At 37.5% G+C, this 56,096-nt stretch carries 63 protein-coding genes, 1 tRNA gene and 2 pseudogenes (1 of these 66 running past the window's edge); 48 read left to right on the top strand and 18 right to left on the bottom strand.

Annotated features, from left to right (window positions below):
- Positions 1–243: the 3' end of a Na+/H+ antiporter NhaC family protein gene (locus AC1FXZ_RS07120; RefSeq protein ID WP_480052017.1), read on the top strand. Its footprint begins 1,359 nt before the window's first position; only the last 243 of its 1,602 coding nucleotides appear in the window; its start codon lies off the left edge, out of view; the stop codon is at positions 241–243.
- A gap of 43 nt (positions 244–286) precedes the next feature.
- On the opposite strand, the gene AC1FXZ_RS07115 is transcribed toward AC1FXZ_RS07120, so the two are convergent.
- A complete protein-coding gene (locus tag AC1FXZ_RS07115) occupies positions 287–553 on the bottom strand; it encodes a hypothetical protein (protein WP_480052016.1) in 267 nt (88 codons plus the stop codon).
- A 285-nt stretch (positions 554–838) separates the two neighbouring features.
- Here AC1FXZ_RS07115 and AC1FXZ_RS07110 point away from each other — a divergent pair, with 285 nt between their 5' ends.
- The 8 genes from AC1FXZ_RS07110 to AC1FXZ_RS07075 all read left to right on the top strand — a co-directional run bounded on the left by AC1FXZ_RS07110 (position 839) and on the right by AC1FXZ_RS07075 (position 11,187).
- A complete protein-coding gene (locus AC1FXZ_RS07110) occupies positions 839–2,266 on the top strand; it encodes an ATPase domain-containing protein (protein WP_480052015.1) in 1,428 nt (475 codons plus the stop codon).
- 14 nt (positions 2,267–2,280) lie between these two features.
- Positions 2,281–2,535 (top strand): hypothetical protein, encoded by a 255-nt coding sequence (locus AC1FXZ_RS07105; protein WP_480052014.1) that lies wholly within the window; start codon positions 2,281–2,283, stop codon positions 2,533–2,535.
- Positions 2,520–4,655, top strand: coding sequence for a LuxR C-terminal-related transcriptional regulator (locus tag AC1FXZ_RS07100; RefSeq protein WP_480052013.1), 2,136 nt, complete (start codon positions 2,520–2,522; stop codon positions 4,653–4,655). Before AC1FXZ_RS07105 ends, AC1FXZ_RS07100 begins: the two co-directional genes overlap by 16 nt.
- A gap of 240 nt (positions 4,656–4,895) precedes the next feature.
- A complete protein-coding gene (locus tag AC1FXZ_RS07095; RefSeq protein WP_480052012.1) occupies positions 4,896–6,083 on the top strand; it encodes a diguanylate cyclase domain-containing protein in 1,188 nt (395 codons plus the stop codon).
- Between the two features lie 273 nt (positions 6,084–6,356).
- Positions 6,357–6,590, top strand: a complete 234-nt coding sequence (locus tag AC1FXZ_RS07090; RefSeq protein WP_480052011.1) for a hypothetical protein — start codon at positions 6,357–6,359, stop codon at positions 6,588–6,590.
- Between the two features lie 25 nt (positions 6,591–6,615).
- Entirely contained in the window at positions 6,616–9,432 is a 2,817-nt protein-coding gene (locus AC1FXZ_RS07085) for an EAL domain-containing protein (RefSeq protein WP_480052010.1), read from the top strand.
- Positions 9,433–9,553: 121 nt separating this feature from the next.
- Positions 9,554–11,050: a sodium-dependent transporter gene (locus AC1FXZ_RS07080; RefSeq protein WP_480052009.1), complete on the top strand. Its 1,497-nt coding sequence runs from the start codon at positions 9,554–9,556 to the stop codon at positions 11,048–11,050.
- Between the two features lie 29 nt (positions 11,051–11,079).
- Positions 11,080–11,187, top strand: coding sequence for a methionine/alanine import family NSS transporter small subunit (locus tag AC1FXZ_RS07075; RefSeq protein WP_480052008.1), 108 nt, complete (start codon positions 11,080–11,082; stop codon positions 11,185–11,187).
- 31 nt (positions 11,188–11,218) lie between these two features.
- Here the strand turns inward: AC1FXZ_RS07075 and AC1FXZ_RS07070 are convergent, their stop codons facing one another.
- Positions 11,219–11,806 carry a CBO0543 family protein gene (locus AC1FXZ_RS07070; RefSeq protein ID WP_480052007.1) on the bottom strand — a complete coding sequence of 196 codons (588 nt, stop codon included), beginning with the start codon at positions 11,804–11,806 and terminating at the stop codon, positions 11,219–11,221.
- Positions 11,807–12,077: 271 nt separating this feature from the next.
- A complete protein-coding gene (locus AC1FXZ_RS07065) occupies positions 12,078–13,085 on the bottom strand; it encodes a M23 family metallopeptidase (RefSeq protein WP_480052006.1) in 1,008 nt (335 codons plus the stop codon).
- A 191-nt stretch (positions 13,086–13,276) separates the two neighbouring features.
- Between AC1FXZ_RS07065 and lipA the strand changes: the two genes are divergently transcribed.
- Positions 13,277–14,185 (top strand): lipoyl synthase, encoded by a 909-nt coding sequence (lipA, locus tag AC1FXZ_RS07060; RefSeq protein WP_480052005.1) that lies wholly within the window; start codon positions 13,277–13,279, stop codon positions 14,183–14,185.
- A gap of 47 nt (positions 14,186–14,232) precedes the next feature.
- Here the strand turns inward: lipA and AC1FXZ_RS07055 are convergent, their stop codons facing one another.
- On the bottom strand, positions 14,233–14,865 hold the full coding sequence (locus tag AC1FXZ_RS07055; RefSeq protein WP_480052004.1) for a YhcN/YlaJ family sporulation lipoprotein: 633 nt from the start codon (positions 14,863–14,865) through the stop codon (positions 14,233–14,235).
- A gap of 150 nt (positions 14,866–15,015) precedes the next feature.
- Here AC1FXZ_RS07055 and AC1FXZ_RS07050 point away from each other — a divergent pair, with 150 nt between their 5' ends.
- Positions 15,016–15,312 carry a YutD family protein gene (locus AC1FXZ_RS07050; protein WP_480052003.1) on the top strand — a complete coding sequence of 99 codons (297 nt, stop codon included), beginning with the start codon at positions 15,016–15,018 and terminating at the stop codon, positions 15,310–15,312.
- Positions 15,313–15,374: 62 nt separating this feature from the next.
- On the opposite strand, the gene AC1FXZ_RS07045 is transcribed toward AC1FXZ_RS07050, so the two are convergent.
- Together AC1FXZ_RS07045 and AC1FXZ_RS07040 are read right to left on the bottom strand one after the other, a co-directional pair.
- Positions 15,375–15,713, bottom strand: coding sequence for a cytosolic protein (locus AC1FXZ_RS07045; RefSeq protein ID WP_480052002.1), 339 nt, complete (start codon positions 15,711–15,713; stop codon positions 15,375–15,377).
- A gap of 54 nt (positions 15,714–15,767) precedes the next feature.
- Positions 15,768–16,034 (bottom strand): DUF3055 domain-containing protein, encoded by a 267-nt coding sequence (locus AC1FXZ_RS07040; protein ID WP_480052001.1) that lies wholly within the window; start codon positions 16,032–16,034, stop codon positions 15,768–15,770.
- Positions 16,035–16,217: 183 nt separating this feature from the next.
- Between AC1FXZ_RS07040 and AC1FXZ_RS07035 the strand changes: the two genes are divergently transcribed.
- The 3 genes from AC1FXZ_RS07035 to AC1FXZ_RS07025 all read left to right on the top strand — a co-directional run bounded on the left by AC1FXZ_RS07035 (position 16,218) and on the right by AC1FXZ_RS07025 (position 18,330).
- Positions 16,218–16,664, top strand: coding sequence for a DUF86 domain-containing protein (locus AC1FXZ_RS07035; RefSeq protein ID WP_480052000.1), 447 nt, complete (start codon positions 16,218–16,220; stop codon positions 16,662–16,664).
- Between the two features lie 197 nt (positions 16,665–16,861).
- Positions 16,862–17,530: a helix-turn-helix transcriptional regulator gene (locus tag AC1FXZ_RS07030; protein ID WP_480051999.1), complete on the top strand. Its 669-nt coding sequence runs from the start codon at positions 16,862–16,864 to the stop codon at positions 17,528–17,530.
- Positions 17,531–17,562: 32 nt separating this feature from the next.
- Positions 17,563–18,330 (top strand): TIGR01457 family HAD-type hydrolase, encoded by a 768-nt coding sequence (locus tag AC1FXZ_RS07025; protein ID WP_480051998.1) that lies wholly within the window; start codon positions 17,563–17,565, stop codon positions 18,328–18,330.
- 64 nt (positions 18,331–18,394) lie between these two features.
- Here AC1FXZ_RS07025 and AC1FXZ_RS07020 read toward each other — a convergent pair whose 3' ends face one another.
- Positions 18,395–20,017: a PAS domain S-box protein gene (locus tag AC1FXZ_RS07020; RefSeq protein WP_480051997.1), complete on the bottom strand. Its 1,623-nt coding sequence runs from the start codon at positions 20,015–20,017 to the stop codon at positions 18,395–18,397.
- Between the two features lie 183 nt (positions 20,018–20,200).
- Positions 20,201–20,698 (bottom strand): phosphatidylglycerophosphatase A family protein, encoded by a 498-nt coding sequence (locus AC1FXZ_RS07015; protein WP_480051996.1) that lies wholly within the window; start codon positions 20,696–20,698, stop codon positions 20,201–20,203.
- Positions 20,699–20,832: 134 nt separating this feature from the next.
- Between AC1FXZ_RS07015 and yutH the strand changes: the two genes are divergently transcribed.
- The 5 genes from yutH to AC1FXZ_RS06990 all read left to right on the top strand — a co-directional run bounded on the left by yutH (position 20,833) and on the right by AC1FXZ_RS06990 (position 25,718).
- Complete coding sequence (gene yutH, locus AC1FXZ_RS07010) at positions 20,833–21,873, top strand: spore coat putative kinase YutH (protein WP_480051995.1); 1,041 nt, start codon at positions 20,833–20,835, stop codon at positions 21,871–21,873.
- A gap of 266 nt (positions 21,874–22,139) precedes the next feature.
- Positions 22,140–23,438 carry a homoserine dehydrogenase gene (locus AC1FXZ_RS07005; RefSeq protein WP_480051994.1) on the top strand — a complete coding sequence of 433 codons (1,299 nt, stop codon included), beginning with the start codon at positions 22,140–22,142 and terminating at the stop codon, positions 23,436–23,438.
- A gap of 3 nt (positions 23,439–23,441) precedes the next feature.
- The gene (gene thrC / locus AC1FXZ_RS07000; RefSeq protein WP_480051993.1) at positions 23,442–24,506 is read left to right on the top strand and encodes a threonine synthase; all 1,065 of its coding nucleotides are present in this window, start codon (positions 23,442–23,444) and stop codon (positions 24,504–24,506) included.
- Positions 24,503–25,435 carry a homoserine kinase gene (gene thrB, locus AC1FXZ_RS06995; protein WP_480051992.1) on the top strand — a complete coding sequence of 311 codons (933 nt, stop codon included), beginning with the start codon at positions 24,503–24,505 and terminating at the stop codon, positions 25,433–25,435. The genes thrC and thrB overlap by 4 nt, the downstream gene beginning before the upstream one ends.
- A 52-nt stretch (positions 25,436–25,487) precedes the next feature.
- On the top strand, positions 25,488–25,718 hold the full coding sequence (locus AC1FXZ_RS06990) for a transcriptional regulator SplA domain-containing protein (protein ID WP_480051991.1): 231 nt from the start codon (positions 25,488–25,490) through the stop codon (positions 25,716–25,718).
- 55 nt (positions 25,719–25,773) lie between these two features.
- Here AC1FXZ_RS06990 and AC1FXZ_RS06985 read toward each other — a convergent pair whose 3' ends face one another.
- Positions 25,774–26,013 (bottom strand): NifU family protein, encoded by a 240-nt coding sequence (locus AC1FXZ_RS06985; protein WP_480051990.1) that lies wholly within the window; start codon positions 26,011–26,013, stop codon positions 25,774–25,776.
- Positions 26,014–26,223: 210 nt separating this feature from the next.
- On the opposite strand from AC1FXZ_RS06985, the gene AC1FXZ_RS06980 reads away from it, so the two are divergent.
- Complete coding sequence (locus AC1FXZ_RS06980) at positions 26,224–26,520, top strand: YuzD family protein (RefSeq protein WP_480052101.1); 297 nt, start codon at positions 26,224–26,226, stop codon at positions 26,518–26,520.
- Between the two features lie 117 nt (positions 26,521–26,637).
- On the opposite strand, the gene AC1FXZ_RS06975 is transcribed toward AC1FXZ_RS06980, so the two are convergent.
- Positions 26,638–27,708 carry an NAD(P)/FAD-dependent oxidoreductase gene (locus tag AC1FXZ_RS06975; protein ID WP_480052099.1) on the bottom strand — a complete coding sequence of 357 codons (1,071 nt, stop codon included), beginning with the start codon at positions 27,706–27,708 and terminating at the stop codon, positions 26,638–26,640.
- A gap of 411 nt (positions 27,709–28,119) precedes the next feature.
- Positions 28,120–28,281: pseudogene (locus tag AC1FXZ_RS06970) on the bottom strand (TetR/AcrR family transcriptional regulator); the annotation flags it as partial.
- 229 nt (positions 28,282–28,510) lie between these two features.
- Here AC1FXZ_RS06970 and AC1FXZ_RS06965 point away from each other — a divergent pair.
- The 9 genes from AC1FXZ_RS06965 to AC1FXZ_RS06925 all read left to right on the top strand — a co-directional run bounded on the left by AC1FXZ_RS06965 (position 28,511) and on the right by AC1FXZ_RS06925 (position 34,263).
- A complete protein-coding gene (locus AC1FXZ_RS06965; RefSeq protein WP_480051989.1) occupies positions 28,511–28,747 on the top strand; it encodes a YuzB family protein in 237 nt (78 codons plus the stop codon).
- Positions 28,748–28,767: 20 nt separating this feature from the next.
- A complete protein-coding gene (locus AC1FXZ_RS06960; protein ID WP_480051988.1) occupies positions 28,768–29,010 on the top strand; it encodes a hypothetical protein in 243 nt (80 codons plus the stop codon).
- A gap of 7 nt (positions 29,011–29,017) precedes the next feature.
- The gene (gene dapF / locus AC1FXZ_RS06955) at positions 29,018–29,866 is read left to right on the top strand and encodes a diaminopimelate epimerase (RefSeq protein WP_480051987.1); all 849 of its coding nucleotides are present in this window, start codon (positions 29,018–29,020) and stop codon (positions 29,864–29,866) included.
- 361 nt (positions 29,867–30,227) lie between these two features.
- Entirely contained in the window at positions 30,228–30,428 is a 201-nt protein-coding gene (locus AC1FXZ_RS06950; RefSeq protein WP_480051986.1) for an aspartyl-phosphate phosphatase Spo0E family protein, read from the top strand.
- Between the two features lie 77 nt (positions 30,429–30,505).
- Positions 30,506–30,859 (top strand): HesB/IscA family protein, encoded by a 354-nt coding sequence (locus AC1FXZ_RS06945; RefSeq protein ID WP_480051985.1) that lies wholly within the window; start codon positions 30,506–30,508, stop codon positions 30,857–30,859.
- A gap of 407 nt (positions 30,860–31,266) precedes the next feature.
- The gene (locus AC1FXZ_RS06940) at positions 31,267–32,466 is read left to right on the top strand and encodes an NAD(P)/FAD-dependent oxidoreductase (protein ID WP_480051984.1); all 1,200 of its coding nucleotides are present in this window, start codon (positions 31,267–31,269) and stop codon (positions 32,464–32,466) included.
- 213 nt (positions 32,467–32,679) lie between these two features.
- A complete protein-coding gene (locus tag AC1FXZ_RS06935) occupies positions 32,680–32,799 on the top strand; it encodes a YuiA family protein (RefSeq protein WP_480052097.1) in 120 nt (39 codons plus the stop codon).
- 322 nt (positions 32,800–33,121) lie between these two features.
- Positions 33,122–33,439, top strand: coding sequence for a YuiB family protein (locus tag AC1FXZ_RS06930; RefSeq protein ID WP_480051983.1), 318 nt, complete (start codon positions 33,122–33,124; stop codon positions 33,437–33,439).
- 128 nt (positions 33,440–33,567) lie between these two features.
- Positions 33,568–34,263, top strand: a complete 696-nt coding sequence (locus AC1FXZ_RS06925) for a 3D domain-containing protein (RefSeq protein WP_480052095.1) — start codon at positions 33,568–33,570, stop codon at positions 34,261–34,263.
- A 149-nt stretch (positions 34,264–34,412) separates the two neighbouring features.
- On the opposite strand, the gene AC1FXZ_RS06920 is transcribed toward AC1FXZ_RS06925, so the two are convergent.
- A complete protein-coding gene (locus tag AC1FXZ_RS06920) occupies positions 34,413–34,889 on the bottom strand; it encodes a divergent PAP2 family protein (protein WP_480051982.1) in 477 nt (158 codons plus the stop codon).
- A gap of 252 nt (positions 34,890–35,141) precedes the next feature.
- Between AC1FXZ_RS06920 and AC1FXZ_RS06915 the strand changes: the two genes are divergently transcribed.
- From AC1FXZ_RS06915 to AC1FXZ_RS06895, 5 genes are all read left to right on the top strand, one after another.
- Positions 35,142–36,632, top strand: coding sequence for a leucyl aminopeptidase (locus AC1FXZ_RS06915; protein WP_480051981.1), 1,491 nt, complete (start codon positions 35,142–35,144; stop codon positions 36,630–36,632).
- Between the two features lie 326 nt (positions 36,633–36,958).
- Positions 36,959–37,474, top strand: coding sequence for a TRAP transporter small permease (locus AC1FXZ_RS06910; RefSeq protein ID WP_480051980.1), 516 nt, complete (start codon positions 36,959–36,961; stop codon positions 37,472–37,474).
- A gap of 60 nt (positions 37,475–37,534) precedes the next feature.
- Positions 37,535–38,803 (top strand): TRAP transporter large permease, encoded by a 1,269-nt coding sequence (locus AC1FXZ_RS06905; RefSeq protein WP_480051979.1) that lies wholly within the window; start codon positions 37,535–37,537, stop codon positions 38,801–38,803.
- 45 nt (positions 38,804–38,848) lie between these two features.
- Positions 38,849–39,922 carry a TRAP transporter substrate-binding protein DctP gene (dctP, locus tag AC1FXZ_RS06900; protein WP_480051978.1) on the top strand — a complete coding sequence of 358 codons (1,074 nt, stop codon included), beginning with the start codon at positions 38,849–38,851 and terminating at the stop codon, positions 39,920–39,922.
- A 536-nt stretch (positions 39,923–40,458) separates the two neighbouring features.
- Positions 40,459–41,778 carry a Na+/H+ antiporter family protein gene (locus tag AC1FXZ_RS06895; protein ID WP_480051977.1) on the top strand — a complete coding sequence of 440 codons (1,320 nt, stop codon included), beginning with the start codon at positions 40,459–40,461 and terminating at the stop codon, positions 41,776–41,778.
- A 173-nt stretch (positions 41,779–41,951) separates the two neighbouring features.
- Here AC1FXZ_RS06895 and AC1FXZ_RS06890 read toward each other — a convergent pair whose 3' ends face one another.
- Positions 41,952–42,554 (bottom strand): biotin transporter BioY, encoded by a 603-nt coding sequence (locus AC1FXZ_RS06890; protein ID WP_480051976.1) that lies wholly within the window; start codon positions 42,552–42,554, stop codon positions 41,952–41,954.
- Positions 42,555–42,719: 165 nt separating this feature from the next.
- On the opposite strand from AC1FXZ_RS06890, the gene AC1FXZ_RS06885 reads away from it, so the two are divergent.
- A complete protein-coding gene (locus AC1FXZ_RS06885) occupies positions 42,720–43,154 on the top strand; it encodes an RDD family protein (RefSeq protein ID WP_480051975.1) in 435 nt (144 codons plus the stop codon).
- Between the two features lie 275 nt (positions 43,155–43,429).
- On the opposite strand, the gene AC1FXZ_RS06880 is transcribed toward AC1FXZ_RS06885, so the two are convergent.
- Positions 43,430–43,702: an HU family DNA-binding protein gene (locus AC1FXZ_RS06880; protein ID WP_480051974.1), complete on the bottom strand. Its 273-nt coding sequence runs from the start codon at positions 43,700–43,702 to the stop codon at positions 43,430–43,432.
- 124 nt (positions 43,703–43,826) lie between these two features.
- A complete protein-coding gene (locus AC1FXZ_RS06875; protein WP_480051973.1) occupies positions 43,827–44,657 on the bottom strand; it encodes a YihY/virulence factor BrkB family protein in 831 nt (276 codons plus the stop codon).
- 156 nt (positions 44,658–44,813) lie between these two features.
- Here AC1FXZ_RS06875 and AC1FXZ_RS06870 point away from each other — a divergent pair, with 156 nt between their 5' ends.
- The gene (locus AC1FXZ_RS06870; protein WP_480051972.1) at positions 44,814–45,224 is read left to right on the top strand and encodes a hypothetical protein; all 411 of its coding nucleotides are present in this window, start codon (positions 44,814–44,816) and stop codon (positions 45,222–45,224) included.
- Positions 45,225–45,271: 47 nt separating this feature from the next.
- Here AC1FXZ_RS06870 and AC1FXZ_RS06865 read toward each other — a convergent pair whose 3' ends face one another.
- Positions 45,272–45,829: a cysteine hydrolase family protein gene (locus tag AC1FXZ_RS06865; RefSeq protein WP_480051971.1), complete on the bottom strand. Its 558-nt coding sequence runs from the start codon at positions 45,827–45,829 to the stop codon at positions 45,272–45,274.
- A 147-nt stretch (positions 45,830–45,976) separates the two neighbouring features.
- On the opposite strand from AC1FXZ_RS06865, the gene AC1FXZ_RS06860 reads away from it, so the two are divergent.
- The 5 genes from AC1FXZ_RS06860 (at position 45,977) to yugI (ending at position 50,469) form a co-directional block, all read left to right on the top strand.
- On the top strand, positions 45,977–46,471 hold the full coding sequence (locus AC1FXZ_RS06860; protein WP_480051970.1) for an Lrp/AsnC family transcriptional regulator: 495 nt from the start codon (positions 45,977–45,979) through the stop codon (positions 46,469–46,471).
- Positions 46,471–47,643, top strand: a complete 1,173-nt coding sequence (locus AC1FXZ_RS06855; RefSeq protein ID WP_480051969.1) for an aminotransferase — start codon at positions 46,471–46,473, stop codon at positions 47,641–47,643. The genes AC1FXZ_RS06860 and AC1FXZ_RS06855 overlap by 1 nt, the downstream gene beginning before the upstream one ends.
- Before the next feature lie 296 nt (positions 47,644–47,939).
- Positions 47,940–48,749: a hydroxyethylthiazole kinase gene (gene thiM, locus AC1FXZ_RS06850; RefSeq protein WP_480051968.1), complete on the top strand. Its 810-nt coding sequence runs from the start codon at positions 47,940–47,942 to the stop codon at positions 48,747–48,749.
- 21 nt (positions 48,750–48,770) lie between these two features.
- Positions 48,771–49,904, top strand: a complete 1,134-nt coding sequence (locus AC1FXZ_RS06845) for a DEAD/DEAH box helicase (protein ID WP_480051967.1) — start codon at positions 48,771–48,773, stop codon at positions 49,902–49,904.
- A 142-nt stretch (positions 49,905–50,046) separates the two neighbouring features.
- The gene (yugI, locus tag AC1FXZ_RS06840; RefSeq protein ID WP_480051966.1) at positions 50,047–50,469 is read left to right on the top strand and encodes a S1 domain-containing post-transcriptional regulator GSP13; all 423 of its coding nucleotides are present in this window, start codon (positions 50,047–50,049) and stop codon (positions 50,467–50,469) included.
- Positions 50,470–50,921: 452 nt separating this feature from the next.
- On the opposite strand, the gene AC1FXZ_RS06835 is transcribed toward yugI, so the two are convergent.
- Positions 50,922–51,149: a DUF378 domain-containing protein gene (locus AC1FXZ_RS06835; RefSeq protein ID WP_034626543.1), complete on the bottom strand. Its 228-nt coding sequence runs from the start codon at positions 51,147–51,149 to the stop codon at positions 50,922–50,924.
- Positions 51,150–51,352: 203 nt separating this feature from the next.
- Between AC1FXZ_RS06835 and AC1FXZ_RS06830 the strand changes: the two are divergent.
- From AC1FXZ_RS06830 to AC1FXZ_RS06815, 4 genes and pseudogenes are all read left to right on the top strand, one after another.
- Positions 51,353–51,466: pseudogene (locus tag AC1FXZ_RS06830) on the top strand (hypothetical protein); the annotation flags it as partial.
- 98 nt (positions 51,467–51,564) lie between these two features.
- Complete coding sequence (locus AC1FXZ_RS06825; RefSeq protein WP_480051965.1) at positions 51,565–51,696, top strand: hypothetical protein; 132 nt, start codon at positions 51,565–51,567, stop codon at positions 51,694–51,696.
- Positions 51,697–51,795: 99 nt separating this feature from the next.
- Positions 51,796–53,145, top strand: a complete 1,350-nt coding sequence (locus AC1FXZ_RS06820; protein WP_480051964.1) for a glucose-6-phosphate isomerase — start codon at positions 51,796–51,798, stop codon at positions 53,143–53,145.
- Between the two features lie 146 nt (positions 53,146–53,291).
- Positions 53,292–53,714 (top strand): YugN-like family protein, encoded by a 423-nt coding sequence (locus tag AC1FXZ_RS06815; RefSeq protein ID WP_480051963.1) that lies wholly within the window; start codon positions 53,292–53,294, stop codon positions 53,712–53,714.
- On the opposite strand, the gene AC1FXZ_RS06810 is transcribed toward AC1FXZ_RS06815, so the two are convergent.
- Positions 53,698–54,708: a potassium channel family protein gene (locus AC1FXZ_RS06810; RefSeq protein ID WP_480051962.1), complete on the bottom strand. Its 1,011-nt coding sequence runs from the start codon at positions 54,706–54,708 to the stop codon at positions 53,698–53,700. The genes AC1FXZ_RS06815 and AC1FXZ_RS06810 overlap by 17 nt on opposite strands.
- A 106-nt stretch (positions 54,709–54,814) precedes the next feature.
- Between AC1FXZ_RS06810 and AC1FXZ_RS06805 the strand changes: the two genes are divergently transcribed.
- The 3 genes from AC1FXZ_RS06805 to AC1FXZ_RS06795 all read left to right on the top strand — a co-directional run bounded on the left by AC1FXZ_RS06805 (position 54,815) and on the right by AC1FXZ_RS06795 (position 55,545).
- Positions 54,815–54,970 carry a hypothetical protein gene (locus tag AC1FXZ_RS06805; protein ID WP_480051961.1) on the top strand — a complete coding sequence of 52 codons (156 nt, stop codon included), beginning with the start codon at positions 54,815–54,817 and terminating at the stop codon, positions 54,968–54,970.
- A gap of 56 nt (positions 54,971–55,026) precedes the next feature.
- Positions 55,027–55,102, top strand: a tRNA-Ala gene (locus AC1FXZ_RS06800).
- A gap of 299 nt (positions 55,103–55,401) precedes the next feature.
- Positions 55,402–55,545 carry a sporulation histidine kinase inhibitor Sda gene (locus tag AC1FXZ_RS06795; protein ID WP_480051960.1) on the top strand — a complete coding sequence of 48 codons (144 nt, stop codon included), beginning with the start codon at positions 55,402–55,404 and terminating at the stop codon, positions 55,543–55,545.
- Positions 55,546–56,096: the final 551 nt, after the last annotated feature.

The raw sequence follows: 56,096 nt of genomic DNA, 5'->3' as shown, positions 1-56,096 counted from the left end.
TTTGGAGACCATTGTTCTCCAATATCGGATACGACGATTCTTTCATCTACTGGAGCTGGAAGCCACCATATTGATCACGTTGTAACACAACTTCCATATGCTCTTATTGCTGCTGGAATTACAATTATTTCTTATTTAGTATTAGGATTTACAACGAGTGTGATCGCAAGTTTAATTGTGGCAGTTGCTCTTCTTTTCGCAACGGTCATGGTATTAAGGAAAGTAAGTGTTAACAAAGCATAATGTTTCAGAATGAGTCAGCTTCTGTGAAGTCTGGCTCTTTCTTTTATGATTTTGCAAATAGTTCCTTTGATTTTTGTGTTAGTTTTCGCAATGATTTCTTAATAAATGTTGTAACATCGTTGCGATCCTTTACCCGTTCATATGTCTCCTCAAATTTCTTCTTCGCACAAGGGTACTGTTCGCCGTTGACATCTGTGATGAGGTAATCACCAGGGTGACCTTTGACCGTGCCTTCTGCTGTTTCGATCGAAATGGTTCTAGTGATCTTGACAGCTTCAATAATTACGGGTTTCCGTCTGTATCGAGCCATATTTACACCTCCTCTTACGAATGGTTTCTATAAATCCATCGTACTCGTACTGACTGAAATGTGTGACAACTCCCTATAATTCTATTTTTATCGTTTCATTACATTTATAGAGCAATTGTGTTGAGCGTAACAGCAAACTGGAAGGTAATGAGGGAAGAAGTTGTCTTGATTTAGGTATATAATGAACTTAATGCTTATCATTTTCAATTACTAAGGGATAAGTATTTCAAAACTTGTATTTATTTGACATAATAAAAGTTGTGAAATGTAGTTAGGGGTGTTGAAATGCATAAAATTAAAACAACTGGGATAGAGGGACTTGATTATATTCTTTCGGGTGGGTTTCCCGTTGGTTCTTCCGTTTTACTAGATGGTGCACCTGGTACTGGTAAGACCATTTTAGGTATGCAGTTTTTATATGATGGTGCCAAGAATCAAGGGGAAGCTGGCGTTTATATAACTTTTGAGGAATTTCCAGAGCAAATTTATAAAGAAATGAATGCATTTGGTTGGGATATAAAAGAGTTAGAAAAGGAAAATAAATTACGTGTCATTTGTATGTCACCTGAAGTGTTAATTAGTCAAATGAAACAGCCGAATGGACTGTTTGAACAAATTATGAAAGACATGGACTGCAAGCGTATCGTAATTGATAGTTTAAACTTGTTCTATTTCGGAATCGACCAGCCAGTTGAGAAAAGAGAAATCGTTTATACGTTGAGAAACATATTACGAAAGTACTCATTAACATCATTGTTAATTCATGAGCAAACTACGCATAGTGAGCATGACATTCCTTTTGTAAGTTATATCGTTGACGGTGTGATTCGACTAGAATTGAAAGAGCATAACGGCATATATCGGAAGAGAACGTTAGAGGTTTTAAAAATGCGTGGTTGCCGAATTAGAGAAGGTGAACATATATATAGGTTGACGAATTCAGGTATGTATCTTGTTCCTGCCTTATCAATGTTTGAAGATATGGTCGTGACCGAGAATCAAACTAATGTTACAACAGGTATTTCAACGTTGGATCAATTATTAGCTGGGGGAATTCCAAGAGGAACGACCTTTGTATTAGATACAAACAGTAAAGCTAATTATAAATATATTCTAGCCTCGATTATAACAAGTCGTATTTTAGCTGGTGAAAATGTCATTATGTTCTTATCGAGCTTATCGAATCTTTGCGACATCGAACATATTTATCAACTATATGGGGTCGACTTAAAAGAAATTGTTAAGCAAAAACGTATTTTCTTTGTGGAACATTATGATCGCCCGATGCCGGATGCATATAAAGATGCTGTGCTAAATGTGAGTGAAATGAATAATGAAGAATACAAGCTAGCAATAAGAAAGAAAATGAAATCTACTGTTTTAGAAAGTGTTGAACGTGGTGAGAGATGGTTTATGTTCAATGATCTTAATACATTGGTTTCACAAAGAGGAAAAGATTTTGTTCAGAGCTATTTTACAGAGGAAGTTTCATTTGCTAGTGCTGCGGGTATAAGTATGATTGCCCTTAGTAACTTTACCGAAATTGGGGATGAAACAGCCAGTTTTCTTGAACGAACATGCCATGGTGTTTTTAGAACATGGGTTGATGGAAATTATCAATATTTCCAGTTGAAAAAATCACCTCAAGGCAACATGTCCCAGCCGTTACTAGTTGAAAATACGCCAGCAAAACCGTTTATAAGGTTATTATAGGAGGCTATAAAGTTATGGTTTCTTTTGAATTTAATCCATTGCAAGTGGAGTGTACGATGTTTTTTCAGGAAAACCCCTTCACGTATGAAACCATTAAAGGTTTAGCCAAAAGACTTGGTAGAAATAGTGAAGATTTGGTTGATGTACTAGATCAACTCGTTTCAAACATGGTATTAGAAGTAATTGGGACTGGAGAAAATGCTATTTATCGATATATTCAGCCAGTAACGATTGATCTGCGAAGGGAGGAGTCATGGGAGGAAATATAGACTTTTTTCAAGATGTACAGGATGCATATGCTTCATTGACTGATCTTTCGGTTCTGATCATCGATGCAGACGGAAATGAAGTAACGCATCCTTCAAATATAAATGATATGTCAAAAGTGACTCTCGAAAAGTGGGGAACAAAGGAATATTACGTAGAGTTTTTAACGTTTTTAACATCGATTTGGCAACCAACTGTTGTTGATAATCGTATGGGGATGCAACTGGTTGTATCTCCGATCTCAATCCATGGGGAAACCACCTATTATATATTGGCAGGTTACTTTTTAGATGTAGGAGCACGACCATTTGTTCAAGGGTATATTGAAAGCCATTATCCTGATAACGTTGAACTACTAGAAGCATTGACAACAGTTCCAGAATACTCCAAGGAAGAAAGAAATGAAAAGGTAAAGAAGATTGCAAAGCTCAAAAATGTAATTGAAACGTTCTTAACGCCACAAACGAAAAAACAATTTCGAGATCAATCGTCTTCTTTTATCTATCAGCAATTGGAATTGATTCGTACAGGACAGGCTACGACCACTTCATTTTTAAAAGAAATGTATTCAATTCATACAGATCTTGATTTTATAGGTTTGGCGATTGAAAAAGAGCATGGCCAATATGTGATTGAACCAATTCATGGTTCAAATACTGAGCAATTACAGGGTACTACTTTTTTGATGGGGGAAGGCTTTCTAGGACATACAATTGCGACCCAGCAATTCCAAATTTGGAAGGATGTTCGGAATGATCCTAGGGTCAACTTTTTCAAAAAAAACGGTCTTTTTCCAAAAAGTTTATTTTGTGTTCCAATTTTGAAAGGTGAAGCTGTCATTGGCATTTTGTTTGGGGGCAGTACGGATCAAGAGATAAATGATCTAGACATGTTAGAGCAAGTAAAGAAACAATCATCGTTATTAAGCTTATTAATGACAACGCATAGTTTAAGAGAAAACCTACAAAATCATTTAATGGAATTATCTACTTTCAATGAAGTGTTTCGCGTCATCACGACCGTTAAAGATATTAAACGAGTTCTATATATATTAGTTGATATTAGCATGAATATCATTCGAGGACCTTTTGCGTGTATTGTTTTCAAACCGACTGTTAGCGAGTCTAAAGTTGACATCGTTTCAAGAGGCTTATCGCAAGCCGAAATTAATGAATATGGTTATGACGTTGCGACACGTGCTTTTTCAAAAGGAAGCAACCAAAATTTGGAAGTCGGATCCATTCAGGGAAAAACAAAATGGGAAACCGACGTAATCGAATTTCCGCTACGATACAATAATCACCTCTATGGAATTCTATGTATTGGAATAGCTCCTAATAGTGACGTTGCACAATATACACCATTCTTATCGAGCCTAGCAGTTGCAGGGAGTATTTCCATTCATCTCTGCCAGCAAGAAAATGGTATTGGAACAGATGACTACTTAATAAAAATGTTGATGGAGTTTATGAGGCAGCATAGTGAACCGAAATACAAGCTAGCCATGAAAATTACTAAGCATGTAAAAGAGTTTGTTTCTTATTTGAATGATAGTCCCCGTGAATCATTGAAAAAAGTAAGTGGGTTAGCGTTATTTGAAATAGAATTTTTAAAAAGATATTTACATGATTTCGAAGTGCTCTCTATTTTAGAAGGATGTAAAAATGTAGTTGAAATGAAAGAAGGTAATAATGAGGAGAGTGAAATATTAGCACTTGCTTATTCTTTTGTTTTGAACAATGAAACAGAAAAAGCCGTACATAAGATGACTGCGGTAAAGGCGAAACTAAGAAGTGAATTTATTTCCTATCTAAATCGGCAGTCAATGGTTGAGACAGTTATTTCCTTTGAAGACAATAGCCGGACGGCCACTGCAAAGCCACGTAAAGAGGGCAATGGAACTAATATTTTAAAGGACGAATTGGATTTGTCGACGAGGGAAATAGAAGTGCTAAATCACGTATTAAAAGGATTTAACAATCGAGATATTGCCGCAACACTTTTTATTAGTGAACATACTGTAAAAAATCATATTACAAGAATTCTTCAAAAGCTTGGGGTAAGTGATCGTTCACAAGCAATTGCCATGATTTATCAACTTGGTTACACTCCACCTAATTAAGAGGCGAAAATGCGTTTAGATGGAGCATTGATTTTGTGAACGATAGTTCTTAGTTTTGATAAAGAATAGGAATGGATTCCTATATCAACTTTCCCTATATCATATTACTATTCAAGTAGTTAATAAATCTACAATGTATGATTCACATTCCAACTGTAATGAGTGTGTTCAAAGAATGACTATGTTGCTATTAACTGTATCGATAGGACATGAAAAATATGATAGTTTGGAGTGTGAGCGTTGAAAAATAGATTTATGGTAGGTATTTATAGTGTCAGCGTGATTGTCACGATTGTTTATTTTCTTGCAGTTCCTCAACTTACGATCATAAATCTTGGCTATAGTGTTATTTTCCTCACATTGATCGTCTTGTTAGCAAAGCAACTTGACAGGAAAGAAGTTGAAACAAAGCAAGCTAAGCAACAGAGCGAAGATGAGATGAGGAAACTTGAGGAGAAGATAGAAGAACTAAGGCAAAACAAGCAAGAATTACTTCAACTTATTGATATATTTAACATGAAACATGTATCCCACCATGTAATGGACAAATCAGTCGAGGTATGTGAAGGTATTGAAGAGATTTTTGGATATTCGGCTCAAGACTTCAAAAGGAACCCCCTATTATGGCAAGAAATGATGGATCCGGATGATTTTAAGAAGTCAGTTGAGCAAGAAAAAAAATTGTTGTTTGGAAATTCCCTTCAATATGAACATAGAATACAGAAGCCGGATGGAAGTGTGGCTTGGGTGAGAAATTGTGCGATCCCTATTTATGATGACAATCAAAATCTAGTGAAAATTGGACGCGCTTTTGTTGATATTACAAAGCAAAAGGAACGCGAAGAAAATTTAAGTCAACTAGCTTACTATGACGACTTGACAGAATTGCCGAACAGAAAGATGCTCGAGATGAATTTAAAGAAAGCTCTAGCGAGGGCCAAACGACATGATCATTCATTGATCGTTATGTTCATTGATTTAGATGGGTTTAAAAATATAAATGATACGTTCGGCCATGAAAGTGGCGATTCATTATTGAAGGAAGTAGCAATCCGTTTGGATAGCAGTGTTCGTGAAGAAGATCTAATTGTTAGGCTTGGTGGGGATGAATTTCTTATTATCTTTGAAGAAACAACGAAAGAGGAAGTTGTAGAAATAGCTGAGAGGTTGTTAGATCAAATAGGAAGTCCTTATTTCATCAATGATGAGGAAATGAGGGTTTCTCCAAGCATTGGCATCAGTGTTTTTCCTGAAGATGGTCTTGAGCAAGATATCTTAATTGAAAACGCAGACAAGGCAATGTACCATGCTAAAAATTTAGGCAAGAACAATTATCAGTTTTATACGGAAGAACTACGAAACGTTCCCCCTCGTAAATTTGAGTGGTTTGGAAAAATTGTCAAAAGCGTTGCTAAAATAAGAGGCTAAATGATCGTATCATAGCTAATAGGAACTCATTCCTGTATGTAAGATTTACTTCCCATAAAAATCCCCTATTAATGGAGGAAGATACCGTTTTGTTCGGTGTCTTCCTTTTTTATTGTTCCTAATAAGTAGGAGTAAGCTCCTGTCTAATGAGCTTGTGTATGAGGTAATTTAAGAATGGACGGTGATATACAGAACTAAAATACTGAAGGAAAATAAGTGTAGTAGTGTAAATGGATTAACCTAGCAACGAAAAGAAAGGGAGGTTACCTATAGATGAATAAAGCTGAAGAAATTTTACGAATCAATCAATGTATCCTCCTACTTATTTGCGAGGTAGAACAAACTTCAGGAGAACATTCACCGATCCTATCTTTTAAAATAACTGGACAATCATTAACAAGAATGAATGAGCTGAAAATAATTACGTTCAATACGAGTGGTGAGCGTCGTTTTTTCAAATATGTAAATCCGACAGAATCGCAAATATATTTGAATACCGAAAATTAACCTGTCAAAGTGTAGAGGTGAAAAAATGAGAAAGCAATCAATACAAATAGATGAAAAGGTAGAAAGTATGATTGGTAAAAAAACAAGGAGCTTTACTAGTCGAAATCATCATGAAACACTGAATTCATTAATAAATAATTCATTTGATATCATATCAGTATTAGATCAGGAAGGGTTGATTACATATCAAAGCAGCTCAGTTACACAAGTGCTAGGGTATGAACCCAATCAATTGATTGGGAGCAGTTATTTAGATTGGGTTTATGAAGAAGATGTAACGATTGCCGAAGAGTTGTTGAACGCTTGTTTGCAAAGTTTGGAAACGGTCACAAAGAAAGCTGAATTAAGAATGCAGCATGCTGATGGTGAATATTTAATTTTTGAAGTTAATGTTATGAATTTACTTGAAGATGAGAATGTAAGAGGAATTGTTTTCAATTATCGTGATATCTCGGAAAGAAAAGAATTTGAACAAAAAATGGAACGAATGGCTTATTATGATTATTTAACAGGATTACCTAATCGCTATATGTTGGATAAGCTACTTTCTGATGAAATAAAAGTTAACAAGAGCAGCGCAATATTATTCATTGATTTAGATCGGTTCAAAGTGATTAATGACAGTATGGGTTATCATATCGGAGATTTGTTATTAATAGAAGTTTCAAAACGTTTAGAAACATGTCTTGATGACTATGACCGTTTGTTTCGACAAGGGGATGATGAATTTATTATCATCCTTTCTAATGCAGATAAAGAAAGAGCGATGAAAGCATCAAAAATGGTTTTGAAATCGTTAAATTACCCATTTCAAATTCAAAATCAAACTGTTTTTACGTCACCTAGTATTGGAATAAGCTTGTTTCCAGAGGATGGTTGTTTGCCTGAGCAATTGCTAAAAAATGCTGATTTTGCTTTGTATCAAGCAAAAAAGCTTGGTAGGAACCGGGTGCAATTTTACTTTCCAACAGAAACGAAAACGATGCATCCATTAAAAATTGAAGTAGAGTTGCATAAGGCGTTAAATCGTGAACAGTTTGTTTTACATTACCAACCTAAAATTGATTTGAAAACGGGAAATGTTATTGGGGTAGAAGCATTAATCCGCTGGAATCACCCAGAGTGGGGCATGGTTTCTCCAGGAACATTTATCCCAGTAGCTGAGGAAACTGGGTTAATCTCTTCAATTGGAGAGTGGGCGATCAAAACGGCTTGTGCACAAAATAAGCTTTGGCATAAACAAGGATTTGAAACTGTTATGTCTGTGAATCTATCGCCTTTACAATTTATGCAAGTAGATTTAGTAGACTCTATTGAACAAACACTTAAAGAAACAGGCCTAAAACCACAGCTTTTAGAATTAGAAATAACAGAAAGTATGACAGCTAATATTGATCAAGCGATTGCGACACTTCATGATCTTAAAAGGCTTGGAGTAAAAATTAGTATTGATGACTTTGGGACTGGATTTAGTTCACTTACTTATTTAAAGCAGCTCCCAGTTGATACATTGAAAATTGATCAATCATTTGTCCGTGAACTGACTAACAAAAATGATGAGACGATTGTAAAGACGATTCTTTCAATGGCTCATAATCTTAATCTGAACGTAGTAGCAGAAGGGATTGAAACAAAAGAGCAGCTTGTATTTTTACAGCAGCATTTATGTAATGAAGGACAAGGTTATTTTTTTAGTAAGCCGGTAACAGCAGATGAAATACCTTTGTTTGTCGAGTCTATTCATCAAAAAGTAAATGACTTCGGACTCACAAAAGAAGAGATAGAACGAATTTGGTCTGGTGCGTTACAGCTTGAAGAGAAATACAATCTGTTAGGTGAAAATATTTCAGAATTGCTAACGATCATAGACAAAAGAGGGAAAGTACTTTATGCGTCACCGTCTCACAAGGTAATTCTGGGTTACGCGCTTTCGGCATTAGTAGAGAGTTGTTACTTTACGAAGGTTCATCCTGAAGATAGCTCATTTTTTCAGGAAAGCATAAGATCAATTTTACAAAAGAGACAACCACACCAAATCGAAGTACGTTATTTACATGAAACAGGCAGATATATTTTACAAGAGTTATCGATTTCGCCAGTCATTGATAAGCAAGGTGAGATTGATAAATTTGTTGTAATTGGGAGAGATATTACAGAAAAACGAAAAGTAGAAAATTTATTAAGGAAATCTGAGAAATTTGAAGTGTTAGGCGAAGTAGCAGCAGGTATTGCTCATGAGATTAGAAATCCAATTACTTCGATTAAGGGCTTTATTTACTTATTAGAGCAAGGTGATTTTAAACAAGAATATTTTGATGTCATTTATTCTTCTTTTTCTCAATTAGAGGAGTATATAAAAGAGTTTCTAACCATTTCTAATCCCCAGTTGAATCAAGAATTGATTGTTGACATGTCAAAATTGTTTGATGATGTGTTAATAGCGCTCGAGTCTGAGTTGAGTGAAAAAAATGTACAAATTTCGATAGAGAAAAAATCGGACATTCCGAAAGTGAAATGTGATCCGACTCAAGTGAAACGAGTGTTTTACCATTTAATTTCAAATGGAATTGAAGCCATCCAAGACGAAGGGATAGTTAAGCTTCAGTTAAGTAGAGAAGGTTCTAATCTAGTAATTAAGGTGATAGATAATGGGAGTGGGATGACTGAAGAACGATTAGAAAGGTTGGGGGAGCCTTTTTATAGTAATAAAGAAAAGGGGACTGGTCTAGGATTAATGCTTTGTTATCGAATCATCTCAAAACATAACGGGACCATTTTAGTTACTAGCAAAGAGCATATTGGCACGACAGTAGAGGTGAGATTACCTGGTTTAAATTCTTAAATTAACGCTTCAACCGATTATAGTGATGAGGAGAGCTAATAAAAATAATGATAATAAATTTTAAATTTTCTGAATAATAAATAGGGAAAGTGTTTAAATCCAAAGTAGAGAGGTGAAGTCAATGAACGGGAGAGAACTATGGGGCACACGTGCTGGTTTTATTTTGGCGGCCATTGGTTCTGCAGTTGGCTTAGGTAACATTTGGAGATTTCCGTATGTCGCTTATGAAAACGGAGGAGGAGCTTTCTTTTTACCGTATTTATTTGCTCTCTTAACTGCTGGTATTCCTCTTCTCATTATGGAGTTTACGCTTGGCCACAAATATCGTGGTTCAGCACCACTTTCCTATGCACGCATGAATAAAAAGGCCGAATGGATCGGTTGGTGGCAAGTCGCCATTGCCTTTGTAATTGCAACATATTATTCAGTTATTATAGCTTGGGCAATGTCTTACACGTATTTTGCCTTTAACCAAAGATGGGGAGAAGATACCGGTGGCTTCTTAATGGGTGAGTATCTCCAGCGTGTTGATGTTGTCTCAGGAGGAGTCCCAGGAGACCTTGGTGCTCTTGTACCGGGTGTGTTAATCCCACTGGTCATCGTTTGGATTATTACACTAGGTGTATTATTTAAAGGGGTTAAACGTGGGATCGAAATTGCAAACCGCATTTTTATTCCTCTTCTCGTTGCAATGTTCCTACTGATAGTGATTCGTGCCATTACCCTCGATGGTGCTTTAATTGGATTGGATGCTTTCTTTAAACCAAATTGGAGTGAAATCATGTCTCCGGGGGTCTGGGTAGCAGCTTATGGTCAAATCTTCTTCAGTCTATCCATTGCCTTTGCGATTATGATTACGTACTCGAGTTATTTATCGAAAAAGTCGGATATTACAAATAACGCATTTATAACTGGCTTTAGTAACTCGAGTTTCGAACTTTTAGCAGGGATAGGTGTCTTTGCTGCACTTGGGTTTATGGCGAGTGCGACGAACGTGGCAGTAGCCGACGTGGCTGATGCAGGAATTGGGCTGGCCTTTGTTGTCTTCCCTGAAATTATAAACACATTCCCAGGAATGAACGGGTTATTTGGAGTACTATTTTTCGGATCGCTAGTGCTTGCTGGGCTTTCATCTCTCATCTCAATTGTTGAGACATTTATTGCTGGTATTCAAGATAAGTTCAAGTTTTCACGTCGTAAAGCAGTTGTGATAGGTGGAGGATTATCTGCTGTTATTTCGCTATTGTTTGCGACTCAAGGTGGGTTATTCTTCTTAGATGCAGCCGATTACTTTATTAACCAATTTGGTGTTGCATTTGCTGGTCTTGTTTCAGTTATTGCTGTTTCTTGGTTTGCTAAGAAATTGCCTGAACTCCAAACGCATGCGGATGGGGTTTCCGATTTCAGATTAGGAGTATGGTGGAGAATTTGTTTAAGCATTATTACTCCTATTGTATTAGGTTTTATGTTCATTCAGAATTTAGTCGAGAATATTACGAATAACTATGAAGGCTACTCAACTGGCTTCTTGATTGGTGCAGGGTGGAGTGTAGCAGTAGCTGCAATCATCATTGGGTTCATTTTTGCGAAAACAAAATGGAAAAAAGGTGACTTGTAATATAGAAAATACAAAAGGAGTTGAGTTCTATGAGTGGTGGAGCTGTAACGATGATGATTCTTGGAATGATAATCATTTGGGGAGGGTTAGGATTAAGCATTGCCAATGCTGTTAAAGTTGCAAAAGCGAGAAAGTAAGTAGTGGAAGAGAGGCTTGCAGGCTTATGACCTACAAGCCTCTTTTTTGTTGTAGGGAAGAACTCTTTAAATAGATAAAACATTTTGTAATAACGATAGATAGCCCGACTATAACAATGTAGGTAAGAAATAGGTGGAAGTACGTAGTAGCTTTATGAAATTGAAACATCTTAAAAACAACTAAATAAGGTTTGAAGATAAACGAAAGAACTAGCATCATCCCGAGAGAATACAGGTAAAAGTTCTTTTTGTTGTTAAGAGTCCATTGGTAAAGCAACATAAAGATAACCGGAATGAGGGAAACATCTAAGCCGAAATTGACAGGCATAAACGGGATTAACTGATGTGGATAACTCCAAAAACCAAACCTTACACCAAAAGTATCAAAATAGGTAAACCAAACGTGAATATTGAAGCCGAAGAAACCAATATGGAATGCTTTGCTACGGTCAATTTTCAAGTAAAGGAAAATCAAAGGAGCAACAAACATAAAAAGATTCACCCAAAAGTAAATGGTCCCAGGTCCTGAGTATTGAATCCAATAATCAATCACCCCTCGTGCAACTTCTTCTTGTGACTCTGTTAAGTTTCTTAAGGTTTGAATTTGTTCTTTGGTCATATATATTATCCTTTTTCATAAATATTTTCAAGAACGTGATTAGGAATGCGGTTAAACATACGCTTGTTTAAATTTTGTTAGTATTTAAGTGCCACTGTCTTGGTATATCTATTTTGTGCTTAAACTGCCAAATTATCTATATTTAAGAAAGAAAAGTGCTAGCGAACTATATGTGCTAAATCCCTTGTATTTGTAAAAGATTAAATATGATTTATGCCCCTGCAAGAATTTCTTTGCAGGGGTATAAACTTTGTAATGAAATCGTTCACAGTTATTTTTTCTTTTTTCGTTCTTGATACGCTTTTCGTTCCCATTGTTTTAAGGATGGATACGGATCATACGACCATTCTATCTTGCCATTATCTCGATACATACCGTAATGAAGGTGTGGTGGGAATTTCCCTTGAGTTCCAGGCTTCCCGTATCCAGAACTTCCACAATAGCCAATAACATCTCCTGGGGCTACGATTGAGCCTTCCTCGATGCCTTTTTCAAACCCACTTAAGTGTGCGTAATAGTGGTAGACGTTATCAAGATCACGAATTCCGACACGCCAACCACCATATCGATTCCAACCTTTTATTTCAACTCGACCGTAGGCAGTGGCGAGTATTGGGACATTATAATTAGCGAAAATATCTGTTCCTTCATGAATCCTGCGACCTCCCCATCCTCGTCTATCGCCCCAAGTGTTTTTGTAACTAAAGTTATGATGCAGTGGCATTGGGAAAGAATGATCATCTAAATCTAAGCGATCATATTCTTCGTAGACTAGTGCATGCCCATGAACAATGCGAACGGATTGATCGCGTTTATATCGTTCCCAAAGAGCAATGCGAAAGTCATCTTCATTAAAGCCATACCTTTCAATATAATGAGCAAGCGTATAAAGTACATCCTCATCGTTATTTCGATCTGCTAGTCCATCACCATCACCATCTAATCCGATTCCTCCAAACATTTGGATAGAAAGTGGGTGTGTATCTTCCTTGTTCGGGTTAAATTCACCTGCCCATTCATCTTCAGAGTAATATACAGCAATAAGACCTTCCTCTTTCGGTCTGTCTCTTAGAGCACGACGCAGCCCACGTTCGTACGTATCAACAGCTGCCAAGTATTGCCACGGAACATTTGTAATCGTCTCGACTTTTTTATATAGATCCATTCGTTTTTCATAAATCTGTTCTGTTGACAACTCTTCTTTTTCAGCTGCTTGGACAAAAGGAAGAGTGACAAACACCATAATAAGTGCTAATACGATGATTTTTTGAAATCTCATGATAATCTCCTTTCCAATTCTTAAAAGAAAGTACTGTTTGTCGTCCACGTTTTTCTTCTTTATATAGTGTGGGATAAAAAGTTCGAAAAATTGGTGTGAATGATTGGAAATTTTGAGCGACCATTTGGTTATTTTTTTAAAATCATGATAAAGTAGTAGGTGAAATGGAATTTTGGATGGAGTGAGCTAAATTGGCAAAGAAAGAAGAACATTTACGTAAGCCGGATTGGTTAAAAATAAAGCTAAATACGAACGAATCCTATACTGGTCTAAAAAAGATGATGCGTGAAAATAAACTAAATACTGTTTGTGAAGAAGCACGTTGTCCTAATATTCATGAGTGTTGGGCAACTCGTAAAACTGCAACCTTCATGATTCTTGGTGATGTATGTACAAGAGCTTGTCGCTTCTGTGCTGTAAAAACAGGTTTACCAAATGAACTCGATTTACAAGAGCCGGAACGAGTAGCTGATTCTGTTGAGACGATGGGATTGAAGCATGTTGTTATTACAGCAGTAGCACGAGATGATTTAAAAGACGGAGGATCTGCTGTATTTGCAGAAACGGTTCGTGCCGTCAGACGTCGTAATCCATTTTGTACTATTGAAGTATTGCCGTCGGACATGCTTGGAAGTTACGAGAACTTACAAACGTTAATGGATGCTCGTCCTAACATTATGAATCATAATATTGAAACAGTTCGTCGCTTAACACCGCGGGTTCGCGCGCGTGCTACATACGAGCGTACACTGGAGTTTCTAAAACGCGCAAAAGAATTACACTCTGATATTCCTACGAAGTCAAGTTTAATGATTGGTCTTGGTGAAACGAAAGAAGAGATTATCGAAACAATGGATGATCTTCGTGCTGCAGATGTGGACATTATGACAATCGGTCAATACTTGCAACCGACGAAAAAACATTTAAAAGTACAAAAGTATTATTCACCGGATGAATTTAATGAACTTAAAGAAATTGCGATGGAAAAAGGATTCAGTCATTGTGAAAGTGGTCCACTTGTCCGTTCCTCATACCATGCTGATGAGCAAGTAAATGAAGCACAAGTTCGTGCTGAAGCAAAAAAAGTAACAAATCAATAATAAGAAAGGAGCGTTGATAAAACGCTCCTTTCTCTATGCGCCAGTTACTATTTTTCAAGTAAACGCTCTTGTTTCGATTCCATATTGTCAACATTGTCGTCGGTATCTTCGTCATATGCTCCTTGAGGTGAAGCTTGTCTCATTTCGTCAATGGTTGCTTCGATTGTAGTATCGAGTTCGCCGGTAGCAGACGTCATATGTTGAAAGCGCTCAACCTCATCAAAAAGATCATGATTATCCGAAATATAAACTTCATAGTAACGTGGGACAACAGATAAGGCACTGCGCTTCACTTGGTCTGCAACAAACTCGCGCTCATCAGTATCTGAATCATACACAACGAGGACGTATTTGTCGGTTACAAGAGAGGCTGCCTCATTTATTTCATTATTCGTAAGAACCATGCGCGTGACAGCATCAGAAAGTCTACCACGATCTACTACAGGAATGGCCTCTTGACGACCATTTTGTACGACGAGCTCTCTTTCATAACGAGTATAACCATAGTGATTGTAGTCCTGGGTCTGGTTTGCCTGATTAATTGGATAATAACCTTGGTTAGGTTGGTGACTATCGTAATTTGCTGTACGTTGCAATGTTTGGCCTTGTTCAGGCATTTGGCAGCCAGTCACAAGCATAACAGTTGCAAGTCCACTAACAAGTAAAGATTTTTTTATCATATCGAAACCCCCTTTCTTTTCAGAATGACCATTTGAATACACTTTTACAGCTAGTAAATAGTGGTGGTTCTAAAAAAGGAGAGAAAGCTGTTGCAACAGTAGGTTTAACGTATGTATAATGAATGAAGCAAAGATAAAGAGGTGAGCCACATGGTTCGCATTCAAGGGATGCAATTTGAAATTATTGAAGATGTTAAAAATGGCTGGGATGAAGAAGCGTTTAAGGCACGCTATGCAGATGTGCTAAATAAGTATGATTATATTGTCGGAGACTGGGGCTATAACCAATTGCGACTGAGAGGCTTTTTTGAAGACAGACATAAAAAATCAACATTTGATACGAAAATTAGTACATTACCTGATTATCTGTATGAGTACTGCAATTTTGGTTGTGCATATTTTGTTATAAAAAAAGTGAAAGAACAAAAGGAAAAGCAGTCAAGCTAATGTAGCGTGACTGCTTTTGTCCGTGAAAGGAAGAGGATGGGGCTGTCATCGCTCTTTAAAAGCTACTGTTCATCCTCAAGCCTTCTAGCATGCGCATCTTCCTGCTCACTTACATCGTTTGTTGTATACGGGGGCTCTTCGTTTTTATTAGGATCATCATGAGTGATATGAGCCCCAGGGAACTGCCTTGGTAAATTTTGATGCAGTGAACGAAATTCATACGCGAGGTTACTGTAATATTGTTGCCCGGGTTCCCAAGGTGTGCTCTTGTTTTCCACAGGCTCATCGTGATTGATCGGTGACCCATACGGCCCCTCAGGAAGTTCTTCTGCAGTAAGGAAATTTCGCTGTGTTTCCACATTTGAGAAATCAAAAAACTTTCTTTCCTCTTTATCAGTCATGAAAAGACACCTCCTAAGGATACCGTTCCCCAAAGAGACTCATTTTACTAACAATTAAACAGTTTCATGTAAAAAAGAACGGAGCTCCTCAGCATCTTCTGCAGATAAACGAAAAGCATGCTCTAAGTAACCAGGCTCTTCAAGGTCATCAGCTCCAATAATTGCAAACCGGTTAGATTGAACATCAAGTACAAGCTGTTTGCCATAGTATCTTGAAGAATTTACGATGGCAAGATCAAATCGCTGCTGTTCCCCCATAAAACTTACATAGCGAGTCCTAGTCTCTTCGGTATCATCATATAAATAAAAGCGCTCGGACAATATGTATCGCCCCTTTCTAATATGGATGTCATCATCATACCATGTGTTGAGGTTGGATGAAATCAAGAAAAGGTTAAAAAAGTAAGCTATGGAATAATGCTCGTCTATTCTGAAATGATGTATACTAAGAATTAATAAGGGATATCTCTTTTTTAATATTGAGGGTAAGGTGGAGGAATCATTATGTATTTTGTGGACCGAGAAAAAATTGAACAAACGCTTATTAATATGGAGCTCCTACAAGGTCATTTCGGTGAGGTAAGCACGTCCAGTGAATTAACAGAAAAGTTAGCATTAGAACGCTTAGCATATGTTACGATTGAATCAATTATTGATGTCGGCAACAGTATGATTGATGGCTTTATTATGAGAGACCCAGGTGGTTATGAGGATATAATAGACATTTTAGAGGATGAAAAAGTAATTAAACAAGAAGATGCTATTGGGTTGAAGGAAATAATTGGTCTAAGAAAACAACTCGTTACAAATTACTCAGAAGTAAATCACAAGCAGCTTGTTAATACAATAACAGCTAATGAAGAATCCTTAACACGTTTTCCAACTGAAGTAAGAAGGTATTTAACCGAAGAACTAGGTCCGGTAAGTGCGTTTTTACCAAAAGATAAGTAATCGAAATTGAACCAAAAGGAAAGGCGTCTTTTGGTTATTTAAAAGGCAATGGCTACGCACGATGCGCGAGAGGAAGGGAAAGAGCGCCCCTTCCTCTCTGAAAGAAGGCATCGGCTTCGCTCATTGCATAGAAATTGAACCAAAAGGAAAGGCACCTTTTGGTTCAATTTCTTGCATTTTTTGGGTGATGGCCTAAAATGGGGTTAAGGATGGTGATCGTTGTGAGGAATGAAGCGCTCTCTACACGTCAAGTCATCTTAACTCTTTTAAAACGCAATCAAGAGCTAACGGTTTCTTCTTTGGCTACAGAATTAGAAGTAACAGAGATGGCAGTTCGTAGACATTTGCGAGGGATGGAGAAAGATGGTTTAATTGCCTCTAGATTAGTGAAACAGGCAATGGGGAGACCATTACACAAATACTATTTAACTGAAAAAGGAAGCGAAACGTTTCCACGTAATTACAGCGATTTATCATTAGGAATTCTTCAGGATGTTGAAAAACTAAGTGGCAGTGGCATTGTCGATCAATTATTCCAACAGAGAAGAGATCGACTATATGAAAAATATGAATCAATTGTAAAAGGTTCATTCGATGATCGTGTAAAGGCTTTAGCTCGTATTCAAAGTGAAGGTGGATATATGGTTGAATACAAAGAAGTTAACGAGGGAGAATACGAATTTATCGAGTATAACTGTCCTATTGCTCAAGTAGCGAAAGAATATCCCGTTGCTTGCACTTGTGAACAACAACTTTTCAAAAAATTACTAAATACCGATTACGTTGAGCGAAAATCGTGTATAGCTAAAGAGAACACAACTAGTTGTGTATATAAAATAATCGACAAAAATAAGCTAAAGTCATAGAGGGTTTTTGTCTTCTATAGGAAGAGGGAGTTATGAAAGAGTATAAAGGCTTTTTGATTGATTTAGATGGAACGGTTTATCGAGGTACGGAAAAAATCGATGAAGCTGTAACTTTTGTTAAGGAGATTGAAAAAAGAGGCTTGCCGTATTTGTTTGTCACGAACAATTCGACAAAACGCCCAGATCAAGTTGCCGAGCACTTGCGTGAAATGGATGTTCCGGCTACTGCACAACACGTGTTTACAACGAGTATGGCAACCGCTACATATATTTCAGAGCAAAAGAAACATGCTCGTGTATGTATGATTGGTGAAATAGGTTTGAAACATGCTCTTGAAGAGGAAGGTCATGAGATCGTCAATGAAGATGCAGATTTTGTTGTGATGGGCCTTGATCGTTCGATAACCTATGAAAAATTAGCAACAGCAGCATTAAATATTCGAGCAGGAGCAACGTTTATTGCTACAAATGGCGATGTTGCTTTACCGACTGAAAGAGGATTACTGCCTGGTGCGGGATCACTAGTGTCTGTACTATCAGTTTCAACAGGTGTTACCCCGAAGTTTATCGGCAAGCCAGAATCCATTATTGTCGAACAAGCATTAGATGTTATTGGGTTAACAAAAGAAGAAACGGTTATGATTGGTGATAACTATCATACGGATATTCTTGCTGGTATAAGAGCGGGAATGGACACGCTGATGGTGTATACAGGAGTCTCAACGAAAGAACAAGTAGCATCGTTTGAAGAAAAGCCTACCCACGCGATTGATTCACTTGCTGAATGGACGCTTGAATAAGATTAAAAGGGCAGACCTAGTATTTTTATACTTGTAGGTCTGCCTAATTGTTGTATTTGAATCCTTATTCAATTGGGAGTTTAATTGTTACGGTTGTCCCTTTGTTAACTTCACTTTCAAAATCAATTGTCCCTTGGTGAGCTTGAATGATTTTGTAACTTACTGCTAACCCTAAACCAGTTCCTTTTTCTTTCGAAGAATAAAACGGTTCCCCTAATTGATGCAATCTTTCTTGATCAATTCCATTCCCATCATCCGAAATTGAAATTTGTAATTTTTGATTTCTCACTCCAACGTGGATTTGAATTAATTTTGCATCTGCTTCAAAAGAATTTTTAATGATATTAATAAATAGTTGTTTTAGTTGATTTGGTTCACACTGTATAGGTGGTAGCTGCTCGTTTTTACTATAGTCTATTATGACATTATATAAATTAGCTTGTGATTCGAGTAGCCACATCACACTAGCAAATAGTTGATTAATGTCACATGTTTCAAACTGTACTTCCCGTGGCTTACCCAGTGCTAGTAGTTCACTCGATATTTGGTTGATACGTTCCAATTCATCAAGGATGATGTGGTAGTAGGAGTGATACTTGTCATCACTTGACTGCATGAATTGTATAAATCCTTTTATAGAGGTTAATGGATTTCTGATTTCATGTGCGACACTTGCAGCAAGTTCTCCAACAACAGATAATTTTTCTGTTTTTCGTAATCGTTCTTCCGTTTCTAGTTCTTTCGTTATATCTCTTGCAGAACCAATAGCTCCTAGTACTTCGTCATCGATAACAGTTGGAACAACTGTGCACGTGAAAATTCGTTTTGTTCCATCTTTATGGAAAATCGTTATTTCCTCATTTACTAAGACTTCCTTTTCGTTTAAAACTTTTGAAAAAGCTCGTTTCACTTTCTTTTTGCTTTTGTTTTCTATAATTGGTAGTATAGGCTTTCCTAGAAATTCATTAGCTTCATAGCCTGTCATTTCTTTAAACTTTGGATTTAATTCTATTGCTTCTCCCTTACGATTTAAAATGTAGACTAACTCGGGATTAAACTCAACTAACGACTTGTAATTTTGCCTACTTTTTTCAAGTTTTCTTTCAACTCTTATTTGTTCTGTTATGTCTCTTCCCAACACAAAGAGTTCTTTTCGGCTGCCATCATCATTAAAAATAGGAATTTTAATCGTATCAAATGTTTTGTATCCACCTTCTGGGAGGGGAATTTGTTCTATACAACTTGAAGCTTTACCAATTTTCCATGCCTTTTCATCAGATAATTTACAATAGTTGAAAGCATCTCGATAAAATTCGTTGTACTGAGCTAATTCTGAGTCCTTTTTGCCAACATAATCGACGTGTTCAATTTGAAATAACTTTAAGGCGAAATCATTTGCTTGCATCCATCTGCCTTCCCCATCTTTGAAGTTAACAAAATCAACCATAGAATTAATTAATGTTTCAAGTTTTCTCTTTTCAGCCTTCACAGTTTCGTTTTCTTCTTTTTTTAGAAACGCATAGTAAATAAAGAAACTTGTTAAAGCGAGAAAAACCAGCCCTTTTATTTGTTGTGCAAGTATATATATGCTAAGTTCTGTATTCATTTGAGCAACTAGATAATCAGTTCCAAAAATCCAGACAATACCAAAAAATATGTAGATTATAATTTTTTTCTTTTTATCCATATTAGCTCCCCCAAAACGCTGTCTCAATAGTTAATTGTACCACTGTATGGGAGTTTATGAATTAACAATTTTCTCCTAAAAAAAATCTTCTCCAAGTCGACTGCAATAAGTGGATGGTTCTCCCAAATCCTTTTTATTGCGTATGAGTTGTCAACTGTGGAAAAGACTTTTTATAAATATAAATTATTCTGTATTAGCAGCTCTATGAGCGAGACGACTTGAAGCAGCAGCAGCTATAGCTCCAACAATATCATCAAGAAATGTATGGCATTCTCCGGAGTTCTTATCATTTAATTTTTCTAAAATACCTGGTTTTTGCTTATCAATATAGCCATAATTAGTGAAACCAATCGATCCGTAGACGTTAACGATGGATAGAGCGATGATTTCGTCAACCCCATACAGGCTTTCATCTCGGTCGATAATTCCTTGGAGAGGTTCATCAAGTTGTTTTTTTTCAGCGAGGATATCTAATTGAATTCCGGTGATGATTGCATTCTGTACTTCGCGCTTACGAATCACCTTATCAACGTGCTCTAAACAAACATTAAGTTCAAGATCTGGGTGATATTTCACTTGAAGAAAATAGACAAGTTCTGCAATGTCTTCTAATGTAACCCCACGTTCAACTAACCATTCTCTAGCTTTTGTTTCGACTTCATCCATATTTCGTTTTGTCATAGTGGCACCTCCATTGGCATTTCCTGCCTTCAATTCAGACTATAGGCTAATACTAGTCTACTGTCCACTAACACATTTTATTCATTTGGGTCATAGACTAGGAAAAGGAGTAAAGTTTTAAAGGAGGGAAGTTCATGTTTGAGCGAAATATCTATGATGGCTATGGGATCTACTGTGAGTCGCGCTTTCAAATCGGCGAATATGATGGCTTTCGTGCTAACGGAAAGTCCTATATTTTGTTGCCAAGAGATGAAAGTATGTTACAAGAGGAAGAGGTCATGGCTTTTTGTGAATACATGCGCTCGGTTGGTGACAATTCGGTACTGGAGCCACTGCTGACAGTACAGCAAAGACGTACAGCTTTAATTGATGGTGAGGAAGTATATGTATGTCAATTGCCAGATGTCGATAAGGGTAAAGGTGCCCATTTTAGGTTTCAGACAGCGAAAGAAAAAGGTGTGCATTTAGCAACCATTCATTACTATGGAAAACAATTTCCGTATCAAAGAAAAGAGTATGACTTTTTTGGACAGTGGCCAAAGTTATGGGAGAAGCGCCTTGAACAATTGGAAGGGTGGTATCAACAAGTTTTATTTGAAAGACCACAAACTATTGTAGATGAAGCTTTTCTGTTTTCCTATCCATATTTTATGGGATTAACGGAGAATGCCATTCAATATGCTGTAGATGCTACTTTAGATGAACCGACACGTGAACAAGAGGTGCCGACAATAAGTCATAGACGCTTTACAGACAGAACATGGCTTGTTTTGTCTGAAGGTGGGACGATTGTAAAGAGGCCAACGGAGTTTGTATATGATCATCCATGTCGAGATATAGCTGAATGGATACGTGATCAACATTGGATGGAACAATCTTTTCCTTGGTCGAAACTTGATTCATTTTTAACAGGGTATGAACAATATGAAAGCCTAAGTCCATATTCTTGGAGGTTACTCTATGCTCGTTTGCTATTTCCACTTCATTACTTCGAATCAATTGAAGCGTATTATAGAAGTCAATTACATGAAGAAAGGGCAAAGCTTGGGGAATCATTCTTTCGATTACTTGAAAATGAACATAAAAATGAAAAGTTTTTAAAACAATTTTCAGAAGGTATACTTACGACAAAAGGATTCGGCACGTCCCAAATACCAACAATCGATTGGCTATAAGGGGCATTCTGTGATGGGTCTATTCTTGCGCCTTGAGAGAAAGAAATCTCCTTCTCTCAAGGCTTTTAAAAGTTCTAACAGTGTATGTTTATAGCTTTTTAGGGTGTGTCAAAGGTTACATGTACTTTTGGCGCACCTCTTTTTTCTGAATTTTAGTAAATTGACTATTGTACTTCTTTAAAAAGAGGTCTATAATGTCCGTTATAGAGACACAAATGTACTTTTTACGTATACATGAATAGAGTAATGATGAAGGAGTGGAGTGTATGTCAACAAAGGAAGTTCGCGTCGGGTTACTTGGTCTAGGGACAGTAGGAACAGGTGTTGTATCAATTATTAGCCGTCATCAAGAAGAGTTACAGCACCAAGTAGGATGTCCTGTTACGGTAGGAAAGGTACTTGTCCGTAATTTAGATAAAAAACGTCCGGTGGATCTCGATGATGCACTTGTGACTGATCAAATAGAAGATGTTCTTCTCGATCCAGAGATTGATGTAGTAATAGAGGTAATGGGGGGCGTAGAGGAAACAAGAGAACACTTACTTACAGCTCTAAGAAATGGAAAACATGTTGTAACTGCTAATAAGGACTTAATGGCTATATATGGTGCTGAATTATCACAAGTAGCTTCCGAAAATGGCTGTGATATTTATTATGAAGCAAGTGTTGCCGGGGGTATTCCTATTTTAAGAAGTTTAAGTGATGGGTTGTCTGCTGATCGCATTACTAAAATGATGGGAATTGTTAATGGCACAACGAACTACATCCTTACAAAAATGACTCAGGAAGGCAGCTCTTATGAGGAAGTTCTGAAAGTTGCACAAGAGTTAGGGTTTGCAGAAAGTGATCCAACAGCTGATGTTGAAGGCTTAGATGCAGCTCGAAAAATGGCAATATTAGCAACACTTGGGTTTTCAATGAATGTTCATTTAGATGACGTTTCTGTTAAAGGGATCTCATCAGTAACGAAAACAGATCTAGATTACTGTGACCAGCTCGGGTATACTATGAAATTAATAGGGCTTGCAAAAAGAGATGACGGACGTGTAGAAGTAAGTGTGGAACCGACATTGCTTCCAAAAGATCATCCTCTTGCATCAGTTCATAATGAATATAATGCTGTTTATGTATATGGAGAGGCAGTTGGCGAGACCATGTTTTATGGCCCAGGTGCAGGATCATTACCGACAGCTACTGCGGTTGTATCCGATTTAGTTACCGTAATGAAAAACATGCGTTTAGGGGTGTGTGGAAGAGCCGTACAAAAGCCTCTGCATGAACGAGTTCTAAAACAAGCAAATGAAATTGATTCTAAGTACTTCTTACGTTTACGTGTTATTGATAAAGCGGGAACGTTCCAAGCGCTTACAAGTCTTTTTGCCAATTATGATATCAGTTTCGAAAAATTACTTCAGCTGCCGGTTGAAGGAGAAGAAGTAGCTGAAGTTATTGTGATTACGCACCATACGAGTAAAGAAAATTATGAAGAAGTATACAAAAAATTATCCGAGCTTGAAGTCATTGAATCGATTGAAAGCTGTTACCGTGTTGAAGGAGGACGTTAAATTATGAGTCGTTGGAAGGGTTTAATTGAAGAGTATAAAGAGTTACTACCTGTTACAGATGAAACACCGTTATTAACGTTACATGAAGGAAACACTCCACTTATTGAATTAGAGCATTTATCAAAGGAGTGGGGAGTTAAGATCTACGTCAAATATGAAGGCTTAAATCCAACTGGTTCTTTTAAAGATCGTGGTATGGTAATGGCTGTTGCCAAAGCAAAAGAAGAAGGAAGCAAGGCGATTATTTGTGCATCAACAGGAAACACGTCAGCGGCAGCTGCGGCGTATGGAGCAAGAGCTGGGCTACGATGCATCGTTGTTATCCCTGAAGGAAAGATTGCTCTAGGAAAGCTTGCTCAAGCTGTAATGTACGGTGCAGAAGTATTAGAAATTAAAGGGAATTTCGATAATGCTCTTGATATTGTTCGTGAAATTAGCAAGCAAGAACCAATTACCCTTGTGAATTCGGTGAACCCATATCGAATTGAAGGACAAAAGACAGCGGCGTTTGAAATTGTCGATGCTCTTGGAAAAGCACCCGATGTATTAGCAATTCCTGTAGGGAACGCTGGGAACATTACTGCATACTGGAAAGGCTTTAAAGAGTATCATGAACAAAAAGGAACTGGGCTTCCAGAGATGCGTGGCTTCGAAGCTGAAGGAGCAGCAGCCATTGTTCAAAATAAAGTAATCGAAGAGCCAGAAACAGTTGCAACAGCGATTCGAATTGGTAATCCAGCTAGTTGGGATAAAGCAGTAGCAGCTAAGGAAGAGTCAAATGGTGCAATCGATTTGGTTACAGATGAAGAGATTTTAGAAGCTTATCAATTGCTTGCTAAAACAGAAGGAGTCTTTGCTGAGCCAGCATCTTGTGCATCTATTGCAGGTTTGAAGAAGCAATTAGAGTCTGGAGAAATAAAAAAAGGGTCAACAGTCGTATGCGTATTAACAGGTAACGGCTTAAAGGATCCAAACACTGCAATTGATACGGTAACAGTTAAGCCGACAGTTCTGCCTAATGATAAAGAAGCCTTCCTTGCTCATCTTAAAGGTGGTGTCACATCATGAGCCAAGAACCATTTGTCATAACGGTTCCTGGAAGCTCTGCTAACTTAGGGCCTGGCTTCGATTCAGTAGGGCTTGCAGTAAATCGTTATTTGACACTTGAAGTTCACCCTTCAGATAAATGGTTTTTTGAATCTTCTTCCGTTGAACTAACAGGGATCGAAGAAGGAGAAGACAACTTAATCTACAAAGTGGCAGCCCATGTGGCACAAGAGTTGGGAGAAGAACTATCACCTTGTCATGTTGAGATGACCAGTGATATTCCACTTGCTCGGGGGCTAGGTAGCAGTGCAGCAGCGATTGTTGCTGGGATTGAATTAGCCAACCAGCTAGTAGGAGAGCGTCTCTCAGTCGAAGAAAAAGTTCGCTTTGCTAGCCTTTGGGAAGGTCATCCAGATAACGTTTCGGCATCTGTGTATGGAGGACTTGTAATCGGGACTCACACCGAAGTTCAAACAGAAGTCTTATATGGAGGAGTGCCAGAAATTGATTTGGTTTTACTCGTGCCATCTGAAGAATTAAAAACAAAGAAGGCACGGGGAGTCTTGCCATCTGAGTTTTCTTATAAGCAAGCAGTAAGAGCAAGTAGTGTAGCAAATGTTTTAGTTGCAGCGCTTCTTCAAGGGAATTGGGAAATGGCAGGAAAAATGATGAATCAAGATCTATTCCATCATCCTTATCGGAAGGAACTTGTTCCTCATTTAGAAGAAGTTATTCGCGTAGTTTGTGAGGAAACAGCTGCATATGGGGCGGCCTTAAGTGGAGCTGGTCCAACGATGCTTTGTTTAGCACCAGTCCAACGTGGAGAAGAAATTAAAGAGAAGCTCCAACGTCATTTTCCTGATTTTGAAGTAGCTGTATTGAGGCCTGCAAAAGAAGGAATTCAAGTGAAAAAGGGAATTGCCAGTAAAACAAAGTCTCCTCAAATCTAAGTGGAATAATTGATTAGCATGGTGGGCAAACCAACAAAAAAGGAGGCTCACCATGCTTGATATACAGCAGCTTGAGGAAGGACAACAAGTCTACATTATCTATCGTAATCCACATACTCCAACGGTCTCGACCGTCCAAGAAGCAACAATTGAAAGAGACCCTATGGATCCAAGTCAATTATCATTGCTGTTATTTGACTTTTATCATCCAATTGAAGAAGATGATGCTATTTTTACTAATTATGATGAGGCACAGGCATTATTTGAACAATATTACTTGTAGAAGTTTACAATGCCGAAAAGAAAAAAAACGCCCGACTCATGTCGGGCGTTTCCTATTAAAAGACTTGCTCGATTTCCTTAACACCAGGAACTTCTTCCAGAAGGGCACGCTCAATACCTGCTTTTAACGTAATTGTAGAACTCGGGCAAGAGCCACAAGCGCCTAGTAGACGTACCTTTACAATTCCATCTTCTACATCTACGAGTTCAACGTCTCCACCATCACGTAGCAAGAAAGGGCGAAGCTTATCTAATACTTCATTAACTTGTTCGAGCATTTCAGTACTTGTTGACATAACAAACAACTCCTTTCTACTACCTATTATAATAGTGTTTATAAAAAAAATCCATGATTCTGCTTAGTTTTATACGGATGAATGTTAAAATAATGGAACGTTTAACTTGTTCAGTATTATAAGAGAATAATGTGTCGAATTAACGATTCTTACTATATAATACTTTATAAAAGCCAATATGTGATTAAGAAAGAGGGGAATAACGTGAGAATGGCCGTATATGGAGCAGAGGAAAAATGCGCTAGCTGTGTTCACCTTCCTAGTTCAAAGGAAACGATGGAATGGTTAGAAGCAGCCATTACAAGAAAGTATCATGATGTTGAGTTTACAATTGAGTATGTTGATATAGAAAATCCTGGAATCGATAAAACGCATATTCATTTTTCAGAAGCAATCAAAGATGATGAGTATTTTTATCCACTTGTTACGATAGAGGGAGAAGTGGTGGCTGAAGGGAATCCAAATTTAAAAGAAATATTTAGGAAGATTGATGAGCTGGGTAATTGATAATTTGGTAAGGTCGATATCGTTGGAGGCGAACTGAACGGATACGAATTGAGATTATAAAAACAGGAAGTGAAAAAGCACCTACACGTAGCGGAGGTGCTCTAAACAAGCGTTTGATTAATTACCTGAATGGTACTTATACATCCAAAGTACACCACTTTTTAATACGCGAGGCACACGTCCTAACAAGGTTCGTTCACCCATTAAACCGAAACCATGTTTCTTACCGAGTGAGCCTAATACGCCTTTAAGTTTGATTTTTGGTAATTCTTCAGGTAGTGGTTCATTATTCCATTGTTTTTTTAAGATCGTAACAATTTGCTCAGCCTGCCCTTCGGCTAGTTGCGCACTCGGTGCGTGTGGTAGGCTAGCGCAATCACCGACAACGAAGACGTCTTCATTTGTAGGTAAGAAATGTTGAGGAGCTAAGATGACTCGACCTTGATTATCCTTTTCAACGTCTAAATTTCGGACAACTTCTACTGGTTGAACACCAGCAGTCCAGATGATCGCATCGCATTCAATTGGCTCATCATGATTGTAAAGGACTCCGTCTTCTACCTTGGTGATGTTTGCTTTATTAAAAACATCCACACCATGATCAATGAACCAGTTTTGAACATACGTACTCAACTTACGTGGGAACATTGAAAGAATGATATCTCCACGGTCAAACAATTTAATCGATAAATCAGGACGGCTTTCACGAAGCTCACTAGCGAGTTCAACACCACTTAAACCACCACCAACAATTGAAACGACCCCATTAGGGCGAATGTTATTTAACGTTTCGTATGTTCTTCTCGTTTTATTCATTGTTTGAATACTATGTGTATATTCTTTTGCACCCGGAACGTTATGATATTTATCCTCACAGCCTAGCCCAATGATTAGCTTATCAAATGAAACAGTATCACCTTCAGCAAGTTCTACCACTTTTTCATCTAAATCGATATTGCTAATTGTACCGAATTTTATCGTTAGGCGTGCATCTTCAGGGAAATTAACACGAAGGTGATGATCAGATGCAGTTCCTGCGGCCAATGCATAGTATTCTGTTTTTAAGCAATGGTAAGGTAAGCGATCGATTAACGTAATTTCAACGTCTTCAGGAAGTCCCTCAGGTAAGAGTCGTTGTAAAACACGCATCCCGCCATAACCGCCACCTAAGATAACGAGTTTTTTCATAATTGAATGTCCCCTTTTTTCGAGAATTGCTTCTAAACTGGTTTCGACCAAAGTCATTACGTTTTCGAGCAAACGGGTCTTCGTAGGTTCTGAGGCAAAATTTTTTATTCCATGCGAGATTAAACTATGAATGATATGAGACCATACTTGTATGGAGGCATCTATACTGATTTCTCCTTTTGCCTTTGCGTCTTCGATAAGTTCTTTCCAATGTGCAAATAATAACGTTTGTTCTTTTAGAACGTGCTTCCACATCTCGATCGTTAGTGCAGGGTATGTATCATAGTCTGTTAATATAAATTGTAAATATGAGCGTAATCGGATTGAGAATGGCCTATTTTTTAAATGTTCTTGTCGGATATAGGGCATTACCGATTGTAGTAAATCATTTGCAAGCGATTGCATGATTGAATCTTTCGTTGGGAAATAATTGAAAAAAGTTCCTTTTGCAACTTTTGCTTCTTTTGTAATTTCTTGAACAGTAGTTCTAGAATACCCTTTATCACGAAATAAAAGTAAAGCAGCTTTCTCAATTCGCTCCTTCGTTTGTTCTTTTTTCGCGCGTTCGTCCATAATTTTTGCTCCTCACCAAAAGTGACCCTGGTCAATTCCGATTATAACGAGAACTGGCTAGGAAAACAACAATTTTGTGAATTATGTTGAAATGATTTTCACTTTGTTAAGCTCCCACTTGAAAATTCTTGTATCAAATGTGGGAAAGGGAAAAAAATAGGTTGGCTGGTAATTGACTTCTTATGGTGGCCCAAGTAGCATTAAGGTAGATTAAAAGAGGTGAATATGTATGCGTCCTATAATTGAGTTTTGTTTAAGCAATTTGGCTAGTGGAGCACAAAAAGCTATGGAAGAATTAGAAAAAGATCCGAACTTAGATATCATTGAATATGGTTGTCTAAGTAACTGTGGCAACTGTGCACATGAGTTATTTGCTCTTGTAAATGGGGAGTATGTGTCAGGAGAGACAACGGAAGAGTTAGTAGGTAATATTTATACTTTTATTGAAGAGAATCCACTGTTTTAAATAGAAGGGGAGTGTGACAGGTGGATGTCATTCCTTTTGTAAATACTTGGCCATATGAACGGCTATTTAACGATATTTATTTGCAATCTTGTCCATTTTGCCATGCAGAAAATGTGTTAACCAATATGAAGAAATCAGATTTTAAGCGTGCGCAAGAAGGGATAAAAACAATTTTAATCTTACCGTGTTGCAATGGAAAATTAACAATACTTGAAGCAGACGAAGATTATTTTTGGACGGACAAGCAGCTAAGAAGGGATTGAATAATACATGAAGTTTACAAAAATGCATGGACTTGGCAATAGTTACATATATGTAGATTTGTTTAAACAAACGCTTTATGAAGAGAATCTAGCCCCACTCGCAATTGAAGTTTCTGACAAAAATAAGGGGATTGGTTCTGATGGAATGATTCTTGTTTGTCCATCAGATGTTGCTGAAGTTAAGATGCGTGTGTTTAATAATGACGGATCTGAAGCGAAGAATTGTGGCAATGGTTTACGATGTGTTGCGAAGTTTGCTTATGAACACGGATATGTAAAAGGTCAAACGTTTCAAATTGAAACATTAGGAGGGCTTGTAGAAGCAACGGTTCATGTTGACGAAGGAAAGGTTACAAGTGTTTCGGTAGATATGGGAAAACCAGTTCTTACTAGAAAGTTGATTCCGATGCTTGGGGATGAGCAAAGTCAAGTTGTAGCAGAGGCATTTCAATTAGGTGGTGAGACACTAGAAGTAACTGCTGTTTCAATGGGGAATCCACACGCTATCATGTTTGTCGATGACATTGAATTAGCCCGTGTTGAGCAAATAGGTCCAAAAATGGAAAAGGATGAACGATTTCCTGAATGGGTCAATGTTGAATTTGTTGAAGTGGAATCTGAGACAGACATTCATTTCCGTGTATGGGAAAGAGGGTCTGGTATTACGCAGGCATGTGGAACAGGTGCATGTGCAGCGGTAGTGGCAGCGATTTTAAATGGTTATAGTCAAAAGGGCAAAGAGGTAACGGTTCACTTATTAGGTGGGGATTTGAAGATTACGTGGTTAGAAAGTGGCAATGTCTTGATGACGGGTGGAGCTGAGATTATTTGTGAAGGGACATTTGAGCGAAAGTAAATATCTCAATAATTATGAATGAACAAGGGTAAAGAAACAATCTGTTTGCCCTTGTTTTTTAATTAACCACTGAAAAATCATTGTAAGTAATGCCATTATCCCATAAATAATAGTTTTATTACTAAAATCTCTAACATTTTTACTATTTTTACTCGTTTTTTTGAAGGGAATTACATACTTGTATAGAAGTATGTAATAACGTAAAAAGTCTTTCTATTATTACTTACATATGTTTCAAGTATTTTTAAAAAGGAAAATTATTTGTGAGAGTTCATTCTTTTGTACTATTTTCAGTTGTTGTGTTTTCCTTTTATTTGGTAAAATTATTACATAGGGAAAGATTGTGAATGGGGGGATAGTGATGAGCAAAGTATTGAAGCAAGAAATCTGTATGGAAAAAATTGAAGACCTTCGTAAGAAAATGGTTAGTGCGGCTGAACAATACGGAATGAGTCATCCTATCGTCTTGCATTATAGCCAGGAATTAGATCGTGCCCATAACACGATGATTTTAATGGAATTTAGTAATCTAAAGAGATGGGAGCAGTCTTTGTCTTTTTGATAAATGGGTGAGCAGCTCCCTTGAGGTTCAAGGTAGGAAAGGTTATACTAATCGTAACAGCGATTAGGAGGGATGTCATGATTACATTAACTGATGCAGCAGTAAGTCAGATTAAAGAGATGAAAGAAGCTGAGGAAGACGCTAGCTTAATGCTTCGAATTGGTGTAAAAGGTGGCGGCTGTAGTGGGCTTTCATATGGAATGGGATTTGACTCGGAAAAAAGTGAAGAAGATACGGAATTAACTATTAACGGATTAACGGTTTTAATTGATAAAGAGAGTGAACCAATCATTAAAGGACTAGTTGTGGACTATAAGCAGAACATGATGGGCGGAGGATTTACGATTGATAATCCGAATGCCATTGCCTCATGTGGCTGTGGTACGTCATTTAGAACAGCTACAAATGAAGGTAGTCCTGAAGAGTGCTAATCTATTTTAAGAAGGCCTGTCTAACAGGTCTTTTTTGTTGTGTTAAGAAATACATCTTAAGCCAGTTGTACCAAGGGTTTGTGTTGTATACTTGTATACCTTTTGTTTCGCTAATTCATTAAAAAAAATAAATATTTAATTGTATAACGAAGGAATAGCCATGTAGTGCATAATACAGGTGGTTTAGTTAACATTAAGAATGAATTCAGTAGATAAAAATGAAAAAAGATGGTTGAAAAATTCATAGAAAGAACATATTATTAGAGGTGTAATTTGTGACTTTTTTGCGAAGATCATCATGTAATTATCTTACTATTATTCTACAGTTGTTCGTGAAAATAATCACAAAGTTGTTTGCGTGGGAGAATATAGATCAAAAAATATTGAGAAGATGGAAGTGATGAACTTTGAAAAAGCCAAATATCGTTATTCTTGGCGCTGGTTATGCTGGAATGATTACAGCATCTCGATTAACAAAGCAATTAGGTCATAATGAAGCAAGGATTACTTTAGTAAACAAACACGATTATCATTACCAAACAACATGGCTACACGAACCAGCGGCAGGTACTATGTCTCCTGAACGTACTCGTATGCCGATTAAGAGTGTTCTGGATTTTAATAAAATTAAGTTTGTACAGGACGTTGTTGTAGAAATAAAAAGAGAAGAAAAGAAAGTTGTTTTAGAAAATGGAGAACTGGAATTTGATTACCTCGTAGTGGGCTTAGGATCTGAGGCTGAAACATTTGGTGTTCCCGGTGTCCAAGAATACGCTTTCAGTAAGTGGACTGTAAACGGTGCGCGTGAAGTAAAAGAACATATTGAGTATATGTTTGCAAAATATAATAATACACATGAAAAAAGAGATGAGCTTTTAACGATTATCGTAGCTGGTGCTGGTTTTACGGGGATTGAGTTTATCGGTGAGCTATCCGAACGCTTACCAAGATTATGTGCACATTATGATGTTCCTCGCGATAAAGTTAAGATGTATGTGATTGAAGCCGCTCCTACAGCTTTACCGGGATTTGATCCTGAACTAGTTGAGTATGCGATGAACCTCCTTGAAAGTAGAGGAGTTGAATTTAAAATTAATTGTCCGATCAAAGAAGTAACAGAAACTGGGGTTACACTTGCTGACGGTGATGAAATTAAGGCAGAAACAGTAGTATGGGCTACAGGTGTACGTGGTAGTTCAGTTATTGAGAAGTCTGGTTTTGAAGCGATGCGTGGGCGTATAAAAATTGATGGCGATTTACGCGTGCCAGGACATGAAGATATTTTCGTGATTGGTGACTGTGCGTTAATTATCAATGAAGAAATTAACCGTCCTTATCCACCGACTGCTCAGATTGCAATGCAAATGGCTGATGTCTGTGCAGGTAACATTAAAGCTCTAATTAAGGGTGAATCACTGAAGACGTTTAAACCAGACATTAAAGGAACTGTAGCTTCACTTGGTGGGAAAGAGGCAATAGGTGTAGTTGGTACGAGGAAATTATTCGGTTCATCAGCGAACTTTATGAAAAAGATGATTGATAACCGTTATTTATTCCTATTAGGTGGGCCTGGGTTAGTTCTAAAAAGAGGAAAGAGTCCTATGTAGTAGGGACTACATATAAGAAGCGAATGCGATAAGGGCATTCGCTTTTTTTATGCAAAAAAGTAACAATTAAGGCAAAGTAATAAGAAAAGTTAATATGTTCGCGCTTTCATTGGGAAATAATAAATTACGATAAGGTTTTAATATATAAAATATTCTGATAATATTTTACTAAAGAAGGGGTGGGTTATAATGGCGTATACTGAGGATACAAAAATGGTTGCTGTGCAATGTCCTTATTGTGAAGGTACTGGCTACTTTCAACTGTTGTTAGGTGGGAGTGAAACATGTAATCGATGCGCTGGAGAAGGACAAGATATACAGGCATCAGAATGACTTTGACTCGTGAAAGAATCTGAACGTAACAATATTCAGGTTCTTTCCGGGTCTTTTTCATTATTGTGATATTGGCGCGAAATTGCTAGTGCTATTGTAAATATATTTTGTATAAAAGGGATAATTGCCACAAAGATGTCAAGCTATTGTATTGACTTCAAACTATCGTGTTCAGTAAACTTAAAGAGCGTATCGAATAAGGGAGTAAATGACGTCGCGCATTGAGTTTTCACTATTTCTCACTCAATACTCGAGGTTGTTGTAAAGTAATAATCGCCCCTTTTTGGACAACTTCTTAAATAGATTAATGGGGGTGCATGTTGTGAGTTTGCCACAGTTATTAATTTCGATGGTACTCTTTCTTATTTTATTTTTTGGGATTGGGTTCTTGTTAAATATGGTATTACGGTCTACATGGATAATGGCTTTTGTTTATCCAATTATAGTTATTTGGATTGTTAGTGATGCGAGTTTTTTTGAATATTTCACATCACCAGCAGCATCGTTTTCACTGCTTGGATCAAACCTCCTTGCTCTTCAACTAGTTGACATACTGGTGTTAACAAGTGGATTTATCGGGGCAATCATCGCTGGAATTGTAATCAAGATGTTAAGAGTGAGAGGATATCAAATGTTTTAAAGTTTTGGGGTCAGACCCTCCTTTAGTGTGGTAAAGGGGGGTCTGACCCCTTTTCTCATTTTTTGTATAAATTTCATTGCCTCTGGAGATGCTGAATTCAAGAGAGGGAGTGAAATTTTGTGGTAAGAATGAAAACTATTGGTCGGCGTATGTTAATGAGCGGCCTTTTTCTAGCAGCTTTCTTTACAACGTTTCAAACTTTTTCAGGTGTAAGTGCTGCTGAACTTCAACAATGGGTAATGCAAAACTTTGAAAATGATCATAAGGAGGTAACACATACTGCTCATGATAGATCGCATAAAGTCACGTCATTAAGTCCTAAGTCTTTACCGTTTGTTCAAATAGAAGAGCAAACGTTGTCACAAGAAATCGCTAAAGCAGCTCCGGTAACATTAGAAGAAGCAGTTGACTGGTCTCAATATCCTTCAGAAACGGTGATTGCAACGGGATATACGGCAGGATATGAATCAACTGGAAAAGAGCCAGGAGATCCAAGTTACGGCATAACCTTTTCTGGTATAGAAGTAAAAAGGGATGTTTATTCAACGATTGCTGCAGATCCGAATGTATACCCAATTGGTACTGTCTTGTTCATTCCGGGTTATGGTTACGGAGTAGTAGCTGATACAGGTTCGGCCATTAAAGGGAATAGAATTGATTTATATTATGAAACGGTAAGTGATGTATTTAACAATTGGGGCAAGCAAGAAGTAGAGGTCTATGTTGTAAAAGAAGGTAATGGTACTTTGTCTGAGGAAGAGTTCAAAAGCCTTAATGAAGACGAGACTGTACAGGTTTTTCGCAATCAAATGTTCGATCAATAAAAGATAAAAAGAGTAGTGGCGTGTTAAATATAAAGTTTGACACGTCATTTTTTTATTTCATGATGGTTTTTAGTTCAAGGGGGCTAACATGTGTTAGTCCCTTGAACTGATTTTAACAGGCAGTGCTACTAATTTGAATGAATTGCGTATTAGTGGATGATTACGTGTAGTGTAAGGGTAAGAAAAATACCGAGCAAAGCACCGAAAAAAACTTCGATAGGTTGGTGGCCTAGCAATTCTTTTAATTCTTTTCTTTTCTCAATTTCTTCTTTCTTAGGCCAGGATTTTACTTCATCGACAAGTTTATTAAAATCGGTAACGAGTTGATTTATAACGGTTGCTTGGTACCCAGCGTGACGTCTAATTCCAGTAGCGTCAAACATAACGATAATTCCAAAGACAGCTGCTATTGCAAAAACAGAGGAATCTAGTCCGAACTCTAGAGCAATCGCTGTAGATACTGCTGTCACAGCAGCTGAATGTGAACTTGGCATCCCACCTGTACTCGTTAATAAAGTCCATTCCCACTTTCTAGTAGCTATAAAATTAAGTGGTACTTTCACGAATTGAGCAAATCCAATTGCGAATAAGGCTGCCCATAAAGGGAAATTTTGAAATAATTCCATTGATTACGTCCTTTCCTACCATACATATACCTTTCAAATAAAGGGATCAAACATGTGATTTTAAGTTTAGATTGCCATTAATTATATCATAAATAAGATCTACTTTTGTTAGTGTTCATCAAGTGCCACAATTTTATTGATAGAAATCAGGTGTCGACAAAAAGCCTTGCCACTTTAATAAATACTTAATTTTTACCTTTCCTAAAGCCTTTTGTATAATGGAGTGAATGATCATAAAGGAGTGATAACTAAATGTTTAAAGTGGTGTCTGAATTTATAGTGGAGAATGAACATGATGTGTTAGTCGTAGGAGTATTTGAAGGAGAGGCCCTTCATCCGAAAGTAGCACAAATGAACAAGATTTTAAACGACCAAATTTTAAAACTTAAAAAAACAAAAAAAGCCGCCTCTATTGGCAACGGTTCTCTCATCCATACATTGGAGAAACTCAAATCAGAAAGTATATATGTGGTGGGGCTTGGTAAGAAGGAAGAGGCAACAACTGAAACAATCCGAGAAGAGTTAGCTCGTGTAGCTCGAATTTTTGAAAAAGAGAAAATGACCCAAATCGCATTTATCACTGAAAGTTTTGCAACAGATAACATTGGTGTTAATGATGTTGCTACTTTAATAGGGGAGGCTCTTGCACTTGGAACCTATACCGTTTTGGATTATAAAGAAAAGACTAATGAAGTAGCAGTGAAAATAGAGGAAGTTACCTTATATGGTGAAGAGCCTGAAAAATTACTAGAAGCAGTAGAAGTAGGTTATACATATGGTGAAGGGACAAACCTTTCACGGAGATTAGTCAATACACCTGGGAATATGATGACGCCAACGATTTTAGCTGAAGAAGCAGGAAAGCTAGCAAATAAATATCAATTTGAATTCGAAGTGCTTGAGCGCGAAGATATGGAAAAGCTAGGAATGGGAGCATTGTTAGCTGTAGCTGCAGGAAGTGATCAGCCACCGAAAATGATTGTATTGAAATATATTGGAAATGCGAAATCGAATGAAATTCTTGGCTTTGTCGGAAAAGGTTTGACTTTTGATTCAGGTGGAATATCGATTAAACCCCGTGAAAATATGCACGAGATGAAAGGCGATATGGGAGGAGCAGCTGCTGTACTAGGAGCTATGGATATTATCGGTACAATAAAGCCTAATGTCAATGTGATAGCGATCATACCATCTTCTGAAAATCTGTTAAACGGTTCAGCACTCAAGCCAGGTGATGTTATTCGTTCTATGGCTGGTAAGACGATTGAAGTACGTAACACAGATGCAGAAGGGCGTTTGATCTTAGCAGATGGAATGACGTATGCAAAGCAGCTTGGAGCAACCTCTTTGATAGATGTAGCTACTTTAACTGGAGCGGTTTTAGTTGCATTGGGCGATTGCACTACTGGTGCAGTCACAAATCATGAAAAATTAATGGGGGATGTGCTGGAAGCCTCAGTAGAAACAGATGAGTGGATCTGGCGTTTTCCTACTTATGCACCATATAAGAAAATGCTGAAATCAAGTGATGTAGCTGATTTAAATAACGCACCTGGCCGTTTAGCAGGCAGTATTACAGCAGGCCTTTTTATCGGTGAATTTGCAGAAGATACACCATGGGTTCATTTAGATATCGCAGGAACAGCTTGGCAATCGAAAGAAAGCAAGCTTGGACCAGCAGGTGGGACAGGGGCGATGGCACGTACGCTTGCGAAAGTGGCAATTAATAAGGAAAAAAAATAAAGAATGGAAGAGAACCTGACTACGTATTTCAAACCTTTTAGTAACGACGTAATAATAATTACGATTGTTACAAGGTTTGGAAAGTTTCAGGTTCTTTTTTTCTGGAAGTTTGAATAGAAATGTAGACAAATATAGAGCTGTGTCGAGCATTAGGCCAAATTTCCAAATCTTAGCACAAATAACGCCGTTATTTGGAAACTCAGCTACGAACGAGACAGCAAATCACATTTGAGATGGAAACTGACTTCCACTAAGATAGAAGTACTGACTTGTTTGTATATTTTGTTTAGTTAGATTATTCTGTGAAAAAGGAGTGAGAGCACTCATTGAAAGTATTGCGAACTTTAGACAGATGGCTCGTGAAAATTGAAGAACAGATTTTAAGCTATTCAATTATTGTGATAGCAGTTATGATTGTCGGAAATGTATTAAGCCGTGCAATTACAGGTTCTAGTTGGGCTTTTTCACAGGAAGTAAGTTTATTTGCAGTAACTGTCGCAACATTTATGGGAATCAGCTATGCTGCCAGAAAAGGTAGACATATTAGCATGTCAGCCTTTTACGATTTAGCGCCTTTTCCTATCAGGAAAGCACTTTCAATTATTATTCCGGCTTTAACGGCTTTTGTCCTCTTTACACTTTCTATATTTGGCTATAGTTATTTTATGTCACTTGTGGATTCTGGACGGGTTACGACTGCTCTGCAGATACCAGCATATGTACTTGCTATTTTTGTTCCAATTGGACTAGTTTTAGGTGGAATTCAATTTTTACGAAATATGTGGGTGAATATTAAAGAAAAAGAAATTTATTTGGCTCAAGAGAAAAAGGATTACTCTTAACAATATGTTTTGAGAAGGGGACTTAACCTTTAACTAAAAAAGACTGCGAGGAATCTGAGAATGATAGCAACTATGATAACGGTAATGATCGTTCTGCTTTTACTAGGATTTCCAATGATGATTCCAATGCTGGCTGCATCAATAGTTGTAGTGATCTTCTTTATGCCAAACGTTGATCCGATGTTTATAGTGCAGCAAATGATGGAAGGTATTTCATCTTATTCTCTACTAGCGGTTCCGCTGTTTATCTTTGCGGCAGATATTATGTCGACAGGAAAAACATCGAAACGGCTACTAGATTTCGTTGGTTCTTTTGTTGGTCATCTTCGAGGAGGGTATGCAATTACCACTGCAGCTGCATGTACGCTCTTTGGTTCTATTTCAGGTTCTACACAAGCGACTGTTGTAGCAATTGGGACTCCAATGAGGAAGAGACTATTATCCGTTGGGTATAAAGATTCAAGTGCAATTGCTTTAATTATCAATGCTAGCGATCTTGCGTTGTTAATTCCACCGAGTATCGGGATGATTATTTATGCCCTAGCAGCTCCAAGAGTGTCGCTTGGCGATTTGTTTATTGCAGGAATTGGACCTGGACTATTAGTATTTTTAATGTTTGCGACTTATAGCTATATTCATGCAAGAATCTTTAAAATTCCTAAAGTAGAGAAACAGAGTTGGAAAGAGCGTTATAAATCAACAACAAGAGCATTATTTCCTCTTGGCTTTCCAGTAATTATAGTTGGTGGGATTTACTTCGGAATCTTTAGTCCAACAGAGGCTGCAGGTATTTCCGTGTTATATGCACTAATCCTTGAACTGTTTGTATTCCGATCTATTAAACTAACAGAAGTTCCTAAGATTGCTCTTTCAACAGGGCTTGTAACATCAGCAGTATTTATATTAGTTTCTGCTGGCCAAGCATTCTCGTGGTTAATTTCGTATGCGAGGATCCCTCAAATGTTGACGGAAACAGTGTTAGGGGCTGACCCAACAGCTTTACAAGTATTGTTAATTGTCGCTATTTTCTTTTTTATTGGTTGTATGTTTGTAGATCCAATTGTTGTCATATTAATTTTAACACCAATCTTTTACCCTGCTGCGATGCAAGCAGGTGTAGATCCAATCCATTTAGGAATTGTCATTACATTTCAAGCAGCTCTTGGTTCGGCGACTCCACCATTTGGGGTTGATATATTTACTGCGAGCGCGGTCTTTAATAAATCTTATTTAGATGTAATTAAAGGTACGCCACCATACATCGTGATGTTACTAATAGCGTCAGTACTAATTATACTATTTGAGGAAATCTCACTGTTTTTACTTTAGTTGAGATGTTTCTTGAAATAGAACTACTATTACAGGGGGTATTTGATGTTTTTTAAAAAGAGAAATTGGAAATTTTTAGCTTTGACTGGAGCGTTAACAATGGCGCTAGCTGCATGTGGTAGTGAAGAGGCAGGAACTGATAGTGGTACCGTAGACGAGGGTGGAGAAGAATACAACTGGGTTTTCTATACAGAAGAAATGCAGGGACAAGTGCAGTATGAATATGCAGCAGAATTTGCTGAGTTACTTCATGAAAAATCAGACGGTCAAATCAATATTGATGTATTTGAATATGGACAATTGGGAGATGCTGTTAATCAAGTAGAACAATTGCAACAAGGAATGGCTGAGTTTGCAATTATTTCACCAGGATTTACGGGTGGAATGGTTAAAGAAGGTCAAGTATTTGACTTACAATTCCTTTTCCCTGATGATCAAGAAGTAACTCAAGAAATTCTAAATACGAGTGAGGCAATAAACGTTCATTTAGCTGAATTGTATGAAGAACAAAATATTAAGCCGTTAGCTTTCTTCACAGAAGGAGCAATGCAATGGACAGGAAACCAAGAATTAAGAACACCAGAGGATTTTACCAACTTCCGTATGCGTACACAAGAATCTTCTTTAATTCTAAAATCTTATGAAGCATATGGTGCAAACCCTACTCCTATGGACTGGGCTGAATTATATGTAAATCTTCAAAATGGAGTGGTAGATGGACAAGAGAATCCAATCTTCTTTATTGAAGACGCTGCGTTCCATGAAGTTCAAGACCATATGACAATTTCTAACCATAACACTTATGTAGCGATGACGACTGTGAATCCTGACTTTTATTATGGCTTATCCGAAGATATCCGTGCACTGATTGATGAAACAGTGGATGAAATGCAACCAAGAGTGTTTGAAATGCAAGCTCAAATGAACGAAGAATTCCTAGAGTTAATTAAAAATGATACTGAGAACCCAACAGAAGTAATCGAGTTAACAGAGGAAGAGCGTGAAGCGTTCCGTGAGTTAGCAATACCTGTTCGTGATTACTTCCGTGATGAGGTTGTTGGCGATGAAGGCCGCAAAATATTAGAGCTTCTCGAAGAAGAAATTGCTTCACACGAATAAAAGCTAATGAAAAAGTACCAAGGTAGAGCCTTGGTACTTTTTTTGTGGGAAAAATGGTTAATTTCAGAACATTTGCCATTTATTGATTTAATGAGTGTTGCGATGCTGGCTTGTATCGACTTATTATTGTTTGCGCTTTGCTTTGGTGTTTACACAATCTTCTATTGGGTCATTTACTTATTATTTGTCACCATAATGTTGAGCAGCTTTGAAGTGAAGAAAATATAGGGATTGTTGAATGGATGAAGAAAATGTATGGATGAAGTTTTTGATAATTGTTAATAGGGCTGTTTAGAAGCTTCTAATAGAGTCCGATGGATCCGTTCGCTACATTGTTTTGGGAGTGTGCTGAAGATCAAGTTTAAATCTTCGGCGCACTCCTTTACTCTACAATGAAAAGATAAAGATTTCATTTTACTTCAACCCTTTATTAAGGTAAAGAAAACCATTGACAAATATATTGCTATAATGATAGTTTTATTGAGTGCTTTCATATATTAATGATTTAATAAACTAAAGGATTTAGGTGTTGAAAAATGAATGCAGTATTAGTAGCAGTACTTGTCATGTTAATTTTAAGCTTAGTTCGTGTTCATGTAGTGTTAGCATTAGCGATTGGTGCGTTAGTTGGTGGACTTTTAGGTGGTTTAGGTTTTGAGCAGACGGTCGCTGTATTTAGCGATGGTTTAGGTGGTAGTGCCACGGTAGCGCTTAGTTATGCGCTTTTAGGTGCCTTTGCTGTTGCAATTGCTCGTACAGGATTGCCGGATGTAATGGTGAATTGGGTCATAAAAGTAGTTGGACGTAATGAAGATTCAAGAAAGAAAGCTTTGTCAAAAGCACTTATTTTCTTTTTACTAGCCGTAGTTGCTTGTTTCTCTCAAAATGTCGTTCCAATTCACATTGCTTTTATTCCTATTTTGATTCCTCCAATTTTGAAGATATTAAATGAATTAGGAGTAGACCGTCGTGCGATTGCGACGATCTTAACATTTGGGTTAACGGCACCATATATTTTCTTACCATATGGCTTCGGTGCGATCTTCCATGGCATTGTTGCTGACAATATGTCTGAAAATGGGCTCGCTATTGAATTAGCAGATATTCCAAAGGCAATGGCATTACCAACATTAGGACTTACTATTGGGCTACTAGTAGCTGTTTTACTCACGTATAGAAAACATAGAAATTATGAAAATCGTGATATCGTAGGAGCTGCTGAGAAAAAGCTAGAGTATACTAGATGGTCGGTTGTAGCAGCAACACTATCGATCGTTGCTACACTTGTCGTGCAACGTCTTTCTGAATCGATGATTATTGCAGCTTTAGCTGGACTTGTAGTTTTACTTATTAGTGGCTCATTAAAATTTAAAGAAGCAGATGAAGTTGTAACAGAAGGAATGAAAATGATGGCGTTTATTTCCTTTGTTATGCTTTCAGCTTCAGGGTTTGCCGCTGTCATTCGTGAAACAGGACATGTTGACTTACTAGTCATACAAGCATCAAATATTGTAGGAGAAAGTCAAGCTGGAGCGGCTTTATTAATGCTTGTCATTGGTTTATTTATTACGATGGGTATTGGATCATCCTTTGCAACTATTCCAATTATTGCAACTTTATTTGTCCCTCTTGGACTTGCAGCAGGTTTTTCGCCGTATGCGATCATTGCATTAATTGGAACAGCAGGGGCATTAGGTGATGCAGGTGCGCCGGCATCAGACAGTACACTCGGGCCATCAGCCGGTTTAAATGCAGACGGACAACATAACCATATTTGGGACACGTGTGTACCAACATTTATACACTTTAATATCCCCCTCTTCATCTTCGGCTGGCTAGCTGCTATGGTACTATAGAGTTTAACCCAAAAGGGTGGTTTTCCCTTTTGGGTTAAACTCGTAGCAAGGAGCGAAGCCGTTGCAGTTTTAATCGCACAAAAACTAGAGTAACTTAACTGAGTTACTCTAGTTTTTTTCTGTGAAGCGTTCTAAGGGCAGTTAGCATTCTTGTAAGTGCGAAGTATTTTATCTTATGCGACTTGATTAGGTGTAGAGCCTCGTCCACGTCTTTTATTTACTGTACTATAGATACGTGAAGATAATATGGCGGCAAAGAAAGTTAAAATAATATCTTTAACTGCAGGAGCTGCCATCCAAGCCCAAACAACTTGGTAACTAACTGCCTCTAAATTAGCAATAAATTGGAAAGCAAAATACATATAATGAGTTCCAACTACATAATTAATGATAAGACCAATAAAACATGCAATCATAAAGATTGGTACACTTTTTTTGCGGCTTTTCTCTATGATTAAACCTGTCACGAATGCTACAAGAATATAGGAGAGTAAGAAGCCGAATGTTGGACTTACAAATGTTCGAAGCCCTCCTGAAAATTGAGCAAAGACAGGGAACCCAACTAGTCCAATGAGCAAATAGACAGTCATAGCTAATGAGCCGAGACGGCTGCCGAGAAGGGCTCCTGCTAAAATAGCAAATAAAGTTTGCAGCGTAATCGGTACGGAACCTATGACGAGAAAAGAAGTTAAGTTAGCTCCAATAGCCATTAAAGCAGCAAACATAGCGACTAGAACCAGGTCTACAGTTCGGAATTTTCGAGTAGATTCACCCATATGTTCACCTCGTTTTAAAATTAGTTAACAATAGAATAATAAGAAATCAGATTATTGTCAACATTTATTTGTTGTAAGTTGACATATGGGGTCTTAGTGTACATTAGATTAAGAAAAGAGCTATAATAAGGTGGGTTTTTATTGTAGCAAAAGGAGGTTTTATGAATGGTTGAGCGTCCTGCTGGTTTTTGGATTCGATTTGCAGCGAATATTCTTGATGTATTAGTTATTTCTGGAACAATTTTCATTCTTGCGGGTATATTTGGGTTAGGTTCAGGTGGAAGAGAAGTATTAGATGGGGTTGCTAATTTACTATATTCGTTGCTGCTTCCAGTTTTATGGTATGGGTACACTGTAGGGAAAAGGCTATTAGGAATTCGAATTGTAAAAATAGATGGAAGTGACGTAGGATTTGGAACGATGCTACTCCGTGTGGTTGTTGCTGGTTTTGTATATGCGATCACTTTACTAATAGCCTTCATTGTAAGTGCGTTTATGGTTGCCTTCCGTCAAGATAAAAGAAGCATCCATGACTTTATTGCAAATACGTATGTTACTTATCAAAAACCAGAAGAAATTAATCCATATCAAGAATCGTAATGAATTAGATCTTTAAAAAAAAGCAATGGCTACGCACGTTGCGTGCAATCTGAGAAAAGCATTCAGATTGCGAAAAAGAGGGCAACGGCTGCGCCCATTGCATCGACTCCAATCAAAAAGGAAACCCACCTTTTTGATTGATTAAAAAAAGCAATGGCTACGCACGTTGCGTGCAATCTGAGAAGAGCATTCAGATTGCGAAAAAGAGGGCAACGGCTGCGCCCATTGCATCGACTCCAATCAAAAAGGAAACCCACCTTTTTGATTGGAGTCTTTTATTTTACTGATTCTTTTAGTTGTTTTCCTGCTTTGAATGCTGGTGTTTTTGTTGCGGCAATATCAATTTCTTCACCTGTTTGAGGGTTACGACCTTTTCTCGCCGCTCTTTCGCGGACTTCAAAGTTTCCGAAGCCGATGAGTTGGACCGTTTCCCCTTTTGACAGTGATTCCTCAATTAAATCAAAAACTGCATTTACAGCGTTCCCTGCATCTTTCTTCGATAGTTGTGTACGTTCAGCTACAGCTTGTACTAGTTCAGTTTTATTCATTTACTGTCATCTCCTCGTTCAGTTAAATTCACCGTGCATTCTGATACCATCATGTCCAAAATGAAATAATTTATACATTTTTCATGAAAATAAAATGGTAAATCTCTTGCTATAAAAGGGTTTGTCACAGATTTTTTGGTGTTTTCTTACTTTGCAAATAAAGCGTTGCATTAATTTCCCCTCCGATGACTAGGATGACACCGGTTAGAAAAAACCAAAGCATTAGAATGATGACCCCACCTAGACTGCCATAAGTTGCAGTGAAATTACCAAAATTACTTACGTAGGTTGAAAATAGTGCTGATATGACTTGCCAACCAACCGTAGCTGTAACGGCTCCGATGATTACCTGCTTCCATTGTAATTTAACATTAGGTGCTAAAGAATACAAAAGCATAAGAACCACGGTCATTAGTCCGATTCCAATAATCCAGCGTAAGGAATTTAAGATCGTTGCTGTCTCATGAGGGAGGAAGAAGTATGTTTCCAAGGCTGTAATAATAACATTCCCAAATACCGGTAAGAGCAATGTGGCAATGATAACAACGATCATCCCAAAAGTAAGAACGATGGAAAGTAGGCGTAGCTTTACAAAATTTCTTGTTTCTTCAATGCCATAAGCACGATTCACTGCTCTTATTAATGCATTAACCCCGTTCGAAGCCGACCAAATTGTTGCGAGCACCCCGAACGAAATAAGTCCACCTTGAGGCTCACTGATAACTTCTAAAATAGTTGTAGTAAAAAGATCTGCTATGTCTTCAGGTACATAATCATTAATAAATGCATAAATTGTATCAATGTCAAATTTAAAATAAGGGATTAATGCTAACAAGAAAATGAGCAGTGGGAAGATGGAAAGCATAAAATAATAAGCAAGAGTCGCTGACCAGTCTGGTATTGGATCCGTTTTTAATTTGTGAATAAACAAATTCATGAAAGAAAGTTTTTTCATTGGTTTCTCCTTTTGTTCCTTTCTGTTGTTATCTAAATCATACCCACTCTTTTAGCGCATTGAAACTCGTGTATAATGGAATTGATGAAATTTACGATTTTTACAAAATCGTAACGTGTGTATAAAAGATTTTGGACAAGAAAGGGAGTGGTGATTTTGGTTTATCAAGCTAACGAACCCAAATTTTTATGGATATTATTATTTATTTTAACGATTACGTATGCCTATGCTCTTGAAACGACTTTAGCAACATATTTAGCGTACGGTATTTCCTTTGTTTTTTTCGCAGCGATGACAATGAGTTATCATGTTGAAGTATTAGATGACCAGTTGATTTATGTTGTTCGGATATTCGGGTATCTTGTTGTTTCAAAAAGAACTATACAAGCAGAAGAAATCGAAAAGTTGACTGTCATTCATTTAAGGGAAAGAACAATTGTCTTAGTTAACCTAAAAAGAAGAATGAGAATCAAGTTGCAACGTTTTTCTCCGGACGGATTAACAGAAAAGTTACTGGACTTTGCAAAAGCTCATAACATCGAAATTCTAGATACCGGTCAAAAATAAATATTGTAGTAGGTGACCCTCTTAATAAACGACGATTTAGAGGGTCCTTATTTTTTTATAATAGCAGAAGAAGGCGAAATATCTGCTTTCAACACTTCCTTCATGTATAAAAGAGCATGCTCATTTTTGTCAATCGTATTAGAGGCAACGCAGTCAGATGGAATCAAGAGCTTGTAATCTCGCATGTAAGCATCATTGGCTGTGAATTGTACACACATATTTCCGGCTACCCCAGTTATAATTAAAGTATTTATTTTTAAGTGGGCGAGCAATAGGTCTAATGGTGTAGCAAAAAAACCAGAGTACTTAGGTTTTAAAATAAAGTAATCATCATCATCAGGCTTCATAATTTCAGCAATTGGCTTCCCACGTACATCTTCTTCAAGGCAATGAGAAACAAGGTGTCGAAAGTCGGATTGCCACTTGCCGTAGTTATCATTGACGTAAATAACAGGGAACTCTTGCTTTTTTAAGAATTGCTTTACATTCTTTATGTTTTTGGCGGCTTGATAGGCATGTGGAAGCAATTCATATCCACTTGAAAATTCCAAGTCGTTGATCATATCGATAATAAGTAATGCATAACGTTGTGTATGTGATGTCATCCAAACTCCTCCCAGGAAAATAAGAAAAACCACAATAATAAATGATCGAATAATAAGAAAAAAGAAGGTTCGTTACAGTTGCTCGGTATGTTATGATAAACCAAAAGAAAAGATAACATACGCTACATACGTAAAGGAGATATAGAGATGGAAGATAAAGCAATTGAAATATTACGTATCATTGAAGGAAATGGCCGTGTGGCGATCCCAACACTAGCTAAAATGGTCGATGCTTCAGAACAAGAAGTAGAAAGTATTTTGAAAAAGTTAGAAGAGGACAAGGTGATACTGAGTTATTCTGCAGTCATAGACTGGAGTAAAATAGAAAAGCAAGAGGGAGTAACTGCTGTTATTGATGTGAAAGTTACGCCACAGCGTGGAGTTGGGTTTGATGAGGTAGCTGAACGTATTTATCGTTTTCCGGAAGTGAAGGCACTATACTTAATGTCAGGAGCTTATGATTTATCTGTCGTTATTGAAGGGAAAACAATGTCGGAAACAGCGCGTTTTGTTTCAGAAAGATTATCAACAATTGATACGGTTATTTCTACGACTACTCATTTCCAATTGAAGAAATATAAACATGATGGGGTTGTGTTTGAGCAAGGAGACGAAGACCATCGAATAGTGGTGACTCCATAATGGCTTATACTAAAACAAATACGAGATTATCCCAAAGAGTTCAGACGATCAAACCGTCTGGTATCCGACGATTTTTTGATTTAGCATCTAAAATGGATAATATTATATCCCTTGGTGTAGGGGAGCCTGACTTCGTTACGCCGTGGAATGTTCGTGAAGCAAGTATTTCTTCATTGGAGAGGGGGTTTACAGCGTATTCAGCAAATGCTGGGATTATTGAACTTAGAAGAGAGATTTCTACTTATATGAGTAAAAGGTTCTCTGTTCAATACGATCCGGAAGACGAGGTGCTCGTTACCGTTGGTGCGAGTGAAGCGATTGATATTGGAATGCGTGCTATTCTTGATGAAGGTGATGAAGTTATTGTTGTCGAGCCAAGTTTTGTCTCGTACGTACCTCTTGTTCAAATGGCAGGTGGTGTACCTGTATCGATAGGGACAACTAATCAAGATAATTTTAAAGTATCAGCTAAGCAAATTAAAGCAGCTATCACGGACCGAACTAAAGCGATTATGCTCTGTTTTCCGAATAATCCAACAGGAGCAACGATGAACAGGCAGGAAATGTTGGAAATTGCCTCACTTGCTGAACAGCATGACTTGCTTGTATTCTCTGATGAGATTTATGCTGAATTAAGCTATGATGAAGACCACGTTAGTTTTGCTTCTCTTCCAAATATGAAAGAGAGAACGATTTTGATTTCAGGGTTTTCAAAAGCATTTGCGATGACTGGCTGGAGGTTAGGTTTCGTATTAGCCCCACCAGATATTCTTGCGGCAATGCTGAAACTCCACCAGTATAGCTTGATGTGTGCACCTACGATGGCTCAATACGGAGCATTAGAAGCATTAAAGAGTGGCATGGATGACATTGAACGTATGAAACAATCCTATCGACAACGACGTAATTATTTCGTTAAATCTTTTGAAGAGATTGGTTTGGAATGCCATACACCGGGAGGAGCCTTTTACGCATTTCCTTCGATTGAAAAGACGGGGCTAACATCTGAGGAGTTTGCAGAGAAACTGTTATTAGAAGAACGGGTTGCAGTTGTTCCTGGTCATGTGTTTGGAAAAGGTGGAGAAGGGCACATTCGTTGTTCTTATGCAACGTCGATGGAGAATCTTGAACAATCAATTGAAAGAATTGGAAGATTTCTAAAAAGGCAATAATGGTAAATGTGAAGGTATGACTCTAAATTGAATTAATAAAAAAATGAGGTTGTCTCTAAAAGGTCTGATCCATGTTCAGCTCGAGTTTATCGTATACGTTTAGGCAGCGCATGCGATAATGAGTGCACGGGTCAGATTCTTTATTTTGGAGACAACCTCTTCATTCGTAGGGGGAATACGATTGTAATAACCATTATAGGCAACAGTTATGGAATATATACATAATCGTCAGAAAAATGTAATGTTTGTTTTTGTGAGGAAAAAAAGGTAACATTTTCTCATAGATTCATTAGATTGTGGACAAAAAGAAGGTAGGTAGTAACATGCTGATAAGGAAGATCCGAGAAGAAAATCCTTTAGTGCACTGTATGACAAATGTCGTTGTGACGAATTTTACTGCAAATGGATTGCTGGCACTAGGTGCATCGCCAGTGATGGCATATGCAAGAGAAGAAGTAGCTGAATTAGCAAGTATTGCAGGAGCTTTGCTTTTAAATATCGGAACGCTCTCGAATGAGCAAGTTGACAATATGATTTTAGCTGGGCAAGCGTCCAATAAAGCTGGAGTACCAGTGATTTTTGATCCAGTGGGTGCTGGTGCAACTGCGTTTCGAACAGAAAGTAGTATGAGAATATTACAAGAAGTTGATCTAACAGTATTGCGAGGCAATGCTGGTGAAATAGCATCGCTCGTTGGTGAAGAAGCAAATGTTAAAGGAGTAGACGGTTCTGTTAATGGCGACCCGGTCGAACTAGCGAGAAAAGCTGCAAAACAATTTCAAACCATATGTGTTGTTACAGGTGAAGTTGACGTAATAACGGATGGGGTACGTTCTCATAAAGTTTACAATGGTCACCCATGGCTTACGAAAGTTGTTGGGACAGGCTGCCTTCTAGGAGCTGTTATTGGTGCATTTATAGCTACTGGAAAACAAAATCCACTTGAAGCAGCCAAAGAGGCCGTAACATATTTTGGTATCGCTGGCGAACGGGCATATAGTCAAACAAACGAAGAAGGTATTGGTTCGTTTCAACAAGCATTTCTAAATGAGCTCCAGCAACTAACAGATGAACAAGTTGAACAATTACGACGCTTAGAAGCGTAATGAATAGAAAGAGGGAAAAGGATGAGTAATGTATTTTCTGATATGCCAAACTTTTTAGTGGAGGCCTTAACTAAGCAAGGTGTGACAGATCCGACTGATATTCAAGCGAAAATGATACCAGAAGCATTGTCAGGTCAGAGTTTAATTGCAAGGTCTCAAACAGGAACAGGAAAGACACTGGCTTATTTACTGCCTGCTTTGGCGAAAGTTGAAAAGGATAAAAAAGGTCTTCAAGTAGTTATTTTAGCGCCAACGCAAGAACTTGCTATGCAAGTAGTTGACGTAGCAAAAAGTCTAACGACATCTGAACCAATCGAAATTGGTGCTTTTATTGGTGGTGCAAATATTAAGCGTCAAGTGGAAAAATTAAAAAAACAAAAGCCTCAGCTAGCGATCGGTACACCAGGAAGATTACTTGAATTAATTGAGATGAAAAAGTTGAAGTTGCATGAGGTTAAGGTTGTTGCAGTTGATGAAGCTGATCGAATGATGGCTGAGCGACCTTCATGGGAGTCGACGATCGAAATTGCCAAACGAGCAGGAAGACAGACTCAATTTTTATTTGTTTCTGCAACGATCCCACACGGATTTGCTGAATCGGTGAGTAATGTTGCTCCGTTCGTAGTGGAGGTAGAAGCTGAAGGTGGGTTATTAAACAACGAAAACGTTGATCACCTTTTTATTCTTGTTGAGCCAAGAGAGAAGGTTGATACCGTTCGCAAATTAATTCATGCTGAGAAAGTAGAGAAAGGGATCGTTTTTGTCAACCAACTGGAAAGGGTTGCAGAGGTAGTTGAGAAATTTTCTTATAAAGGGATTAAAACAAAAGCCTTGTCATCTGATCAAGGAAAGCAAGAACGTGAACATGCGTTAAACTCATTTCGAAAAGGAGATACTCATATTTTAGTCGCAACTGATGTTGCAGCTCGTGGGCTTGACGTAGAAGACGTAACACATATTATTCAGCTTGACGCATCAACTAGTCCTGATAGTTATTTGCACCGCGCTGGCCGAACGGGAAGGATGGGAAAAGCAGGCGTCGTTATTTCAATCATTGACCCGAATAATGAGTATAAATTAGAGAAATATAAGCGTGAATTGAATATTGAGTTAAAGGAAAAATATCTTTCAAGAGGGAAGTTAATGGAAAAATAGGTTTAATGCTAGGGTTATAAAACCCTAGCGTATTTCTAGTGGTCCCATATTTTGTAAGTTAGCGAAATTAAAACGATTTTGCTTAAATGGGTTAATTGTGTTAAAATTAAAAGGTTAAAAATTATTTAGGAGATGTATGTATATGTCAAATTATGAAGTAGGCAATATTGTTGAAGGAAAAGTTACTGGTATCAAGCCATTTGGTGCATTTGTAGCTCTAGATGAAAAAAAGCAAGGACTTGTTCATATTTCAGAAGTAGCACACGGTTTCGTTAAGGATATTAATGATGTTCTTAAAGTAGGAGACGAAGTGAAAGTGAAAATCATGAATGTAGAAGAGGAGTCTGGAAAAATCTCACTTTCTATCCGTGCTACTCAAGAAGCTCCTGAGCGTCCTGCACGTCCAGCGAAGCCTCGTCCTCAAGGAAATGCTGGTGGTGGCCGTAAACCACAACCACAAAAGCAGCAACAACAAGGGTTTAACACGTTAGAAGATAAGCTTAAAGAATGGTTAAAGCAATCTAACGAAATTCAAGCAGACTTAAACAAACGCGCTAAGAAGTAATAATAAAAGAAAACACTCTTTCGTAAGAGTGTTTTCTTTTATTTTGTAACATAATTATTTATAAACAATAATAAGATTGACAATAGACAAGCATTGTGTTGGGAAAAATTGTACTTAAGTATCAAAGCCAATAATACATAACAGCAAAATTGAATGGTTGCAATGGCTTCGCAAGTCGTGCGCTGATTGAGAAAGTCGCTCAAACGGCTAAATGCTACGACGATTCGTATAGTACTTCCTTTGGTTACTAATTGAGCCACCTGAAACAAAATGATTAAAGACAAAAGATTGCAATGGCTTCGCGCGTCGTGCGCCGTTTGAGAAGATCACTCAAAAGGCTTAAAACATGACGACGGCTTCGCTCATTGCTTCAGTTACAGTACAAAAAGTAAAACCGACTTTTTGTACTGTAACTGAAAAGGGTCTGACTGATTAAGTCAGACCCTGATCTATTATCGCTGTGTTTCAGGAACGCGTTCAAGCTCCTCATCTGGTTTGAAAAGAATCGAAATACAATATAGACCTGCCAAACCAACTAGGGCATAGATAACACGTGAGAAAGCTGCTGCTTGACCACCGAAAATGGCTGCAACAAGGTCAAAACGGAAGAAACCGATAAGTCCCCAGTTGATTGCACCAATAATCGCTAGAACTAATGCTGTACGTTGAATACCGCTCACATTATTCACCTCCAGTAATGGTTATTGGCATTGCAAATAAATGCCTTTTGACACTTTGTTGAGTGTCCGACACAACGCCATAATGTTGTGTTTCACCCCTTATAATGCGGAAATAGTATTTCATTTATGCATGAAACCAAAGTACCAATCGTTTACAATTGCAGGGATTGAGCAATAATAGAGATGAAAAGGAAGCGATAGGAGTGAATCCATTTAAGTTTCAGAATCCAACGAAATTGATTTTTGGTAAAGGACAAAACGAAGTTATAGCGAAAGAAGTAAAGGAGCATGGAAATAAAATTCTTCTTGTTTACGGATGAGGAAGTATCAAACGTAGCGGTTCGGAAAAAGACATTGCGTTAGAAGCGATCGAAAAACTTTCGGCTTTTTGGACTTCGCTAGGACTCCAAATCGGTTGGCTGATTATGATATCGATAGTAGTCAAATTAATAAAATGGCAAGACTTGCTTCTTGTCGTGGTGAATTTGGCAATTTCAAGTCATTAGCAGAAGTGGATGTAAAAGAAATTTTGCAAGCATCCCTATAGAAGTGCTCAAGTTTATCGTCTTCTTTGTGACATTGCTTGATTATTAGCAACCCTTTAGTTAAAGTGAAATAGAAATTCCACATAGTAAGGAGAATGAATATGGAAAAAGTAAGCTTTGATTATTCTAAAGCTCTAACATTTTTTAATCAACATGAAATTGACTATATGCAGGATGCAGTGAAAGCAGCGCATGAAGCTTTACATAATGGAACTGGTGCAGGTAATGATTTCTTAGGATGGATAGACCTTCCGAAAAATTATGATCGTGAAGAATTTTCACGCATTCAAGCAGCAGCCGAAAAAATAAAAAATGATTCAGATGTGTTGCTTGTAATCGGAATTGGTGGTTCGTATTTAGGAGCTCGTGCTGCGATTGAAGCACTTAATCATACATTCTATAATACGCTTGCTAAAGAAGAACGCAAAACGCCTCAAGTCTTTTTTGTTGGACAAAACATTAGCTCAACGTACGTAAAAGATTTACTTGCTTTAATTGAAGGGAAAGATGTATCTGTTAATGTGATTTCAAAGTCAGGTACAACAACTGAACCGGCCATTGCCTTCCGTATTTTCCGTGATTATTTAGAAACAAAATATGGCGTAGAAGAAGCGCGTAAACGTATTTATGCAACCACGGATCGTGCGAAAGGAGCTCTTAAAACACTTGCGACAGATGAAGGATATGAAACATTTGTAGTGCCAGATGACGTAGGTGGGCGATTCTCTGTATTAACAGCTGTAGGACTATTGCCAATTGCCGTAAGTGGACTTGATATTAGTCAAATGATGGAAGGTGCAGAAGCGGCAAGTGAAGATTTCAACAATCCTAACCTAGCTGAAAATGAATCTTACCAATATGCGGTTGTTCGTAATGCCCTCTATAATAAAGGGAAAACAATTGAGCTCATGGTCAACTATGAACCATCTCTTCATTTTGTTTCAGAATGGTGGAAGCAATTATTCGGTGAATCAGAAGGTAAAGATGGCAAAGGGATTTTCCCAGCCTCTGTCGACTTTTCTACTGATCTGCATTCAATGGGACAATACGTTCAAGATGGGCGTCGTGACTTATTTGAGACGGTTATTAATGTAGAAAACGTTCGTGAAGAAATTATAATTGAAGAAGCTAAGAGTGATTTAGATGGTCTCAATTATCTTGCAGGAAAGTCGATGGACTTTGTGAATAAGAAAGCTTTTCAAGGTACAATGCTCGCCCATACTGATGGTGGAGTACCAAACCTAATTGTCAATGTTCCAGAGTTAAATGAGTATTACTTCGGATACCTTGTTTATTTCTTTGAAAAAGCAGTTGGAATTAGTGGATATTTACTTGGTGTAAATCCATTTGACCAAGAAGGTGTTGAAGCCTATAAGAAGAACATGTTTGCATTACTAGGAAAACCAGGATTTGAAAAAGAAAAAGCAGAGCTTGAAGCTAGATTAAAATAGTAAAAATAAACAAAGAAGCTGCCTTGGGTATTGTCTAAAGGCAGCTTCTTACGTTGCAAGGGTAAAACTTTTCATCTACATAAAAATCAACTGGTGTGGTCAAACTATTCGTAAGAGAAAGTACGCCTTTTGAAAGGATGAGATAGATGATCGCTCTTCAGTCAACTGTTGAAGGAAAAGAAATGAAATTAAAAGAATTAGAAGATAAATTAAAACCACTTGGCTATGATATAGGTGGTGGTTGGGACTATGACCATGGTTATTTAGATTATAAAATCGATGACCAAGATGGTTATACATTTTTACGCATTCCATTTAAAGCTATTGACGGTGAACTTGATCAACGAGGAGTATCAGTTCAAATAGGAACACCTTTTTTGTTGAATCATAAATATCAAGAAGGCCTTGATGACAATCCAGATGTTTTTAATGGTTTGTTTCGAATGGCATATAATGGTTCCATTAATCAATTCCAAGAGCCTGTAGATAAAGATTCTACTGTTCAAGAAAAATATATGCCAACAGCCAAAAGCCTGATTGAAGAACTTGAACTTACCCTTTTGTATTAGTCTTTAGCAAAATACATTCATCATGTTCTTCAAATTGAAAAGAAGAGTGTGGGGCAAGGATGATTTCTCCACTTCTTTTTACTCCTAGAAGTATCCCATCTTGGTTGGAAAACTTTATTACCCCTTCGCTGAATTGTCGACCGACTAACCATTCTTCAACCGATTGGATGGTTAGTAATGGTTTTTTCTCACATCCAAGCAGTAATTGGATAAATTCATTTGTTTGATAATGAATGAGACTATTTGTTAAAATAGCGCCGGTTAAAGTTGTTGATTGAACGATCTGGTCTGCGCCTGCTCGTTTAGCATTTGGAAGTTGTTCCTTTGTGAGTATTTCAACAATCGTGTTAACATGCTCATTTTGCGCTTTTACAGCAAGTGTAGTAAGAATGGATTTCGCATCTGCACTGAATTCATTCCCTTGGTGTTTTGCAGTAATTAAAACAGAACTTGCCAGTGCGATATTCGCTTGTTTTAAAACGGTATCTTCACTGCTGTTTCCTTTAACGAAATGAGTATTGCGATATGAATTTGGAAACTCATCTAAACTCTCATCAATTAAAACAATTTTCGTTTGAGGCTTAACTTGTTGAAGATTCTCAATTGCTTGCCGGCTTCTCTCATTCCAACCAATGATTACGACATGTCCTTCTCCAATATAGGGAATTGCTCCTTCCTTTGTTGATTGATTGATCGAAACTGCAGCGCCAGCAAATGATGTAACGAGTAAAGTCATGAACCCTACCCCGGCAAATATTAGAACGATTGCTATTACTCGTGTAACCGTTGAGGATGGAACAAAGTCACCGTAGCCAACAGTAGAAACAGTAATGAACGCCCACCAGACCCCATCAAAAAGAGTTGGGAATTTTTCCGGTTCTAGTAAATGGACTGTAACCCCTGCGGCTATTCCTGATCCTACAACGGCTAATAAAAGTTTGACAATAAGTGGGACGTGCCCAAGTAATGTACGCATATATAGCCAAAATTGCATTTTCTCCACTCCTAGATCAAATGTAGTATCCAGTATAGCCAATTACTTGCTGAAACATCCGAGTATTGCTATGATTAAAGAAGAAATGATATTAGGAGAAAAGAGTATGTCTACAATTATTTTTGCCTTCTCAATCTTTTGTGGTTGGCTTATCTTTGACTTTGTGAAACACAAGAAATTTACGCTAGAAAGTGTAATAAGTTCGTTCGTGATTGCTATTGTAGCCGGAGTTTTTTGGTGGTTATTAGACTTGATTTTCTGACAAGATTAGAGCTTGTCAGTTAATGTGAAACACTTTATAATAAAGAAAAGATGTTTGGGGCATTAGCTCAGCTGGGAGAGCGCTACACTGGCAGTGTAGAGGTCAGCGGTTCGAGCCCGCTATGCTCCACCAATTTATTCGAGCTAGCGTATTTTCTATTGAGAGAATACGTTTTTATTTTGGAGTTTTATAATTTTTTACCCCTTTTAAGATGAAGTCTATAACAAGTTCTGGAAGAGTGAGTACTAAAATGTCAAATAAAGACTTTTTGGGTACTCACTCTTCTTTGTATGAAAAGAAAGAGTTGGTTGATTCTTTGTTATGAAATGCTCGATTTTATTTGCTGTTTGGATTAAGGGTAGTGAAGTTTAAAAAAAGTAGAAAAAGTGAATATATAGATTGAACTATATTAATAAGGAGCTTTGATAGAGATGCATCAACTAAATGACCATTTATTAATAAAGGCATATGAGAAGGCATTAAAGTTAGAATTAGAGAAAGACTTTATTAATATATTAGAACAAGAGCTAAATAAAAGGAATTTATCAGCAATTAAAACAAAATATAACGAATAACCCTTGAATCGATAATACAAAGGTTATATAACAAAAACCATTTGGTTCATATAAATCAAATGGTTTTTTGTTTTGTTGTTTGGCTATAGTCATAATGTGAGTCCCTATTATATGAAAAGTATAATTTGAAAATTTCATGTTCTAGTATAGCGAATCTAGTAATTGGTCATAATGGCTACTACAAAACATTGACCGTGATTTGGAGGTAGAACAATGAGTGATGGGATGAAGACGATGATAAGTGCCACGCTTTGTATTTGTTTTTTAATTGGGGTATTGGCTTTTAATGTTTTAAATTTCTAATTAGCACCTTTGTGAATTAGAAGTTCTAACGGATGAGGATAGTATCAAAACAATATGAATCTTGTTGTATTAAATATAGCTTTGTTATTAAAATGGTAATTAAAAAGTTTCTCCTTATGAGGAGAAACTCAGATTGTCGAGAAACCCCACTTTTTTTAGTGGGGTTTCTCTTTTTACATTATTTTCTCTCTAAGGGTTAAGAAATAAATCATAAATGGAAGATTGCCAACCACCTCACCCTCTGGTGA

Source organism: Halalkalibacter sp. HAAS-P014 (genome assembly GCF_056619965.1).
The sequence above is the reverse complement of the archived record's forward strand: the minus strand, read 5'-3'. Positions and strand labels throughout refer to the sequence as shown.

Bases quoted from the DNA above. Each gene is read 5' to 3' on its own strand.
- thrC (WP_480051993.1), top strand. From the start codon at position 23,442: ATGAGTCGTTGGAAGGGTTTAATTGAAGAGTATAAAGAGTTACTACCT.
- yutH (WP_480051995.1), top strand. From the start codon at position 20,833: ATGTTTGAGCGAAATATCTATGATGGCTATGGGATCTACTGTGAGTCG.
- AC1FXZ_RS06965 (WP_480051989.1), top strand. From the start codon at position 28,511: ATGCGTCCTATAATTGAGTTTTGTTTAAGCAATTTGGCTAGTGGAGCA.
- AC1FXZ_RS07025 (WP_480051998.1), top strand. From the start codon at position 17,563: ATGAAAGAGTATAAAGGCTTTTTGATTGATTTAGATGGAACGGTTTAT.
- AC1FXZ_RS07055 (WP_480052004.1), bottom strand. From the start codon at position 14,865: ATGATAAAAAAATCTTTACTTGTTAGTGGACTTGCAACTGTTATGCTT.
- AC1FXZ_RS07020 (WP_480051997.1), bottom strand. From the start codon at position 20,017: ATGGATAAAAAGAAAAAAATTATAATCTACATATTTTTTGGTATTGTC.
- AC1FXZ_RS07005 (WP_480051994.1), top strand. From the start codon at position 22,140: ATGTCAACAAAGGAAGTTCGCGTCGGGTTACTTGGTCTAGGGACAGTA.
- AC1FXZ_RS06890 (WP_480051976.1), bottom strand. From the start codon at position 42,554: ATGGGTGAATCTACTCGAAAATTCCGAACTGTAGACCTGGTTCTAGTC.
- AC1FXZ_RS06975 (WP_480052099.1), bottom strand. From the start codon at position 27,708: ATGAAAAAACTCGTTATCTTAGGTGGCGGTTATGGCGGGATGCGTGTT.
- AC1FXZ_RS07085 (WP_480052010.1), top strand. From the start codon at position 6,616: ATGAGAAAGCAATCAATACAAATAGATGAAAAGGTAGAAAGTATGATT.
- AC1FXZ_RS07075 (WP_480052008.1), top strand. From the start codon at position 11,080: ATGAGTGGTGGAGCTGTAACGATGATGATTCTTGGAATGATAATCATT.
- AC1FXZ_RS06980 (WP_480052101.1), top strand. From the start codon at position 26,224: ATGGCCGTATATGGAGCAGAGGAAAAATGCGCTAGCTGTGTTCACCTT.
- AC1FXZ_RS06875 (WP_480051973.1), bottom strand. From the start codon at position 44,657: ATGAAAAAACTTTCTTTCATGAATTTGTTTATTCACAAATTAAAAACG.
- AC1FXZ_RS06945 (WP_480051985.1), top strand. From the start codon at position 30,506: ATGATTACATTAACTGATGCAGCAGTAAGTCAGATTAAAGAGATGAAA.
- AC1FXZ_RS06810 (WP_480051962.1), bottom strand. From the start codon at position 54,708: ATGCAATTTTGGCTATATATGCGTACATTACTTGGGCACGTCCCACTT.
- AC1FXZ_RS06950 (WP_480051986.1), top strand. From the start codon at position 30,228: ATGAGCAAAGTATTGAAGCAAGAAATCTGTATGGAAAAAATTGAAGAC.
- AC1FXZ_RS07015 (WP_480051996.1), bottom strand. From the start codon at position 20,698: ATGACAAAACGAAATATGGATGAAGTCGAAACAAAAGCTAGAGAATGG.
- AC1FXZ_RS06805 (WP_480051961.1), top strand. From the start codon at position 54,815: ATGTCTACAATTATTTTTGCCTTCTCAATCTTTTGTGGTTGGCTTATC.
- AC1FXZ_RS07030 (WP_480051999.1), top strand. From the start codon at position 16,862: ATGGGGTTAAGGATGGTGATCGTTGTGAGGAATGAAGCGCTCTCTACA.
- AC1FXZ_RS07110 (WP_480052015.1), top strand. From the start codon at position 839: ATGCATAAAATTAAAACAACTGGGATAGAGGGACTTGATTATATTCTT.
- AC1FXZ_RS06895 (WP_480051977.1), top strand. From the start codon at position 40,459: ATGAATGCAGTATTAGTAGCAGTACTTGTCATGTTAATTTTAAGCTTA.
- AC1FXZ_RS06915 (WP_480051981.1), top strand. From the start codon at position 35,142: ATGTTTAAAGTGGTGTCTGAATTTATAGTGGAGAATGAACATGATGTG.
- AC1FXZ_RS07080 (WP_480052009.1), top strand. From the start codon at position 9,554: ATGAACGGGAGAGAACTATGGGGCACACGTGCTGGTTTTATTTTGGCG.
- AC1FXZ_RS06795 (WP_480051960.1), top strand. From the start codon at position 55,402: ATGCATCAACTAAATGACCATTTATTAATAAAGGCATATGAGAAGGCA.
- AC1FXZ_RS06990 (WP_480051991.1), top strand. From the start codon at position 25,488: ATGCTTGATATACAGCAGCTTGAGGAAGGACAACAAGTCTACATTATC.
- AC1FXZ_RS07065 (WP_480052006.1), bottom strand. From the start codon at position 13,085: ATGAGATTTCAAAAAATCATCGTATTAGCACTTATTATGGTGTTTGTC.
- AC1FXZ_RS06925 (WP_480052095.1), top strand. From the start codon at position 33,568: ATGAAAACTATTGGTCGGCGTATGTTAATGAGCGGCCTTTTTCTAGCA.
- AC1FXZ_RS06860 (WP_480051970.1), top strand. From the start codon at position 45,977: ATGGAAGATAAAGCAATTGAAATATTACGTATCATTGAAGGAAATGGC.
- AC1FXZ_RS06865 (WP_480051971.1), bottom strand. From the start codon at position 45,829: ATGACATCACATACACAACGTTATGCATTACTTATTATCGATATGATC.
- AC1FXZ_RS06855 (WP_480051969.1), top strand. From the start codon at position 46,471: ATGGCTTATACTAAAACAAATACGAGATTATCCCAAAGAGTTCAGACG.
- AC1FXZ_RS06845 (WP_480051967.1), top strand. From the start codon at position 48,771: ATGAGTAATGTATTTTCTGATATGCCAAACTTTTTAGTGGAGGCCTTA.
- AC1FXZ_RS07035 (WP_480052000.1), top strand. From the start codon at position 16,218: ATGTATTTTGTGGACCGAGAAAAAATTGAACAAACGCTTATTAATATG.
- AC1FXZ_RS07090 (WP_480052011.1), top strand. From the start codon at position 6,357: ATGAATAAAGCTGAAGAAATTTTACGAATCAATCAATGTATCCTCCTA.
- AC1FXZ_RS06815 (WP_480051963.1), top strand. From the start codon at position 53,292: ATGATCGCTCTTCAGTCAACTGTTGAAGGAAAAGAAATGAAATTAAAA.
- AC1FXZ_RS06885 (WP_480051975.1), top strand. From the start codon at position 42,720: ATGGTTGAGCGTCCTGCTGGTTTTTGGATTCGATTTGCAGCGAATATT.
- AC1FXZ_RS06880 (WP_480051974.1), bottom strand. From the start codon at position 43,702: ATGAATAAAACTGAACTAGTACAAGCTGTAGCTGAACGTACACAACTA.
- AC1FXZ_RS06985 (WP_480051990.1), bottom strand. From the start codon at position 26,013: ATGTCAACAAGTACTGAAATGCTCGAACAAGTTAATGAAGTATTAGAT.
- AC1FXZ_RS07105 (WP_480052014.1), top strand. From the start codon at position 2,281: ATGGTTTCTTTTGAATTTAATCCATTGCAAGTGGAGTGTACGATGTTT.
- AC1FXZ_RS07045 (WP_480052002.1), bottom strand. From the start codon at position 15,713: ATGACTGATAAAGAGGAAAGAAAGTTTTTTGATTTCTCAAATGTGGAA.
- AC1FXZ_RS07100 (WP_480052013.1), top strand. From the start codon at position 2,520: ATGGGAGGAAATATAGACTTTTTTCAAGATGTACAGGATGCATATGCT.
- yugI (WP_480051966.1), top strand. From the start codon at position 50,047: ATGTCAAATTATGAAGTAGGCAATATTGTTGAAGGAAAAGTTACTGGT.
- AC1FXZ_RS06935 (WP_480052097.1), top strand. From the start codon at position 32,680: ATGGTTGCTGTGCAATGTCCTTATTGTGAAGGTACTGGCTACTTTCAA.
- thrB (WP_480051992.1), top strand. From the start codon at position 24,503: ATGAGCCAAGAACCATTTGTCATAACGGTTCCTGGAAGCTCTGCTAAC.
- AC1FXZ_RS06920 (WP_480051982.1), bottom strand. From the start codon at position 34,889: ATGGAATTATTTCAAAATTTCCCTTTATGGGCAGCCTTATTCGCAATT.
- AC1FXZ_RS07050 (WP_480052003.1), top strand. From the start codon at position 15,016: ATGGTTCGCATTCAAGGGATGCAATTTGAAATTATTGAAGATGTTAAA.
- AC1FXZ_RS07115 (WP_480052016.1), bottom strand. From the start codon at position 553: ATGGCTCGATACAGACGGAAACCCGTAATTATTGAAGCTGTCAAGATC.
- AC1FXZ_RS06905 (WP_480051979.1), top strand. From the start codon at position 37,535: ATGATAGCAACTATGATAACGGTAATGATCGTTCTGCTTTTACTAGGA.
- AC1FXZ_RS06820 (WP_480051964.1), top strand. From the start codon at position 51,796: ATGGAAAAAGTAAGCTTTGATTATTCTAAAGCTCTAACATTTTTTAAT.
- AC1FXZ_RS07070 (WP_480052007.1), bottom strand. From the start codon at position 11,806: ATGACCAAAGAACAAATTCAAACCTTAAGAAACTTAACAGAGTCACAA.
- dapF (WP_480051987.1), top strand. From the start codon at position 29,018: ATGAAGTTTACAAAAATGCATGGACTTGGCAATAGTTACATATATGTA.
- dctP (WP_480051978.1), top strand. From the start codon at position 38,849: ATGTTTTTTAAAAAGAGAAATTGGAAATTTTTAGCTTTGACTGGAGCG.